Origin of the sequence: Bacillus sp. GMa5/1 (assembly GCF_050172015.1) — a bacterium.
GTDB lineage: Bacteria > Bacillota > Bacilli > Bacillales > Bacillaceae_G > Bacillus_A > Bacillus_A cereus.
Map to the genome: position 1 here is coordinate 1 of NZ_JBNLYC010000013.1, position 57,671 is coordinate 57,671.

Consider the following 57,671-nt stretch of genomic DNA (forward strand, 5'->3'; position numbering starts at 1 on the left):
TTTATCGGTGGTCTTTTATTGAGAAAAAATATATATGCATAAAAGCATATTTTATCCTACCCATTATCGTATACAATATTAATTGTAACAAAACTGATTACAACTAATAAGGAGGCTTTTTCTATTATGAAAAAAATGATTTTAGCAGGTGCATTAACTTTAGCAGGAATTACTGGAGCTACTGCGTTTATTCCTGAAACAAAAGTCGCTGCTGCCGCTCAAGAACAAAGCTTTACAAAATTTTATTCTTTGCAAACTGGAGGTAGTTCTGAACAAGAACCTATTTTCCTTCAAAAAGGACAAGAACTAACAATTCATCCTAACAGCAAAACTCCTAGTTACAGTGTTTATGACTCAAATCATAACCTAATTGGACGTTATTCTGATGGTTACGGCCGAATTTTCACTGCAAAAACAGATGGAAATATGTATGTTCAATTTCATGCACCTTACGTTTACTATAGTCCTGTTAGTTTTTCTGTTACTTATACTATTCAATAAAAAAGAGGTCCTTTATAGGGCCCCTTTTATTTCTCTTGCCAATTCACTTTTACAAATCCATCTTTTACTGTTAATCCGCTTATATTCAATACATATTCTTCATTTGCTTTTAAAGTAACTGTAAAAGTACCTTTTTTCGATTCACAAATTTCCTTTAACTCTTTTATACCTTCTCCTTGTCTTTCATACACACTAAAACATAAGTTTCCTCGTTTTGCATCTGTCTCATAAGAAAATGTCACTTCTGTATCCTTTTCATACTGAAATTCAATATCCTTACTGGCAATATCCCATGATGAGAATTTTGCCTCATAACTTGTTTTCCCTTGCTTCTCATTTGCTAAATATATATCCCCGGCTCTCCATGCATCATCTAACGTTTGTGCAAAAGTAAAACCACTAAGTAATACAAACATTGTGCTTGCCAATATCGCAACTAATGTTACTTTCTGTTTTTTAACAAAATTCACCTTACATTCTCCTTCAACCTTCTTTTTACTTCTTCTTACCATATATAATAAAAACCCAATAAAGAATGGCAATATAACTGCTAAAATACTCCATCCTTTGCTCATTTGATGTGCTTTAGCATCTGTATATACCCATGATGCAACACATATTAAAAGTGCTATAAAAGCTAAAAACATCGTCACTCCAGCTACTTCAAATAGTACAAACGGATTAGCGAACTCTTTCATGTAATCTATACTCCTTCTTTAAAAATGACTGTATTACAACATATATCGGAATGTATACATGCATCATAATCACAATGGCTATCAACATAGGAATTTTATAATCCAAATGTGTGACAAATTGTTCTATAACAATTGTTAACAAAACAATCCAAATGGTGTGAATACAAATCATCCATTTCCTCTCTAACTTCTGAGCCTTTCGCACGCCCTGCTTCGTGTTATTTATTAGCTCTTCGCTTGGAGTTATCTCTTCTGCTAAGCTACTCTTTACCTTCTGTTCAAATTTATCTTCTGTCATAAACGAACCCCTCCAAATGTTCTCGCATTTGCTTCTTCGCATAATTAAGGCGATATTTCACTGTACCAATCGGTATATTTAATATTTCGCTCATTTCTTTATAAGAGTATTGTTCATAATAGTAGAGTACGAGCACGGTTTTATATTTTTCATTCAATAGCTGTATAACTTCCCGTATCATTTCCGCTTCCACTTTTTGAATAAATTCTTCTGATATATTCACATCATCTGCGAAATCTATTTCTCCACCATCTTCTTTATAAAATAAATCTAAGACGCGATCTTTCCATCTTTTCTTCTTGCGGTAAAAGTCATAAAATGTACGAACGCAAATTGTAGTAATCCACTTTTTATAATTATCCACATAAAAAAGTTGGTGCCTTGATGAAAAAACCTTTATCCACGTCTCTTGAAAAATATCTTCCGCATCTTCTTTCGTTTTCGCTAACTTATAGCATAAGGAATATATTTGCTGCTTATATATATCAATTAATTCTTCTATCTTTTCTTCCATCATAAGCCTCCTGTCATTTATATAAGACGACGCAAATTCCCCTTTTGTTTGATAAATTTTTTTATTATCTCCACATAAAAAGGCAATCACAACATCGTGTGATTGCCTTTTATTTAAAAACGAAAGTCCGCTTCCGCTTTTCTTCATTACATTTTTTCTGGTGCAGATACTCCTACGATTGCTAATGCATTTTGAAGTGTAGTGCGTACTGCTTTCATTAACTCGTAACGAGCTTTACTTAATTCTAAGTTATCTTGGTTTAATACTTTTTCTGCATTGTAGAAGCTGTGTAATGTTGCTGCTAATTCAAATGCATAGTTTGTAATACGGTGTGGCAGACGTTTTTGTGCTGCATCCGCAACTACAGCTGGGAATTCACCAAGTTTTTTCAGTAACTCTACTTCTTTCTCAGAAGTAACAAGTTTATAGTTCACATCTCCATCTACAGCTAATCCTAATTCTTCGCCTTGACGAAGGATACTACATACGCGAGCATGAGCATATTGTGCATAGTATACTGGGTTTTCATTAGATTTTGATACAGCTAAGTCCATATCGAAGTCTAAATGAGAATCACCGCTACGCATTGCGAAGAAGTAACGCATTGCGTCCACGCCTACTTCTTCCATAAGCTCACGAAGTGTAACTGCTTTACCCGTACGCTTACTCATCTTCATTTTTTCACCATTTTGGTATAGTTGTACCATTTGGATGATTTCTACTTCAAGCGTGTCTTTATCGTAACCAAGTGCTTGAATAGCAGCCTTCATACGAGGAATGTAACCGTGGTGGTCAGCACCCCAAATGTTGATTAACTTATCAAAACCACGCTCTAATTTATCACGGTGATACGCGATATCTGGCGTTAAGTATGTGTAAGAACCGTCGTTTTTAATTAATACACGATTTTTGTCATCGCCGTAAGTCATTGAACGGAACCAAGTTGCGCCGTCTTCTTCAAAGATCTCTTCACGCTCTTTTAATACAGCAAGAGCTTGATCGATTTTTCCGTTTTTGTATAGTGATGTTTCTGAGAACCATACATCAAATTTAACACGGAAGCTTTCTAAGTCTTTTTGAAGTTTTGCTAATTCATATTTTAAACCGTATTCACGATAGAATTCATAACTTTCTTTTTCATCAGCTTTCGCATAACGATCGCCGAATTCTTCAGCTAAACGTTTACCAATTCCAATGATATCCGCACCATGATAACCGTCTTCTGGCATTTCTTTATCTAAGCCTAAAGCTTGCATGTAACGAGCTTCAACAGAAAGAGCTAAGTTATGAATTTGGTTACCAGCATCATTAATGTAGTACTCACGAGATACATCGTAGCCTGCTTTTGCTAATAAGTTACATAAAGTGTCACCTACTGCCGCACCACGTGCATGTCCTAAGTGAAGGTCACCTGTTGGATTCGCAGATACGAACTCAACTTGTACTTTTTCACCTTTACCAGTATTCGTTTCACCGTAAGCTTCACCAGCGTTTACGATTGTTGGAATTAAATCTGTTAAGTAGCTATTATCCATATAGAAGTTAATAAAACCAGGACCAGCGATTTCGATTTTTTCAATAGAAGCTTTTGCTTTATCGAAGTTTGCAACTAGTTCTTCTGCAATCATACGAGGTGCTTTTTTCGCAACGCGTGCAAGTTGCATTGCCATATTTGTAGAGAAGTCACCATTTGTTTTATCTTTTGGAGATTCTAATACAACGTTTGGAATCTGTTCTTCTGTCGCTAATTCTGCCTTTAATACAGCAGCCTGAATTTCTTCTTTAATCAATCCTTTTACTTGTTCTAAGGAATTCATTATTTTGCCTCCTTCAAATTAATTGTAATAGTATATCTGCCAGCTTCTTGTTCACTTAGAAGCAATGCGTAAGTTAAGAAGAGTTGTCCTTTTTTCTTTTCATCCGACCATTTAAAAAGAACGTTATCAGTCTTTGTTTGCAATGCAAACGTACCAAGTTCACTCGTATACGTACCAGTTGTCCATTCACCTTTCACATGCGTCTGACGCATAGAAACAGCACCTGAACGCATAATGAGAACTTGTTCATCTTGAATTTTAATAATTGTTTTCACTTCGCCTTGTTCGTTCGGCTCCTGGAATGTTACATATGTACCTTGACCTTTTACATAGTATTGACCATTTGCTTCAAAAGCAACGGTTTCCTTCCTCGCCCCTTCACGGATTTCTGTTACGAAATGAACGTGTACCGGCAAGCCTGCAAGTTGTTTCTCCACGTCTTGCACACCTTTCAAATGTTATAGATATTAAATACTACTTATAATAAATCACTTTTCCTATCATATCAAAAAAAGACTCTGTCTGTCTGCTGAAAAATCAGGAAAACTCCATTTCAAAAAATAATTCACTTCTACTTTATTTCATATGATAAAATATTTTTTAAATCTAAATATTCTTTCAATTAAAGAGGTGAATATAGTGATACCAACAAAGTTAAAAAAGGGTGATGAAATACGAGTGATTTCACCATCGTGTAGTTTAAGTATTGTTTCAAATGAAAATAGAAAACTTGCTATAAAAAGATTAACTGACATGGGCTTTCAAGTTACATTCTCAAAATATGCTGATGAGATAGATCGATTTGCTTCCTCCTCTATTTCTTCCCGCATTCAAGACCTCCATGAAGCATTTGGAGACCCTAATGTAAAAGCTATTTTGACTACACTTGGCGGATACAACTCAAATGGTTTATTGAAACATCTCGATTATGATTTAATTCGTGAAAACCCGAAATTTTTCTGTGGTTATTCTGATATTACTGCCTTAAATAATGCAATTTACGCAAAAACAGGGCTTGTTACATATTCAGGACCCCATTTCTCTTCGTTTGGAATGGAGAAAGGGCTCGGGTATACAACCGATTACTTTTTAAAGTGCTTAACTTCTAATGAGCCTATTGAAGTCCTGCCATCTGAAACATGGAGCGATGATTCTTGGTATATAGATCAGGAAAATCGAGAATTTATTAAAAATGAAGGATACGTTTCAATTCAGGAAGGAGAAGCTACGGGAGATATTATCGGTGGCAATATGAGCACATTTAACTTACTGCAAGGCACACCATATATGCCAAATTTAAAGCACAAAATTTTATTTATTGAAGAAGATAGTTTAACTGGAACATCTACTCTTAAAACTTTTGATCGTTATTTACATTCCCTTATGCAGCAGCAAGATTTTGAATACATAAAGGGAATCATTATAGGAAAGATGCAAAAAGGTGCAGAATGTACGATAGAAGACATTCAAGAAATGATTGCTTCAAAACCTGAACTTGCACATATTCCTATCATTGCAAACGCAAGTTTCGGGCATACAACCCCGATTTTCACTTTCCCAATTGGTGGACGTGCAAAAATTATTTCTAACAAGGAAAAAACATCTATCACTATTTTAACCCACTAAAAAGGAGCGAATGAGTCGCTCCTTTTATGGTTTTTCTATTTTTTCCAACGCTTTTTGTGGAATAGATTCTTTCGGGATTTCAGCCCATCCTTTTCCTTGCATACCTTTTGCATAAATTTTTATAAACGCCCCCGTATGCAATTCACGGTTCATCATTCTTTTAATGATCTGTAACTTTCCGTCTTCTGTATACCCTTTAAAAGTATACAAGTATTCTCCGTCTTTTTTCTCACCTTTATCTATAACCGCATAATAATCTTGTATTTCTTTATTTGAAAAGAAGTTGTCTACAAAAGCATGTACACCTTCTGTTTTTGTGTTCAAATAATACGCTGTTCCACCTAGAATAATGGCGAATATAGCTAAAACTTTAATTACCAATTTCATACATGAACCTCCTGTTTGCACTTCTTTCTCACTAGTATTATATCTATACTTGTATTATACGGAAAAGAGCATACTATACTCTATCTAAAAGTCTTACACTTTCCTTACATTATTGTAAGGGATTTTTTCTTACAGCAAGTTCCCAAGAAAAAATTTTTCCGTTTCATACACTTTTATATTATTATTGAATGATACGAATTTTTATTACAAAAATCAAAGGAGACAGTTTTCAAATGGCTATCTTGCAAGGTTTAGCACTATTACTTGTTGTACTTTGTCTATTTACACTTTTTAGTTACCGTGCGCCTTATGGAATGAAGGCGATGGGTGCTTTAGCTAATGCAGCAATCGCAAGTTTTCTTATTGAAGCATTTCACCGTTATATAGGTGGAGAAATGTTTCATAATGACTTTTTACAATCAGTAGGAGAAGCTTCCGGTAGTATGAGCGGTGTCGCAGCAGCGATTTTAGTCGCATTAGCAATCGGTGTTTCCCCCGTATACGCTGTTTTAATTGGTATCGCTACTAGTGGATTCGGTATTTTACCAGGATTTTTCGCTGGATACGTTTGTGCTTTCGTCGTGAAATTTCTCGAAAAGAAATTACCAGCTGGCGTGGAATTTTTAGCAATCCTATTTATCGCTGCACCAATCTCACGCGGAATGGCAATGCTTATGGATCCGCTTGTTAACGCAACACTCGGTAAAATCGGTTCTATGATTTCAGTTGCAACTACAGAAAGCCCTATCATTATGGGTATTATGCTTGGTGGATTAATAACAGTTATTTCTACCTCTCCACTAAGTTCTATGGCACTAACTGCAATGCTTGGATTAACAGGTTTACCAATGGCGATTGGTAGTCTTGCCGTTGCCGCCTCAGCCCCGATGAACTTTATTTTCTTTAAACGATTAAAAATTTGTTCAAAGAAAGATACAATTGCTGTAGCAATCGAGCCTTTAACACAAGCCGATGTTGTCTCAGCAAATCCAATTCCTATCTATATGACAAATTTCGTTGGCGGTGCACTTGCCGGTATTATTACATCGCTATTCCAGCTTGTTAATAATGCACCAGGAACAGCATCACCAATTCCAGGTCTTCTTGTCCTATTCGGATTTAATGACGTTATAAAAGTAACGATCGCTGCCGTACTATGTGGAATCGTTACCACTATTGTCGGATACATTGGATCTATTGTGTTCCGTAAATATCCAATCCGCTCTGCTGATGAAATTCGCGGAGTTACTCCGGAAGAGAAGGTTGCATAAGAAAAAGAGCTATTCCCATCGTTTGAGAATAGCTTTTTTTTGTGTTGCGTAACGGTAAATGAAATTATACCGGCGGTTTTTTAAATATATCAGCGCAACTCGAATTATATCGGCGATTTTTTTAATATATCGGCGCAACTCGAATTATATCAGCGATTTTTTTAATATATCGACTTACCGACACATAACGACAAAATAAGAGCCCTCTAATCATATAGAGGGCTCTTATTTTATCTAGCTGCAGCGGCTAGAATCTCCAGCCATTTCACACTCTCGGTCGAGCGTTCCAATGACCTGCGATTCTGAGCGAGCTGCCTCCGCTTTTATTACTATCCAGTTACGCCTCCTAGACCCTTGCGTCTAAGAACCTTCCCTGCCAAAAGGTAAAAAGCACCTTTTGCAGGAAAGAACCTTAGTCACCGGGTCTGAACAGTCGGCTTCACTTTTACTTTATCTAGCTGCAGTGGCTAGAATGATCGGTGGCTTCGCTTCTTCCTTCGAGGCAAAAAGCGCCTCTACGTCTGAAACTCCATCCCCCTCACATTCTGAGCGAGCCGCTTCCGCTTTTATTTCACCCAACCGAGCAGCATTTCCCGCACGAATTTGCTTGCTGCGACTGGTGTTTGATCACTATGGTCGTAGACTGGAGCTACTTCTACTAAGTCTGCTCCAACTACATTTATATTTGAATTTGCAATTGCTACGATGGAATCTAATAATTCTTTAGATGTGATACCGCCAGCTTCTAACGTTCCTGTTCCTGGAGCGTGAGCTGGGTCTAATACATCAATGTCGATTGTGACATAGACTGGGCGGCCAGCAAGTTTCGGTAATACTTCTTTTAACGGTTCTAATACGTCAAATTTGTATAAGTTCATACCTACTTCTTTCGCCCATTCAAATTCTTCCTTCATTCCAGAACGAATTCCGAAAGAATATACGTTTTCCGGACCAATTAAATCACACACTTTACGAATTGGTGTAGAGTGGGATAAAGGCTCCCCTTCATACGATTCACGTAAATCAGTATGAGCATCCATGTGGATGATTGCTAAATCCGGATATTTTTTTGCCATTGCCTTAAAAATTGGCCAAGACACTAGGTGCTCACCGCCGAGACCTAGTGGAAACTTATCGGCATCTAAAAGTTTTGATACATACTCTTCAATCATGTCTAAGCTGCGTTGTGCGTTTCCGAATGGTAATGGGATATCACCCGCATCAAAATATTTTACCTCTTCTAGTTCACGATCTAAATACGGGCTATATTCTTCAAGACCGATTGATACTTCACGAATACGTGCAGGGCCAAAACGAGATCCCGGACGGTAACTTACTGTCCAATCCATAGGCATCCCATAAATAACTACCTTTGACTCTTCAAAACTTGGATGACTTTTAATAAATACTTTACCTGAATAAGCTTCATCAAAACGCATATTCTTTTCCTCCTTATGTGGAACTTAAGGTATCCCAACCTTTCACTATTTCTCAAATTTGGAGCGAATTGCTCCTCTTTCTCGATTTACCGGGTCTTCTTTTTAACAACAAGAAGACGATTTTCTCTACAGAAGTGTAAGTAGCTAGCATGTTCAAGTCTTCTGGACAAACACCTTAAATGAGCTACTTACACTTTATTTGTTTGATACAATTCTCTTACTTAATTAAATCCCCAACAAATTTCGGTAATGCGAATGCTGCATTGTGTAATTCTTTTGTGTAGTATTTCGTTTCGATTTCGTGGAAACGCTCTTCACTTACTTCTAATGGATCATGTTTTTTAGATCCAATTGTGAACGTCCAAAGACCACTTGGGTAAGTTGGAATGTTTGCTGTGTATAAACGAGTAATTGGGAAGATCTCTTTTACGTCTTTAAACACAGTTGTAATTAGTTCTGGTGTAAACCAAGGGTTGTCCGTTTGTGCAACGAAAATACCATCTTCTTTTAACGCTTTTGAAATTCCAGCGTAGAAGCCTTTTGTAAATAGGTTTACTGCTGGTCCTACTGGCTCAGTAGAATCTACCATAATTACATCGTATTCATTTTCGCTTTCTGCGATATGTAGGAAACCGTCTCCTACTTTTACTTCTACACGCTCATTATCTAATGCGCCTGCAATTGATGGTAAGTATTGTTTAGAGTACTCAATTACTTTTCCATCGATTTCAACAAGAGTTGCTTTCTTTACACTTGGGTGTTTTAACACTTCACGAATAACACCACCATCACCGCCACCAACAACTAATACGTTTTCAGGGTTTGGATGTGTAAATAAAGGTACGTGTGCTACCATTTCGTGATAAACGAACTCATCTTTTTCTGTTGTCATAACCATGCCATCTAAAATAAGCATGTTTCCGAACTCTTCCGTTTCGACCATATCAAGTTTTTGGAATTCTGTTTGCTCCGTATGTAATGTGCGGTTAATACGCGCCGTAATCCCAAAATGTTTTGTTTGTTTTTCAGTGAACCATAGTTCCATCGTACAATCACGCCTTTCAATGCAAATTTATAATAGGGACATCATTAATGTCCCCTAACAAAAATAAAACAAAACATCCAAAATGTATAGTTAAAAGTACAAAAATACCGAAAATATATTTTAGTCAGAGGGTTCTAACATATGTGCGGAAAGGGTTTGCACCGCAAAAGGAAAGAAAACCCTTTCTTAAGAAAGGGCTTTTGTCTCTATTTCTACTGGTTTACGAATTGGAATTAGGATCATAATACAACCAACTAACACAACAATTCCACCTACTAAAAACGGACTTTGTGGTGAAACAGTATGACCGATAATTCCTGATAAAATTGGAGCAATCGCACCACCTAACCAACGAACAAAGTTATAAACACCTGACGTAACAGATCTTTCATAAGGTGAAATATCCATTACATAACTTGTATATAATGCATTGTTTAAGCCAGATGCCAATCCTGATAAAACGATAAGAGTAATTTGTAACCACATAATTTTCACAAAGAATAGTGCAATTAAGAAAATCGCAAATACGAGTAAACTACCCTTTAATAATGTTTTTGGTTCATATTTCCCTTCTAGCTTATGTGCTAAAATTGCAGAACCGTAAGCTAACGCGAGCCCCCATCCGCAAAATACAAAGCCTAATTGAATAGCTGATAAATGCATAATAAGTGGTGAATATGCTAACACAACGAAAAATCCGTAGTAGTATAACATTCCTGAAATCGCACCTTGCATAAACGGTTTATACTTCACCAGGTTAAGTAATTCTCCTACCCCAGCAGCCTTACGCTTCACTTTTCGCTCCGGTTCTTTTACAAAAAAGAATACTAAAATAAATGCTAAGAAAATTAAAATACTTGTCGCGAAAAACGGATAACGCCAAGAATAACCACCTAATATCCCGCCTAATAATGGTCCGCCAGCCATGCCTAAACCGATAGCTGCTTCGTATAATCCTACTGCTTCATGAACTTCTTTACTTAATGCTATTAATAGCGTCATTGCTGTAGCAAAAAACATCGCATTTCCTAATCCCCATCCAGCGCGGAAAAGAGATAATTGAGCAATCGTTTGCGATATACCGCATATAAACGCAAATACAGTCACAATCGCAAGACCGATTGTCATCATCCGTTTATCACCAAATCTCGATGCAAATATACCAGCTGGTAACATCATGATTGCCATCGTTAAAATATAAGCGGTAAATAACATTTCAACTTGCCAATGCGTTGCACCAATTTTCTCAGCAATAATTGGCAAAATTGGGTCAACTACCCCTATACCCGAAAAGGCAAGGAAGGTAGCCACCACTGTAATCAATCTCCCTAGTTTTTGTTTGCTCTCCATTTTGATTACTCTCCTTTTGTGTTCTCTAAAAATGTTACTGCACGATGTAAACTATCTTCTAGTTCTGCCTTTACACGTTGCATTTGCTCCATTTTTTCGTCTAGCGTTTCCACTTGTTTTTCAAGCATATCTTTAATTTCTTGAATCACTTCACGATCACGAGGGTTTTCGCTATTTCTTCTTTGCTCCATTCTTTCTTTTAACGATAAAAAATGCTGCATCTCTTGAAGCGTAATTCCTAACACTTCTTTCGCTTCCACAATTTTTTTAATTCTGGCGATATCCCCGTCTGTATACAGGCGAATGTTCCCCTCACTACGTTCAGGGGGATGAATTAAACCAATTTCCTCATAATAACGAAGTGTACGTTTTGTCAAACCAACTTGCTTTGTTACCTCATCAATTTTATACATGTTTATTCCTCCCTTCACTTGATTATTACATTTTACGTTAACGTTAACTTTTGTGCAACTGTTAGACTTTTGTAAATGTTTGTCATATTCAATTGTATTTTCCCTAAAGCAGTTTCATAATGAAAGAAAAGAGATAATAAGGAGAATTTCACATGAGTAAACCACTTATTTTCGCTCACCGCGGAGTAAAAGGAACACATCCCGAAAATACGATGATTGCCTTCCAAGAAGCAGAACGCATTGGCGCTCACGGAATTGAACTCGATGTCCACTTATCAAAAGATGGTGAACTTGTCGTAATTCACGATGAAACCGTCAATCGTACAACAAATGGCGTTGGACTTGTTTCGGAAAAAACGGTAGAGGAACTACAATCATTGGACGCTGGTAGCTATAAAGACCCTTCTTTCCATGAAGCAAAAATCCCAACGTTGCGTGAGGTTTTCATTTGGCTTTCCACAACGAACTTACAACTAAATATTGAATTAAAGACAGATGTTATTCATTACCCAAATATTGAGGAAAAAGCTGTTGCACTTGTGCGTGAATATCATCTTTCTAATCAAATTGTATTTTCATCATTTAACCATGACTCTGTTTCATTATTAGCAGAAATTGCTCCTGAAATCCCAAGAGCAATTTTATATGATACACCACTTTCTGATCCAATTGCCGAAGCAAAACATAGAGAAGCAAATGGATTACATCCAAACTTCCAGTTATTAACGAAAGAATTTGTGCAGTCAGCACAAGAGCAAGGGTATGTTTTCCGTCCATATACAATTAATGAATACAAAGATTTACAAACTATGATTGATTATGGTGTAGATGTCATCATTACCGATTGGCCAGCACGTGCCTTTGAGCTCCTTTCTTAATGGAAGGGGCTTTTTTATTTTCGAAATTTCATTGTTTAAAATAAATGAAAACCCTCAATACTAATACAATAACGCTTGTATTAATGAGGGGCTGAAAAAAGATGGATCAAACTATGAATCCAAAACTTAAAAAATATAAACGTCTTTTCTTCACCGCAATGTTTTCTTGTGTCCTTTTCTTCGTTTTTTCTTTTTTTGTTATTATTATAGTTGCAAAAATTATGGGACCTCCTCCTGTTGCGGTCCCGCAAACAAGCGTCTTTTACGCAAATGATGACACTGTTATAGGACAAAGTAATGAAATGCAAAAACGTTACAATGTATCTCTTAATGAAATTTCACCTTATGTAAAAGAGGCGACACTATCTATTGAAGATCAACGATTCTACAAACATCATGGCTTTGATATGAAACGTATTGCTGGTGCCATTGTTGCCGATTTAAAAGCGATGGCAAAAGTCCAAGGTGCTAGTACGATTACACAACAGTATGCTCGTAACCTTTACTTAGATCATGATAAAACGTGGAAACGTAAACTATTAGAAGCAATGTACACAATTCGCCTTGAGGTGAATTATAATAAAAATCATATTTTAGAAGGATATTTAAATACAATTTATTACGGACATGGCGCTTATGGCATCGAAGCTGCATCCCGTCTATATTTCGATAAAACGGCAAAAGAGTTAACATTAGCAGAAGCTAGTATGCTCGCAGGTATCCCGAAAGGGCCAAGTGTCTATTCTCCCTTTTTGAAAGAGGATCGTGCGAAAGGACGACAAGCTCTCATATTAGATGAAATGGTAGAACAAGGATATATTACGAAGCAACAAGCAGCCTTAGCGAAGAAAGAGCCACTAACTTTTGCCTCATTAGATACGAAAAAAGTAGCAGAGGTCGCACCATATTTCCAAGATGCTGTACAAGCTTCGCTCCTTCGTGATGTTGGATTAGACGAACAAGCTTTACAACGGGGTGGCTTGCGAATTTATACAACGCTAGACCCTAAACTACAAGCTGTAGCAGAACAAGCTGTAAAAGATCACATACCTGACACAACAAACATACAAACTGCTCTCGTCTCTATGAATCCAAAGACAGGTGAAGTGGCTGCTCTTGTTGGTGGAACTGATTATACTACGAGTCAATTTAACAGGGCTACACAAGCCATTCGTCAGCCTGGTTCTACATTTAAGCCATTTCTATATTATGCGGCATTAGAACGAGGATTCACGCCTGCTACGCGCTTAAAAAGCGAATATACTGTATTCACCTTAGGTGACGGCGTTTCAAAGTATAAACCGAAGAACTATAAAGATTATTATGCAGATGATTTCGTAACGATGGCACAAGCTCTCGCAGTCTCTGATAACATTTATGCTGTGAAAACGAATTTGTTTTTAGGCGATGACGCGCTTGCAAAAACAGCGAAACAATTTGGAATTAAAAGTGCATTAAAAGATGTGCCTTCTCTAGCTCTTGGTACATCACCAGTAAAACCAATTGAAATGGTTAACGCTTATAGCATGTTCGCAAATGGTGGAAAAGAAGTAAAACCTACTTTCATTCGCCGCATTATGGATCATGAAGGAAATATATTATACGATGCTCATTTAGAGAGTAAACAAGTTCTCGACAAGAGCAAAGCGTTTGTAATGGAAGAAATGATGACTGGTATGTTTAATAAGAAACTAAGCAGTTATGCTGCTGTAACTGGTCAATCGATGTTATCCAAACTATCAAGAACATATGCCGGCAAATCTGGTTCTACTGAAACGGATAGTTGGATGATCGGATTTACTCCGCAAATCGTAACTGGTGTGTGGGTCGGATATGATCAACCTAAATCTATTTCAAACGTAGCAGAACAAGGATATGCGAAGAAAATATGGACTGATACGATGGAGAAAGGGTTAGAGGGACAACCAAAAAAAGAATTTAAACAACCAAGTGACGTCGTAGCGGTTAATATCAATCCAGAGAACGGTAAAATTGCTACAAAAAATTGTCCTATTTCTGTGAAAATGTATTTCGCTAAAGGTACCGAACCGACTGAATATTGTATGGATCACGTCGATGATAAAGAAGAATTTGAAAAAACGACTGAAGAAAAGAAAAAAACAAGTTGGTGGAAAAAATATCTTCCTTGGTAAAAAAAATAGCTGACGGGCATCCGTCAGCTATTTTTTATTCACTTAATAATGCACGGCGCAATTCTTCACTAGATTCGTTCCAAATAGCTTCATTATGTTCTTTCAAGAACGTACCAAGTACCTTTTTAGATGATTCATCCATATGGTCAACCATAATGTGACGCTTCAATGATTTATCCATTTTATTTACGTGCTCTGGAAGTGATTTATATCCGCGGCGAATTTCACGGTCTACTGTCATTTCACAAGCTGTTACACCTGCATAATACGCACCTGTCGCAGTTCTTTCAATCGTTACCCAAACAAGCCAAAATGGTTTTCCGTTTGGAACTTCATCTTTATTTGTTAAAAACTTAATACCTTTTTCTACTGTACTACGCGCGTGCATCGCACCAATATCAACGAATGCAGTTTTCTCTAGTACATCAACAAATACAGGTGAAATGTTTTCTAAGCTTAATGCCCCAACACCAAATCCACCATGTCCATCTGTTGAATCATTTTTCACGATATTAAAACCGATTTTTTTCTTTTTCTCTGTCATATGTAAAATCCTCCTCACTTAAAAATTATAAAAGGCCAAAAATAGGCGCAATGATGCTATCTAAAAATACAAATACATGCGGAATAACTACCTGGAAAATAGGTTGAATTGTGTAATTACTAAGCGGTGTAATAACGAGAATTAATAACGCAATTGCCCCGTATTTTTCATACTGTGTCATTTTCGCGCGAATATTTGCTGGCGCTAAATCTTCCACAACTCGATACCCATCAAGTGGCGGGATCGGTAATAAGTTAAATACAAGTAAAACGATATTCAGCATAATAAAAATCTGGAAAAATTGAGCTAACGTATCTGCTACTGCAGATGGAATTGAGTATAATACACCAAATTTTACTAAGCTATACCAAATAATTAAACCAATTGCGCTTAAAATTAAGTTACTAATCGGCCCTGCAATTGAAACTAATATACCTGCAAGACGCGGTCTTTTAAAGTTATATGGGTTAACAGGAACCGGTCTTGCCCAACCGAATCCAAGAATTAATACTGCAATCAAACCTATAGGATCTAAGTGTGCCATCGGTGATAACGTTAAACGGCCTTGTCTCTTTGCTGTATCGTCTCCAAATTTATATGCTACATATGCATGTGCAAATTCATGAACTGATAATGCGATAATAATGGCCATTGCTACCAAAGGAATTTGGTGCAACGGGTATCTAAATAACTGATCCATGCTTCATCTCCTCTTCCATATGTCAAAAAAAGAAATTATTTGTTTTTTCGATTGTTCTTCCCCATAATCCGCTATAATAAGAGTGTAACTTACATAAAAGGAGCGATTGTACATGCCATACGTAACAGTGAAAATGCTAGAAGGACGCACAGAAGAACAAAAGAAAGCTCTTGCTGAGAAAGTAACAGCAGCAGTAAGCGAAACAACTGGTGCTCCTGAAGAAAACATCGTTGTTTTCATCGAAGAAATGTCTAAAAACCATTATGCAGTTGGCGGAAAACGCTTAAGCGACAAATAATTTCAAGTTTTTTCATAAGAAGCAGTCATTAGCTGCTTCTTATTTCTTTCCTTCTAACAACTCAATAATTCTCTCTTTATATTTTCCTTTTCTTCCATCTTCATAGATTAAATCATGCGGATAGAATAGCTTTTGATCTGTTCTTTTCTTACCTGTAATCGCCTCAACAATATCCGACTCACGTGAAAGCTCTCTAAGCTCTCCGTTTGGCATAAGAAGTAGGATTGGTAGACGCTCTTCTTCTTCTCCTGCACGATAAAAGTCATACGGTAAGTCTGATGTTGAATCAACTACTAAATAATACTCTGGATCAAGTCCAATCTTTTTAAATAAACTACTTAACTCCATCCAATTATCTAAACCGTGTTTATCTGTAAACTCTACATATTTAAATAGATTTCGATTCATAAAACGGCGGCATAAATCGCTCAAAATTGGATCTTCTTCTTCCTGCCATACTTGGAAGTAGTAATACATAACGTTCTCGTCTAACTTTAAATAATCCTCTACTGTTACTTCTTCTTCAAATAAAGAATAGAAATGAACAGGATGATTTTTAAATGTATAATACTTCTCGTGCAGTGATTTCGCACGGTGTAAAATCTTCGTTAAAATAACTTCTGCACTTCGCGTTACCGGGTGGAAATATACTTGCCAATACATTTGATAACGACTCATAATGTAATGCTCAACAGCATGCATACCACTATTTTTAATGACTACTTGATTCCCATACGGACGCATTACACGCAGTATACGTTCCATATCGAAGTTTCCGTACTTTACGCCTGTAAAATAAGCATCTCTTAATAAATAATCCATACGATCCGCATCAATTTGGCTCGAAATCATACTAATCGCTAATTTATTAGTAGATGTTTTTGCAATTACATCTGCTACCTTTTGTGGAAACTCCTTATCAACACGACTTAATACATCATTAATCTCCGTATCGCCTACGATAATCTTTTGCGTAAATTTCTCATGATCTAATGAAAATACTTTTTCAAACGAGTGAGAAAATGGGCCGTGACCGACATCATGAAGTAATGCCGCACATAAACATAACAATCTATCTTCAGCATTCCAATTTGGTCTGCCATCAAACACATCATCAATCATACGACGAATAATTTCGTATACACCTAACGAATGAGTAAAGCGACTATGCTCTGCACCGTGAAATGTAAAAAATGTCGTTCCAAGCTGCTTAATACGGCGCAAGCGTTGAAATTCTTTCGTTCCGATTAAATCCCAAATAACACGATCACGCACGTGCACATATTTATGTACTGGGTCTTTAAACACTTTTGTTTCGCTGAGTTTGTCGTTTAAATATACCACTTTCCGACATCCCCCTTTCTTTACTACATTCTTACTTTATATTATAAACGAAATGAGAAACAGAAAGAAATGAAAGACTGTATTAATTCCCTTTATAAAAAGAAAAAATCACCTTTACCGAAGTAAAAGTGATTTCCTTTATACATTATTTACCTAAAACGAATTCAGCAACTTCGTCTAAGATCATATCTTTCCCTAGTGGGAAGTAACCTTTGTTTAAGTCTTCATTTTTAATTGTAAATACGTGGTTATTTTTAACAGCGTTCATGTTTTTCCAAATTGATTCTTCTTGGAATTCTTTTAAGCGCTGAGAACCGTCACCAGTTGTAAATACGAATAAGTAATCTGGGTTGTAATCGATTAAAGCTTCTTTTTGTACTTGTACTAACGGTTTATCAGTTGGTGTACCTTTAACTGCTGGTAGTTTTAAATCATTAAAGATTACGCTACCGTAACCGTAATCACCATATACGCGGAAAGCATTTGGATATGCAGCCATTTTCATAAATGTTGCTTCACCAGTTTTAGCGACGATTTTGTCATGTAATTTGCTTGCTTTTTCATCATACTTTTTGAACCATTCTTTTGTTTCTTTTTCTTTACCGAAGATTTGACCTACTTCTTCGAATTTTGGACGCCATTGATCTAATGGAGTGTTTAACATAACTGTTGGTGCAATTTTAGATAATTGATCATAAATCTTTTCTTGACGATTATTTACAAGAATTAAATCTGGTTTTGCAGCAGCTACTGCTTCAATGTTAATTTTATCGCCCCAAGCAGAACCAACTGGTTTAACGTCTTTTAGTTTCTTTTCAATATGTGCATCAATTTTTTCTTGAGATGTATTAGCAGTAATAACCGGTTTCATACCGAAAATTAATAATTCTTCTGTTGAACCACTAAGGTCAGCAATTTTCTTTGGGTTTGCAGGAATTTTAATTTCCCCTTTTGCATGTTTTACAGTGCGCTCTTCAGTCTTTGCATCTGCTTTCTTTTCTTCTTCTTTGTTAGAACAAGCTGCAAATAGTACAGAAGTCACAACTAGTACCATTGCTAATAGTGCCATTTTAAAATTCTTCATGTTCCCACTCCTTCTAGCTGTATTTATCTTATAAGTTACAATGAACTATAAGAAACAAATATAACAATTAATTAATATATATTTATTAATTGTTGTTAACAACCCATTCTAACGGGCGTTCAACTTCCCATTCTTATATAAGAAGCTCAACGTCCATTAGAATTCCCCCTCTTTACGAGGGGGTTCTACTTATGCTTTTTTACGCAATTGATTACTAATCATCGCTAAATCATATGTTAAACAAATTGGCTTACAGTTTACTGGACATGGAACGATTTGAGCTTCAATCTCAAATACGTTACGAAGTGTTTCACTTGTCATAACTTCATCTGGCGTTCCTTGTTTCATTAACTTACCTGCTTTTAATGCAATCATATGATCAGAGAAACGAGAAGCGTGGTTTAAGTCATGGATAACCATAACAATCGTTCTACCTTCTTCTTCATTTAACTTTTTCAATAAGTTTAATACTTCTAATTGATGAGCCATATCTAAGTAAGTTGTTGGTTCATCCAATACAAGTAATTCTGTTCCTTGTGCAAGAGCCATTGCGATCCAAACACGTTGACGTTGGCCACCTGATAGCGCTTCTGCTGGACGATTCGCAAATTCTTTCATTCCTGTCACTTCAAGTGCCCAGTTAATGTAGCGATAATCCTCTTCTTTCAACGTGCCAAACCCTTTTTGATGAGGGAATCTTCCATATGACACAAGCTCAAATACAGTAAGACCCGTTGGCACTTCTGCAGTTTGTGGTAAAATCGCCATTTTCTTTGCAATTTCTTTCGTTGGCTGTTTCTCAATTGCTTTTCCGTCGAGATAAACAGTACCTTGCTTTGCCTTCAAAATACGAGACGCCGTTTTTAATAATGTGGACTTCCCACAACCATTTGGTCCAATAATTGTTGTAATTTTCCCTTCCGGAATTTCAACTGTTAACCCGTCAATAATTAAACCTTCATTATAGCCAACAGATACCGCATCCACCGCTAAAGTTGCCATACGAAAAGCCTCCCTTTATTTTGTCCTCATAAGTAAATAAATGAAATATGGTGCACCAATTACAGAAATAACAAGACCGACTGGTATTTCTGAAGTTGTTAATACACTTCTTGAAATTACGTCTGCGAATAAAAGTAAAAACGTTCCTATTAGCGCAGCGGTGGGCAACATAATTTGATGTTTACCACCAACAAGGCGCCTTGCTAAATGCGGGGCCATTAAACCGATAAAGCCAATTCCGCCCGCAACAGCAACAGATGCACCTGCTAAACAAACTGCAATAAATAATAATTTACGTCTTTCTTTTTCTACGTTTACACCAAGGCCAACTGCTGTAGAATCGCCTAGGTTCATTACATTTAATATGTGTGCTTTACTTATAGCAAGCGGTAAGAAAATAACCATCCATGGAAGTACACTTAATACGAATTTCCAATCTGTACCCCATAGACTTCCCGCCAGCCAAATCGTAGCAAAACGAAAATCGTTAGATGTCATCTTCATAGAGAAAATTAAACTAACAGCTCCAAATCCAGCTGCAACGGCAATACCGACAAGTATTAATCGAGTCGATGAAACGCCGTCTTTCCATGCTAGTAAATAAATAATTACCGCTGCTAATATCGCTCCAACTAGTGCGAAGAATGGAAGAATGAATACAGATAAAAATGTACCAGTCCCTACTTTCCCGAAGAAGAAGTAGACGAATATAACAACTGTTAATCCCGCTCCAGCATTAATACCTATAATACCTGGATCAGCAAGCGGATTTCGTGATAAACCTTGCAAAATCGCACCTGACATAGCTAAAGCAGATCCGACTAGTATAGCAATTACCATACGCGGCATGCGGAATTCAAATAAAATAACAGACTGATCTTCAGCCCCTAGTCCAACCAATGACTTTAATACGTCCATTGGCGGGATTTTAAAAGTTCCTGTATTTAAACTAATAAGAAATATAGAAACGATTAGTCCTACTAAAATCGTTAATATAGAAATGTTCTTTTTTGTTAAGACACTCGTCCTCACATCTTTCCTCTCCCTTCATTACGTGCTAAGTAGAGGAAGAATGGAACCCCAATTAGCGCTGTAATCGCTCCAATTGGCGTTTCAAATGGCGGGTTAATAACGCGAGATAACATATCTGCACATTCAATTAACAGCCCGCCTAAGACCGCAGAACATGGAATAACCCATCTATAGTCCGAGCCTACAAGAAAACGAGTCATATGCGGAATTACAAGACCAACAAATCCAACTGATCCTGCCATGGAAACTGCGGAACCCGTTAAAACAAGAACAAGTACTGTTCCGATAAATTTAATTAATGTCGTATTTTGACCAAGTCCAATTGCAATTTCTTCACCGAAGCTCAAAATTGTAATATATCTCGACATCATAATTGCGATAAAAAGACAAACAAGGCCAATTGGCACTAACATATTAATACTTTGCCATTTCACTCCAGCAACTCCGCCTGCATTCCACATGCTTACCTCTTGGGCAAGATTGAAATACAATGCGATTCCAGATGAAATCGCCCCTAATAAAGCACTAATAGCTGCACCTGCTAAAGCTAATTTCACAGGTGTTAATCCACCTGGTGAAGAAGACCCAATTCCATATACAATGCTTGCACCAAACGCAGCTCCAATAAAAGATGCGATAACAAACATTAAATAAGGTGAATTAGGAAAAAATGCATACATAATTGCAATTCCAAATACAGCCCCATCTGTAATCCCCATTAACGATGGCGAAGCAAGTGGATTTCGCGTCATACCTTGCATAATTGCTCCTGATACCGCTAAAAAGGCACCTGCAACTACGCCCCCTATTGCTCTAGGCATGCGAAGCTCTTGAATTACATTATGATGTGTAATAGATCCATCAAACTGAAATACAGCTTGCCATACAGTCTTTAAACTAATATCTGCAGCCCCAAAAGAAATAGAAACTGCCATGCTTAAAGCTAACAAAACTGTACCCGCTACTAAAATAATAGAAGCGATAAGCGGTCTGCTCTTAATCTCTTTAACATTCTCTTCTTGCTGTTCTATACTGCTTGCGCTCGCTTCCATCCCTCAACCATCCTAACTAACAACATATATTTATTGAAATGAAATTTATTCTCAAATAGTAATAAAAAAATTAGTTGAATTGTTATTTTCCTGATAATGATTCTCAGAATCAGACACTTCTATTCTACCTATCGCTTTAAAAGACTGTCAACCATTATTTTGAAATATAAATTTATACAAATTGGAATTTTAATACAAAAGTTGTGTCTATCCTTTAGAAAACGTTCGTCCATACAAGAGTACTTTCGCAGAATAAATTATTCCTCTTATGGGCATAAAAAAGAAGAGTAATCTTTTCACTCTTCTTTTTCTTACTTATTTAACTTTGCTTCAATTTTTGCGATTAACTCATCTTCTGTTGGAGCCGCAACTGGACGGTTATTTACAAATGCGAATGATTTTTTACGACCAGGACCACAGTAAGACTGACATCCAACTTCAATCGTTGCACATGAATCTACTTTTTTTAACTTCGGAACTAACGTTTTAACGTTCGTTGCCTGACAGTCATCGCACACGCGAAACTCGTTTCCCATTATATAACACTTCCTCTATTTTAAACTTTTCTCAAGTACGTTTAAAAATAAACACTAAATGGTATTTTACCGCTCTTTGAAGCTCGTTGCAAGTTTCCCTACAAAGCCTATTCTCTACATAATGCTACATATTTTATATGCTCTCCTACAGAAGCGCTCACCATTCATGGGAAAATTTTTACCTTTCATCGAAATCTACCATATTTTTAAAAGCTTTGTATAAAAGTTTATTTTTTTGCCCATTATAAAAATAGGAAGTTCATAAAAAGAAAGGGAGTTGAATCTATGAAAGTAAGACAAGATGCTTGGACAGATGAGGATGATTTATTACTTGCTGAAACGGTACTTCGTCATGTTAGAGAAGGAAGTACGCAATTAAATGCATTTGAGGAAGTAGGGGATCAGTTAAATCGTACATCTGCTGCTTGTGGTTTCCGCTGGAATGCTGTTGTTCGCTATAGCTATGAACAAGCTCTTCAACTAGCAAAAAAACATCGTAAAGATAAAATGCGTGCTGCAAGCGGTGAACAAGCGAAAAAACGTTTACTTTATACACCACCAGCTTCAGATTCGATAACTGATTATGAAGAATTAGTACAGGAAGAATCAATCGTACAATATAAAGAAGCTATTCCATATCAAGAATCTACTGCTCCTGCTGCAAGAAGCTCTATGACAATGCAAGATGTTATTTATTTTTTACAAACAGTCGGATCTTCAAATATAAAAGTGACAGCTCTTGAAAACGAGAATACGAGATTGAAACAAGAAATTAAAGCACAAATCCTTCGGAATGAGGAACTAGAAAAGAAACTAGAAAAATTAGAAAAGCAATCTCATACTGTACAAGAAGATTACGAAACACTTATGAACATTATGAACCGAGCTCGTAAATTGGCAGTCATGGATGACGAAGAACGTTCTCAAACATCTTTCCGAATGGACCGAAACGGTAATTTAGAAAAAATTGCAGAATAAAAAGGATGCATGTAATGCATCCTTTTTATTATTTCACCTCTAAGCTCCCCCTTTATATGTGAGAAAACTCCATTCTTCATTTTTTGCTATAATAGAGATTGTCATTTTAAAGATAAGGGGTTAGTTATATGAGCAATTCCCGTTCCATTTTATCTCAGCCAGAGTGGCGCATTGTAGATCAATCTAGTTTGGGACCAACATTCCATGCACTTCAGTCATTCGCAATGGATGACACATTATGCACAAGCATTGGAAATGGCAAGTCAGCCGCAACAATGCGTTCTTGGGTTCATCACAATACAATTGTCCTTGGCATTCAAGATTCACGCCTTCCGCATTTAGAAGAAGGTATTTCTTTTTTAAAACAAAACAACTTCAATGTTATTGTCCGTAATTCTGGCGGGCTTGCGGTCGTGCTTGATGAAGGTGTTTTAAACGTATCACTTTTATTCCAAGAAACAGAAAAAGGTATCGATATTGACCTTGGATACGATACAATGTGGCATTTGATTAAGGAGATGTTAAAGGATTACGACGTTACTATCGAGGCAAAAGAAATTGTCGGCTCTTACTGTCCTGGTAGTTATGACTTAAGTATTCGCGATCAAAAATTCGCTGGTATTTCACAACGTCGTATTCGCGGAGGTGTCGCTGTCCAAATCTATCTCTGCGCTACCGGAAGTGGCTCTGAGCGTGCCGCACTCGTTCGTGATTTCTACAACCTAGCAATTCAAGGGGAAGAAACACGCTTTACGTACCCTGAAATTGTACCAAGTACGATGGCCTCACTCTCAGAATTACTTGGTGAAACCATTACAGTACAAGATTTAATGATGCGTCTTTTAAAAACATTGCAGCAATTCGCTCCAAAGTTAACACCATCTCAATTAACAATAGATGAGATTCCTTTATATGAGACGAATTTACAACGTATTATTGATCGTAATAATAAAGCACTTGGTTTAGAAAAATAAAGACCGTCGCTATAATAGCGACGGTCTTTATTTCAATTCATTATAGAATTAAAGTGCTTGAGCTGCTGTAATTAAAGCTAACTTGTACACTTCTTCCTCGTTACATCCACGAGATAGGTCATTTACAGGCATGTTTAAGCCTTGTAAGATTGGTCCTACTGCTTCGAAGTTACCTAAACGTTGAGCGATTTTGTAGCCGATATTACCAGCTTCTAAGCTTGGGAATACGAATACGTTAGCATCACCTTTAATTGTAGAACCTGGAGCTTTTTTCTCAGCTACAGATGGTACGAATGCAGCATCGAATTGGAATTCTCCATCTAAAGTTAACTCAGGAGCCATTTCTTTTGCAATGCGAGTTGCTTCTACAACTTTTTCTGTTTCTGGAGATTTCGCAGAACCTTTTGTAGAGAAGCTTAACATAGCAACGCGTGGATCAATGCCGAATAACTCAGCAGTTTTCGCACTTTCGATACCGATTTCAGCTAAATCTTGGCTGTTTGGTGCAATGTTAATTGCGCAATCAGCGAATACATATTTCTCTTCTTCACGTACCATGATGAATACGCCAGAAGTTTTTGTAACGCCTGGTTTTGTTTTAATAATTTGAAGTGCTGGACGAACTGTATCAGCTGTAGAGTGAGCTGCACCACTTACTAGACCGTGTGCTTTGCCCATGTATACAAGCATTGTACCGAAGTAGTTTTCGTCTTTAAGGATTTTGCGAGCGTCTTCTTCAGTTGCTTTACCTTTACGGCGTTCAACGAAAGATGCTACCATTGCATCCATTTCTTCGTATGTAGCTGGGTCGTAAATATCAACGCCTGCTAATGTTAAATTCATGCTAGCAGCTTTTGCGCTAATTTCTTCTCTATTACCAACTAAGATTGGTTTTACTAACTCTTCTTTTGCTAAACGCTCTGCAGCGCCTAAAATTCTTTCATCAGTTCCTTCAGGAAGTACGATAGAAATGCCTTTTCCTTGAACTTTTTCTTTTACTGTTGTAAATAAGTTGCTCACGAATAAACCCTCCTACATATGTTAAAAAAACTCTATCTTTAAGAATACTGCTTTTCTTCTATATTTTAAACTTATAGCTCCCAAAAAATAGATAAAATAAAAATGATTATATTTTCATAAAATTCAGCCGTTAAATTCACCTTGCTTAAACACTTAAATGTGACAATTTTATGCGCCAAGGTTTTATATAGATGATTTTAAAACTATATATGCTATAGTTAACGTGTAAAACTATCATTAACTGAGGTGAATAGAATGAGTGAAGCAACAACAACGTTAGATGGCTGGTATTGTTTACATGATTTACGTTCTATTGATTGGGCTGCATGGAAAACATTATCTAGCGACGAACGCGGACAAGCAGTGTCTGAATTTTTAAATGTCGTTGAAAAATGGAACGAAGTAGCTACTGCGAAAAAAGGTAGTCACGCAATGTATACAGTTGTTGGCCAAAAAGCTGATATTATGCTTATGATTTTACGTCCAACAATGGAAGAGTTAAATGAAATTGAGACAGAATTGAATAAAACAACTTTAGCTGAATATATGGTTCCTGCATATTCTTACGTATCTGTTGTTGAATTAAGCAACTATCTTCCAGCTGATGAGGATCCATACCAAAACCCGCAAATTTTAGCTCGCTTATATCCTGAATTGCCGAAAGCAAATCATATTTGCTTCTATCCAATGGATAAGCGTCGCCAAGGTGATGACAACTGGTACATGCTTCCTATGGAAGAGCGTAAAAAAATGATGTACAGTCATAGTAAAATTGGCCGTCAATACGCAGGTAAAGTACGCCAAGTGATTTCAGGATCTGTTGGATTCGACGATTTCGAATGGGGCGTAACATTATTCGCTGACGATGTTCTTCAATTTAAAAAACTTATATATGAAATGCGCTTCGATGAAGTAAGTGCTCGTTATGGTGAATTTGGAACATTCTTCGTTGGAAACATTTTACCAGACGAAAAAGTAGAGAAATTTTTACACATATAAATGGTGAAAAGGAACGAAATTCGTTCCTTTTTTTATTCTTCTCTATATTTATCCTCAAAAATCCCCTTTTTTCTGCACTTTTGAAGAAAAACCGACATTTTTTCAAATTTATTGTAAAATTGTAACCTTTTTATATGTAAAGATATGCTAAAATGATACGAGCTATATGCTAAATAACGATGCGAAGGTGATAATCTATATGAAAAAAATTTTGTCTATTTTACTATTGCTTGTATTGTCAATTTCTTCCTTAGTAGTAACAACATCCCATGCGGAAGAAAAAATACATATTGAGGCAGCCGCTGCACTTTTATTTGATGCAGATACAGGAAAAATACTTCACGAGCAAAATCCCGATGAATTGCTAGCTATTGCTAGTATGTCGAAATTAATTGTTGTTTACGCTGTTTTAGAAGCAATTAAAGAAGGAAAAATCACATGGGATACGAAAGTAAATATTTCTGATTACGCTTATGAAGTCTCTCTTAATAATGAATTCTCTAATGTACCGTTCGAAAAAGGACGTCAATATACTGTAAAAGAATTATATCATTCTATTGTTATATTCTCTGCAAATGGATCTAGTATCGCTTTAGCAGAACTTCTTGCAGGAAGTGAGAAAAACTTCTTAAATCTTGCAAATGAACATGCTAAAAAGCTAGGATTAAAGAAATATAAATTTGTAAACGCTACGGGCTTAAATAACGCTGACTTAAAAGGAAAACATCCTGAGGGTACTGATCCAAATGCAGAAAACTCTATGTCAGCTCGTGATATGGGTATGCTTTCAAAAGCAATGATTACAAAGTATCCAGAAATGCTAGAGGATACAAAACAAAGATTTAGAAACTTCCCAGACAATCACCCAAAACCAATTCGTATGGAAAACTGGAATTGGATGTTACCAGGAGCTGCTTTCGCTTATGAAGGTACTGATGGTTTAAAAACTGGAAGTTCTGATACAGCTGGATACGGATTTACTATTACTGCTAAACGTGGTGATGTACGTCTTATCTCGGTTATTATTAAAACAAAATCAATGGATGAACGTTTCACAGAATCTCGTGAATTAATCGAATATGGATTTAATAACTTTGAAAAACAAAAACTAAAAGTTAATAAGAACAATACAATCTCTGTAGTAAAAGGGAAAGAAGACCAAGTAACTGTTGCACCCGAAAAAGAAATAACAGTAATTGCGAAAAAAGGTAGCAAAGAACCTTATAAAATTGGGACTGAATTAGATAAATCTCTTGCTGAAGATGGACATTTAGTTGCTCCTATTAAGAAAGATGCCAAAGTAGGCTCAATTACTTTAGAATCAACTGATAAATATGGTTTCTTAGACGGTAGTAAAAGTATGAAAGTTACTGCAAAAACGACAGAGGAAGTTGAAAAAGCAAATTGGTTTGTGTTAACAATGCGCTCTATTGGTGATTTCTTCTCAAACTTATGGTCTAAAGTTTTTTAATAAAAAAGCTGGCTCACGCTAGCTTTTTTTATTTTCCGCTCTCAATGTAAAACTTCGTTTGGTTGTCATATCTGAGCCCTTTTCCTCATACGTATGAACTAGTAATTGTTACACACTTCATCTAGAGATAAACCTCTTTCCAAAAGGTATTCCAAAAAGAGAGGTGACACATAATGGGAGTTATTGCTTATAACGAAGAAGATGTAAAGTTGTTAGCTAGACTGATGCGTGCTGAAGCCGAAGGAGAAGGACAACAAGGAATGTTAATGGTCGGAAACGTTGGGGTAAATCGTGTCCGCGGAAATTGTTTAGACTTTAAAAGCATTCGTAATTTACGTCAAATGGTTTATCAAAACCCCGGCGGTTTTGAAGCAACGCAAAAAGGATACTTTTATCAACGGGCACGTGAACAAGATATTGCCCTAGCAAGACGGACCATTCAAGGGCAACGTTTTTGGCCTGCCAACTTTGCCTTATGGTTCTTTAGACCTGAAGGGGCATGTCCACCAACTTGGTATAACCAACAAAACTCTGGTCGCTTTAAAAAGCACTGCTTCTTCCAGCCATCTGCTGGAGACTGCCCTAGCGTATATTAAGGAATAAAAATGAGGAGGGATTTTTGAATGGCACAGCAACAAAATCCGTACTATGGAACAGGTTTTTATCAACCATCTGGAACTTATGTACAACCGCAACAAATGACTCAACAACAGCAGCAAGCGATGCAACAACAAACAGCTCAAGCTGCGCAAGCTCAATATGCAATTTCTCAAGGCATGTTACCTCTAGAGCAATCCTATATTGAAAATATCCTTCGTTTAAACAAAGGTAAGCAAGCTACGGTTGTAATGACTTATGAACGTGGCAGTTCCCTTGGTACACAATCTTATACAGGTATTATTGAAGCAGCTGGCCGTGACCATATTGTTATTAGTGAACCGCAATCAGGAAAACGCTATTTACTACTAATGATCTACTTAGATTACGTAGAGTTTCCAGAAGAAATTACGTATTTACCTAGTCAACAAGCAACTTATACTCCAAGACCATAAAAAAAGCTGGCAAATGCCAGCTTTTGTTTTTTTATAATCCTTTTACAACTGCAGTCCCTACTAGAATCCACGCCACAATAAACGCTACACCACCAAGAGGTGTAATTGGACCAAAGAACTTAATGCCTGTCGTACTTAATGCATACAAACTACCTGAGAACATAATAATTCCAGCTACCATTAGCCAACCAGCAGTAGTTAAAAGTGATGATTGAACCTTATCCATCAATAAAGCAACTACGAATAGTCCACCTGCATGAAACATTTGATATGTAACGCCTGTTTTCCAAACTTCTAACATTTTTGCAGAAATTTTATTTTCTAAACCGTGTGCTCCAAAGGCCCCTAACGCAACAGATAGCCCCGCTGCAATACAACCTAGTAAAAAGAAAATTTTCATCTTAATTCCCCTTTTTTACCTTTATCATAAGCAATTTTTGCATATAAGCCAAACGATTTATCTTCTAAAAATCAAATAAAGAATTACCGTTTGCATCACTTTCTTTTATATATACTGGCTCCCCAGAAACAGGTGCAATTGGTTGCATAGTTGTTACTGGTTGTGATCCAATTACTTGCGATTGAATTTTCGGTTCTCTATATGTAGATGTTTCAACTTGTTCATCTAATAATAAGTCACATAAAGCACGCACAACTAATAAATGTTCTTTTGACTTTTGTCCTTCACTACTTTTTGCCTTCGCAATTTCATTCGCCATTTTATTTAAAATCTTGTCGCTAGATATTTGCATTCCTTATCACCTCGTACTTTGTAATTCTTTCTCGAATTGTCCCAATTTTTCTACTGAACCAAATACTATTATCATATCACGTTCTTTCAATTTTTCCTGCCCTGCCGGATTATGTATAATATTACCATTTCTTGAAATCGCTAATATTGTTACATCAAACTGATTCCTTACATTACTCTCTAGTAACGATTTACCAACTAATATTGAATCTTTTCCAACTAGAATTTCTTCAATGACAAATGACTGTTCTACTCCATACAACACTGTATCAATATAATGAACGGTTAATGGATTTGCAATACCTTTTGCGATATGAATACCCGCCATACTAGATGGATTAATAACCTTATTTGCACCAGCACGCCTTAATTTCTCTTCAGTTTCTGGCTTTTCAGATCTCGCCACAATTTTAATCGTATCGTTTAACCCTCTTGCTGTTAATGTAATAAATACATTTTCGGCATCATTTGCAACAATAGCAACTAAACCAGCTGCTTTTAAAATTCCGGCATTATGTAATACTTGATCTTCCGTTGCATCTCCATGTACAAATAAAAGCTTTTCCTGCTCCAATATACTTTCATCTTTATCAACAACGACAAATGGAATATTCTTTTCTTGCAATTCATGTACAACTTGAAGCCCCACTCTACCGCAACCACATACTATAATATGATTTTTCAACTGCGCTATTTGTTTATCCATCTTCTTCCTCCGTACTGCATGAAATAAATTCCCTTCAATAATCATAGCTGCCACTACCCCAATTGCATACGTAACAATACCTACGCCAACAGGAATAATAAGAAGCGCAAATACTTTCCCCGTTTGCGTTACAGGAACGGCATCTCCGTATCCAACAGTCAATACAGTAATCATTGTCATCCAAAATGCTTGAAACAAACTAATCTCTTCAATCGTCATAAATCCTATCGTTCCTAGAATTACAACAAAAGTCATACATATAACTGCTATCCATAATTGCTTACGTGCATTCATACTGTGTTTCAACTCTTTTCTCTATCTACAATCTTTGCCAGTGGAAATAAAATACGTATATACTAGATACGGAATCTATGAAAGAGGTTGATATAATGAAGACATTTCTTTCCGCCTTACAATGGGCACTATTTATTTTAGCAGGAAGCCTTATTGTACCAATTAGTGTCGCAACTAGTTATGGTCTTAATGGCGCTGAAGCCATCGCATTTGTACAAAGAACATTATTTGTTCTAGGTTTTGCTGGTCTCTTGCAAGCTATATTTGGGCATAAACTTCCTATTCAAGAAGGTCCTGCTGGCCTTTGGTGGGGAATTTTCTCCCTTTACGCAAGTTTAGGCGTCGTACTATTTGGATCAAATAATGAGACACTTAAAGTTCTTCAATATGCTTTCTTATTAAGTGGTATTATTTGTATTATTCTTAGCGTTTTTGGACTTATTGATAAACTCGTTCGCTATTTTACACCGACAGTCATTGGAACGTATTTATTTCTTCTTGTCGCGCAGCTTAGTGGCTCCTTCTTAAAGGGAATGTTTGGCCTTGATGGAAAACATACAGAAGTACAACCTAACGTATTTATTCTTTCACTCATTGTTATTTTACTATCCTTTTTCATCATGAAGCTACCTATTATTGGACAATATTCCGTTCTTTTCAGTATCGTATGTGGCTGGATATTATTCGCATGCTTCGGATTATCTAATCCAATAACACCAGTGACAGACATAATCCGTTTTCCATCCTTATTTGTTTTCGGAATGCCTCGTGTTGAATGGAACATGGTAATTACGGTCATTTTCGTTACGCTCTTACTTCTAACAAATATGTTAGCAAGTATTCGCGTTGTACAAAAGGTTGTCTCTAAATATGAAGAAAACGCTGCATCAGATCGTTTTAAACAAGCTGGCATTATAACAGGAATCAACCAATTGCTAGGCGGCCTATTTTCAGCTATTGGGCCTGTCGCTATTTCTGGATCAGCAGGTTTTATTGCAACGACTAATATTTATAAACGTCTCCCGTTTATATTAGGGTCAAGCTTTATTATTGTCGTTAGTATATTTCCAAAGATTACTTCATTCTTTGCAGCAATCCCTGTTGCAGTTGGTTATGCCGCTATTTATCCTGTATTCGCAAGCATGATTGGCCTCGCCTTTCGAGAATACGAAACTGTCCAGGATAAAGAACGATTATTTAAAGTAGCCGGTCTTTCAATCTTTACAGGAGTCGGAGTTATGTTTGTTCCAGCAGGAGCATATTCCACACTTCCACCATTTCTAGCATCGTTTTTAAGTAATGGTCTCGTTCTTGGATCTGTAATGGCAATCTTGCTAGAAATACTATTTTCTCGTTCCACAGCAAAACAAATATCTTAAATTGGAAAACTTCCATTATTGCACTCTACCTTTAGAGTTGTTACGATAAAATCAAACTTTAATCATTGGGGTTTTATTCATCCCCAATGATTATTAACCAATATTATGAGCAACACACTCATAATAATTTATCTACTTCTTTTCAAAGAGGTTTGATGTCTTACTATTATTCCTCAATCTCTTCATGAACATGTATTTTGATTTCAATTAAAGAAAGGAATTTTCTATATGACTTATAAAATGATTGTTTTAGATTTAGATGATACTTTATTACGTGATGACCATACTATTTCACCTCGTACGAAAGAAGCGTTAATGACTGCACAAGAGCAAGGCGTAAAGGTTGTACTTGCTTCTGGACGTCCAACGTTCGGTATGCGCAATGTAGCGAAAGAACTTCGTTTAGAAGAATACGGCAGTTTCATTTTATCTTTTAATGGTGCAAAAATTATTAACTGTAAAACAAACGAAGAAATCTTTAGTAGTACACTATCTCCTGAAATCGTTCACAACCTATTTGAAATTAGTCAAACTGAAGATGTATGGATTCATACTTATATGGGCGATGATATCGTAACGGAAGAAAATAATCCTTATACTGAAATTGAGGGCGATATTACTGGTATGCCAATTGTTGTAGTAGATGACTTTAAAGCTGCAGTTAAAGAGCCCGTAGTAAAAGTATTAATGAATAAAGAAGCTGAACGCCTTGTTGAAGTTGAAAAGAAACTACAAAAACAGCTAGAAGGCCAATTAAGCGTGATGCGTTCGAAACCATTCTTCTTAGAATTTACTGAAGCTGGTGTTACAAAAGGAACGAGCTTAAACAAACTGATCCAAAAGCTTGGCATTAAGCGTGAAGAAGTTATCGCAATGGGCGATAGCTATAACGACCAAGCGATGATTGAATTTGCTGGTCTTGGCGTTGCAATGGGCAATGCACCTGATGATATTAAAGAAATTGCAAACTACGTAACAGATACAAACATGAACGATGGTGTTGCAAAAGTTGTAGAGAAATTCGTTTTAAAAACGGATGTACTTGTTTAATATTTTCATTCACAAAACCTATTTGAAGTCAAATACTTCAAATAGGTTTTTATTTAAATTCTCATGCTTTTGTGACCATATTTTGAACTTTGCACTATTCTCGTAGTGTAAACTTTCTTTTTGTATATAATGAAACAAAATAGACTATTTTATTTTGAAAAAGAATACAAATTTACTATATACAAGCATACGTTAAAGGAGGCTACTTTATGTTATCTACACCAATCGGACGATTAAGAGCAATTGGACTAGTTGAGGGTATTTCTTTCCTATTACTATTATTTGTAGCAATGCCATTGAAATATTTCGCAGGATTTGCAACAGCTGTTAAAATTACAGGCATGGCTCATGGTGTTCTATTTATTCTATTCATCTTTGCAGTAATTCAAGTAACAATCGTACACCGTAAATCAATTTTATGGGCACTTGGAGCATTTGTTTCATCAGTTATCCCATTTGGCACTTTTGTACTAGATGCAAAATTAAAGAACGAGCAACAATAATAATAAAAAGGTAGTTAACGACTGTTAACTACCTTTTCTATTTATAAATTTGGAATTTCCCAATCAATTTCTCTTTCGCCCATATTAGCTAAAATCGTATTTACTTTAGAATATGGCTTACTACCAAAGAAACCACGTCTTGCCGATAATGGGCTTGGATGTACAGATTCGATAATATGATGATTCGGATTCGTAATTAACTTCTTCTTCGCCTGCGCATGGCGCCCCCACAATATGAAAATAACTGGCTTTTCACGTTCATTCAACAGTTCAATTACACGATCTGTAAAGTGCTCCCATCCTTTTCCCTTATGAGAATTTGCTTCGCCTTGCCGAACTGTTAATACGGTATTTAGTAATAATACTCCTTGTTCCGCCCATTTTACTAAATAACCGTTATTCGGGATTTCATAACCATATTCATCTCGAAGTTCTTTATACATATTTAACAATGACGGTGGTGTTTTAACACCAGGTTGCACAGAAAAGCTTAAACCATGCGCTTGATTCGGTCCATGATATGGATCTTGTCCTAAAATAACAACCTTTGTATTTTCATAACTTGTATACTGAAGAGCGTTAAAAATATCTTCTACCTTCGGATAAACAACATGCGTGCTGTATTCTTCTGTCAAAAAACTGGATAGAGTAAGATAATACTCTTTCTCGAATTCTGGTGCCAATAGTGGCTCCCAATCATTCTTTAAAACATTTTCCATACTGTCACTTCCTGTCTAATTAATTCACCATATCCTGTCTTGTAAATACTACGAACGAAATAACAAGAGAAACAACTGCCCAAACAGTTAAATTCATCAAAGAAAATCCCATCGATAAACCTTGTAATGCAGGTAATTTTCCTGATAAATAATCCGTTAATGATAAATTCACACTAAAAATATATTTGGCGCCTTCCCAAGATGTTGCGAACGAGCTTAAAATACCGCCTGCAATTAATGCAGCTAGCATAACGCCCATACCAGCTGGTGTATTACGAATTAAAACAGAGACCATAAATGATATAGTTCCGACAACGATAGCAACAAACCATGCTAGTCCATACGCCATTAAGATGTATTGCCACTGCGGAATAAGATGCACAAAGTTCGTATTTAGCGTTTCCTTATCAATAACAAATCCTGTTAAAACAGGTAAATTCCATCCCGAGTATCCAAATACAAGCCCTGATAATATGTAAGCAAACAAACCTACAAGAAACAGTATGAGCGAAATGAAAAATAACATCGTCACGTATTTACTAAGGAGTATTTTCCAACGCCGAATTGGCCGCGTAAGTAACATCTTCATCGTCCCATCACTTCGTTCTCCTGAAACGATATCAATGGCTACAATCATTACAAGAAGCGGAATAAATAATGTAATTCCTTGTTCAATAAATGCTCTGACAAAAGTCGGTGCACCCGGTGCCATCGGATTAATATCATGATCTAAATAATATTGTTGTTGCTCAACTCTTACCTTTAACCAATCACGCCATTCTTCTGGCAACCTAGAATTGTTCAACCGGTTCTGAGAATCAACAATTTGCTGTTGCAATGAAACCTTCCAATCAGTTGTACCGAGTCTTTTTTGTGTCGTTTCTATTTCACGATACTGCGCATACACAAAAAGCGGGATCAAGATTGCTAAAATAAGCATGACAACAAAAATACGTTTCTTGCGGTAAATCTTTTCTGATTCATTTAAAACTAGATTCGCAAATTCACGCATGCTGCTCACCCCTTGTGAGTTCAATAAATAAATCTTCTAGCGTAAATACAAGCTCCTTAACGCTATGTACATCTATTTCATTTTCGACAAAGTGTTTATTCCAACTACTTATAGATGCAATATCCATGCGGCATAGTAATCGATCGCCTTCTACACTCACTTCCCTTACTTCTTCGGCCGCTTCTAGCATATCTTTCGCCTTAGAAATTGGTGTAACAATCCATTCTACACGATCACTTGCTGTTTTAATTAATTCTTCAACCTTGGCAACTGTTATCATTTTTCCTTTATGAATAATAGCAACGCGATCGCATATCATTTGCACTTCACTTAGCAAGTGACTTGAAATAAACACGCTCATATTTTCTTCTTTTACAAGCTTATGTATAAATTCCCTAAGTTCTCTAATCCCTGCTGGATCTAAACCATTCGTTGGCTCATCTAATATGAGCAATTTCGGATTCCCAAGGAGCGCCTGCGCAATTCCAAGGCGTTGTTTCATACCAAGTGAGTACGTTTTTACCTTGTCATGAATTCTTTCATCTAAATGAACCATTTCAGCAATTTCAATAATACGTTCATCTGATATATCACCTAACATACGAGCAAATTGCTTTAAATTTTCCCATCCCGTTAAATATGTATACAACTCTGGGTTTTCAACGATACTCCCAATTTGACGCATCGCTTCTCTGAAATTTTCCTTAATCGAATAACCACCGATAGAAATCGTACCTTCTGTCGCCTTAATCAATCCGACTAACATTCGAATGGTAGTCGTCTTTCCAGCACCATTTGGTCCTAAGAACCCGAACACTTCTCCTTGCTTTACATCAAAGGAAATATTCTCTACAAGAGTCTTCTTTCCAATTACCTTCTTCAAGTCTCGTACGGAAAGTATCGTCGTCATTTTACCCCTCCTTGTTCTAATTTTAATTTACTTACAACATTTTGAACTAAACGTTCTGCCATATACGTATAACCTACTTCGTTCGGATGAAAATGATCAGAGTATAATAAATCTTTCCCGCGGTTTTGGAATAAATCAAATGTCGGTGTAATATATACATTTTTATCGTTTAGCGCTAACTTCTCTAAAGATGCATTCCAGTCCACAACAATGTTTGAAGACCCTTTTAAATCTTCTACATCTTCAAAAGGATTGTATAAACCAAGCCAAAAAATCGGACTATCTGTATTTAATTTACGAATTTCTTCTATAATTTTCTTTGCTTCATTTTGAAACGTTTCTGTGTCAGGACGATACGTCTCTAAATCTATTTTCCCAAGTGATTCCCAGCCCGGGAACAAATCATTTCCACCAATCGTTAACACGATTACATCTGCTTGCTTAATTGAATATTGAGCGCCATTACTTTCAATTTGTTTTAATAAATCGGGCATTTTTGCACCACTAACTGCTAAATTTGTTAATGCAATTTTTTGCTTATAATCTTTTTGTAAATCCTCTTTCATTCGCCCAACATAGCCAATTCCTTCTTTATCACCAACGCCACGCGTTAATGAATCACCTAAACTAACGATTTGTAACGTTCCCGTTTTCTTTTTCTCTTTTGTCACTACATCGGTCTTTTTAATTAAATTTGAAGCTTTCGGATTTAACACATCATTTACACCTGAAACAAAGCCATATGCAAATAAACAGAAAGATGCAATTGTAATGAGTAGAATTACTTTTACTACTTTTGATCTCATATCAAAACCCCTTTTAGCCTTCATAGATTGTCCATAATTATACCAAACGAAATTTTGAAAAGCGATTTTCATACCTTCGCAATTACGTCGTTTCTCTATCTACTAACTCTGGTAATAACTCTATATGCTTCACATCTAATTTCTCTTCATTAATCTTTTCATATAATAATTCAAACGCTTTTACTCCAACGTTTTTACTAGAATGCGAAATCGTCGTTATACCCAATATATCTGCCACCTCTTGATCATCACACCCGATAATCGTAATATCCTCTGGAATACGAATTCCTTGTTTTTTTGCTTCTGTAACCATCCCCGCTGCAATATGGTTACAAGATACAAGGAACGCCGTCGGTTTTACTGACATATGAGCCCATTCTCTAATTACATTGCGTCCATCTTCCACTGTAAAACAACCCTCAAATTTCCAGGTCTCTAACGGTGTTACGATACTCTGTTGAAGCGAATCTTCATATGCCTTCTTTCGTCTTTGGCTATTAACACTATTACTTCTTCCAATACAATATCCAATATGTGTATGACCGCCATCTATTAAGCTTTTCATCCCAAGTGAAAATACTTTGTAGTAATCGATATGGACACTTGAAATGCATTTTGAATCTATTTCTTCACACATAACAATCGGGCCGAATTTTGTATATTCTTCAAGCTTCTCCTTACTATTTGCCCGAGAACAAATAATAACCCCATCAAGCTTTTTCATTTTTAACATATTTAAAATTTCTAGTTCTCTTTCTTCGCTATAATTCGTCTGGCAAAGCATCATATTATAATTATTCTTTGCTGTCTCTTTTGATATCCCCTCGATAATAGCGCTATAATATTGATCATTTACGTGTGGCAATAAAACGCCAATTACATTCGTTTTTCCTTTCACTAAATGAATTGCATTCACATTTTGCGTGTAATTTAATTCTTCTATAATCGCTAAAATTTCTTTTCGTTTCTGTTCATTTACGTACGGATGATTATTTAGTACACGTGAAACAGTTGAAACAGATACTCCAGCAAGTTCAGCAATCTTTCTTATATTTGTCATCTCATTTTCCCCTTCTCACAAAAATTCTCCCTTGACCTGGTAAGCTTTCCACAATATATCCTTTCCTAGCAAATACATTTAGAAAGGATATACAACTATGCTTCGATTCAAATTAGAATATATATTTTTCATTGGCGGTTTACTCATTCTTGCCATCGGTATTAATATGATGACGACAATTACTTCCTTTGGACTTAGCCCTTATGATTCCTTCTTTATTGCACTATATCAAAATTTTGGCATAAGTATTGGTTTTTGGATTTTCATGATTAACTTTGCTTTTACACTTATCGTACTCTTTTGGAATAAAAAACAAATTACAATCGGTACAATTGTAACGATGGTTCTTATTTCTCTTTTTGTTGATTGGATTGGTTCCATTACAACTATTATGGACGCTATCCGCTCTCTTCCAAAATATATAACACTTATTTGCGGAAATCTATTCGTTGGAGCTGGAATTGGTCTTTACGTCTCTACAAACCTTTGCGCAGCGCCTCAAGAAGCTTTCGTTTTAACGGTTGCTGAGAAGAAAAAATGGACGTTTAGAAGAACAGAGATTTCATTAGCCTTTTTATTTTTAACGTTAAGCTTTTTATTAGACGGACCTATCTATTTTGGAACAATCATCTTATCCTTTACAACAGGCTGGATTATCCAAGCATTTATTCAAGTTGGTACGCAGATTTTAAATAGAAAAGAGCCTATTAAGCAAGCTGCTTAATAGGCTCTTTCTGTTTTATGGTAAGGATACTACTTAGCATCCCCTTCAATTCGATAGTTCGCTTTCAAACAATCTATTTCTTCATACCCTTGCAACGTATGTAGAATATAATCATAATCAGCAAGAGACGCACGATGCGTTACAATTACAATTTCAGCCTTTCCTTTCTCTTCAAGCGGCATTTGAATAATTTTCTCAAAGCTAACTCCGCGCTCAGAGAACAATGAAGTAATTTTTGCAAATACACCAATTTCGTCTTTTACATACAGTCTTAAAAACTTTTTCACGACAATTTCGTCTGGCTCTTTTAATACTTTTTGATATTGTGGGACTACAGCACTATTTCCTGTTACCCCTAATCTAATATTTTGCATTACAGCAACTAAATCCGAAACAACAGCTGTCGCTGTTGGTAAACTTCCTGCGCCTGGTCCATAAAACATCGTTTCCCCAACTGCTTCACCGTACACATACACAGCGTTATATTCATTTTGTACTGCCGCAAGAGGATGTGTATTTGGAAGTAAAGTTGGTTCAACTGTAACCTCCAATTTTTCACCATCTCGTTTTGCAAGACCGATTAATTTAATTGTATAACCTAAGCTCTTACTATATTCAATATCTTCCTCTGTAATAGAGGTAATCCCTTTTACTTTCACGTCTCCAAGCTCTACATTTGTAGAGAAACCGAGAGTAGCTAAAATCGTCATTTTTCTTGCTGCATCTAAACCTTCTACATCTGATGTTGGATCTGCTTCTGCAAATCCAAGTTGTTGGGCTTCTTTTAACACGTCGTTATATGCTCTCCCTTCGTCTGACATTTTCGTCAAAATAAAATTTGTCGTTCCATTTACAATTCCCATTACTTTCGTAATAAGATCTGAGGAAAGTCCTTCTACGATACTGCGTAAAATTGGAATTCCCCCTGCCACACTCGCCTCATAGAATAAATCAGCCTTATTATCTTTTGCTGTCGCTAATAATTCAGCTCCATGTAATGCCATTAAGTCTTTATTTGCAGTTACAATATGCTTTCCGCTTTTTAAAGCTTGTAAAATATATGATTTTGCATCATCAATGCCACCCATCACTTCAATGACAACATCAATATTTGGATTATCTAAAATTTCATTTGCATCTTGTGTTAATAGAGTAGAAGGTACCTCTACCTCTCTCTCTTTCTCAATGTTTTGCACTAATACTTTCGTTACCTTCACTGGACAACCTACTTGGTGTATGAGTCGTTCTTGATGATCCGTAATAATACGAACCACACCACTGCCAACTGTCCCAAGACCTAATAACCCAACTTGAATTTCTTTCATAGTACTGTCCACCCCTCAAAAATTGTGTTTAGATGAAATTATATGAGTAAAAAATCTGAAAAACAATGTATTTTGAACATTCGGAAAAATAAAGGTTAATCTTTACAAGGAAAACGTTGCCACGTGTTACACAATCTTTCTTTACAATATATAAGGGGTTTCTTGATACACGTAATAATTCAACCAATTAGAAAACAATAAATTACCATGACTCCTCCACCTAACAAGCGGCTTTTCATCTGGATTATTATGTTTAAAATAGTTTTTTGGCACATCAATATTTAATCCCTTGTCACGATCTCGTTCGTATTCTTGTTTTAACGTCTCACAACTATATTCGCTATGTCCAAGGGCAAACACTTGCCTTCCTTCTGGCCCAATAACAAGGTGAACACCTGCTTCTTCAGAGTTTGCTAACAATGTTAAGTCTTTCACTCCTCTAATATCATTCTCTCGTACTTCTGTATGACGAGAATGCGGAGCAAAAAACAATTCATCAAATCCTTGTAACAATTTCACATGTTGCTCGCAAACTTCATGTTCAAATACACCGAACATTTTTTCCTTAAGGGGATACTTTGGAACACCATAATGATAGTACAAGCCAGCCTGTGCTCCCCAGCAAATATGGAGCGTAGATGTTACATTCGTTTTTGAATACTCCATAATATGTTTAAGCTCTTCCCAATAATCTACCTCTTCAAAAGCAAGGGTCTCCACTGGCGCTCCTGTAATAATGAGCCCATCAAACTTTTCATTTTCAATATCACGAAACGTTTTATAAAAGCTTGTTAAATGTTCTTGCGTTACATTACGAGATAGATGTGATTCCATATGAAGCAAATGAACATCTAATTGTAACGGTGTGTTTCCAATTAAGCGAAGTAATTGTGCCTCTGTGTCTTGCTTCGTTGGCATTAAATTTAATATAGCAATTTTCAAAGCGCGTATATCTTGTGTTTCCGCTCGCTCCTTCGTCATTACAAAAATATTTTCTTTTTGTAACACTTTGCGAGCCGGTAAATCTTTATCAATTATGATCGGCATGTGTTTTGCCCCCAACTAGAGCTGCTTCCAAATCTGCAATAATATCAGAAACATCTTCTATACCAACTGATAAACGAATTAAATCAGATGTAACACCAGCTAAACGCTGATCTTCAGCATTTAATTGTCTATGCGTCGTACTAGCAGGATGTATAACGCAAGTTCGTGCATCAGCTACGTGTGTTACAAGAGTTGCTAGTTTTACATTTGCGATAAATTCTTTTGCTGCTTCTAATCCGCCTTTAATACCGAAAGTTAAAACACCACTAGCACCTTTTTTCAAGTACTGTTGTGCCAATGAGTAATTTTCATTACTATCTAAGCCCGGATAATTCACCCATTCAATACGTTCATGATTAGCAAGCCACTTAGCAACTGCAAGAGCATTTTCACTATGACGTTCCATTCGTAAATGCAATGTTTCTAAGCCAATATTGCTAATATATGCATTGAATGGGCTCATACAATTTCCATAATCTCTTAATAGCTGAACACGTGCTTTCACAATATACGCTGCTGCACCAAAGTTTTGAACGTAACTTACACCGTGATAACTTGGATCTGGTTCAACAAGTTCAGGATACTTTCCATTTGTCCAATCAAAGTTTCCACCGTCAATTACAATACCGCCTAAGGAGCTCGCATGCCCATCGATATACTTCGTCGTAGAATGAACAATAATATTTGCCCCATGTTCAAACGCCTGGCATAAATAAGGAGTTGCTAATGTATTATCAACGATAAAAGGTACCTCTAATTCTTTAGCAGCAGCTGAAAATTCTTTAAAATTTAAAACATTCATCGCTGGATTTCCTAACGATTCTGCATAGATAAGTTTCGTCTTGTCATTAGCAAGCGCCGTAATTTCATCTGCCGTTAAATTTGGATTAAAGAACGTAACATCAATGCCCAGTTTACGCAAACTCACTCCAAATAAATTAAACGTTCCCCCGTAAACCGTTGAAGAACAAAGTAAATGATCCCCACTACTACAAATATTTAAAACTGCGAGCATAATAGCTGCTTGCCCAGAAGCCGTTGCAACAGCTCCTACACCGCCTTCTAAATCTGATAACTTCTGCTCAAATGCGGCTAGAGTAGGGTTTCCAATACGTGTATAAATATATCCTTCTGCCTCTAAGTTAAATAGGGCTGCTAAATCATCTGAAGTATCGTATTTATATGTTGTACTTTGATAAAGTGGTAAAACACGTGGTTCACCATTTTTTGGCGTATAGCCACCTTGCACACAAATTGTTCCTTTTCCCCATGATTCTCCCATCTCTCATTCTCCTTTCTTTTATACAAAATAAAAAACTGCCCCTTTCCTGAAAACAAGAAAGGAGCAGTTTGAAAACACGCTCTAAAGGCTCTTTCTTATCTCTCAGGATTACTACCTGCAGGATTTGGCACAATTCCGTTATACGGCTGTTGCCAAGGTTTCATCGGGCCTGTCCCTCCACCTTTTCTTGATAAGACTATGCAATTACCGTTGATTTTATAGCAATAATTTCCTAATGTCAAACGGTTTTTCTGAATGTTCTAAAATAAATGTTAACAGTTTCATATAAAGCAACAAAAGAAATATATTCTAGTCTATTTCAAAAAAGACCTTTAAAAACCTCAAATCAGTCTATAAAATTAAATAAGTAATTTAACCTATAAATTCAAATTCCCCTAAAGTTAGCCTATATGTTGAATAGGCCATCTTCTCAAAAAGATACTATATATATTCAATCCATTTTTCACTAGTATATTTCACTTTTTTACCTACTAAGATTTACATAACGGAGGTATAACATGACAAATAAAAAAGATATGCAGTACATACTTGCTCTATATGGCATTCTTCTAGGATCTATAGTAGGAGCTACAGTCTGGTTATTTTTAGTCACAATAAATATTGGAATCCACTTTATTTGGGGATACTTGCCTGAAGTTCTCTCTTTTCCCTCTTATTACACCCTTTGCGTAACAATAATTGGCGGGGTCCTTGTTGGTCTATCACAAAAACATTTCGGTACATACCCACGCCTTATGCCTGAAGTGATGGCTGAATATAAAAAAACTGGTCGAATCGAATATCGCTTTGTCCATCAGGCTACTTTAACAGCGATTATTGTTTTAATTTTCGGTGCTAGTCTTGGTCCAGAAGCCGCACTAGTTGGAATTATAGGCGGACTGTGCACATGGGTAGGGGATCGCTTTAAATTTGCCTTAAAGGGTATGAATGAGCTAACCGAGATCGGAATTGGAGCTACTTTAAGTGTCATTTTTAACGCACCATTATTCGGTTATTTAGCACCAAATGAAAATGAGGGGGAACAAATTGCTGCTTTTTCTAAAGGAAAAAAGGCGATTGTATACTTAGCTACTACTTTCGCAGGTTTTTCTGTTTATTTACTACTGAGTAAACTCGATAATCGTGGATCCTTTATTGTTGATTTCGGGGAAGGTGCACTTTCTTTCAATGAATGGATCGCATTTCTTCCACTTGCTAGTATCGGTGCTATAGTTGGTTTCTTTTATTTCAAGTTAGAATTCACATTAGAGAAGTTAATTCACCCTTTTAGGGAATACAAACTGACACTCGGAATTATCGGTGGTATTTTATTAGGAATTGCGGGAACTTTTCTTCCGTACACATTATTTTCAGGTGAACATCAATTAAAAGAATTAGTTGTTGAATGGAGCCATTTATCTTTTTGGATACTACTTCTTTCAGGGATTTTAAAGTTGTGCATTACTGCCGTTTGTTTGAACACAGGGTGGCGAGGTGGACATATCTTCCCAATTATATTTTCCGGGTCAAGTATCGGATACGCTGTAGCATCTATTCTTCCTATAGATCCAGTAGCATCTGTTGCCATCGTAACGACAGCAATTTCAAGCTATGCGTTACGAAAGCCAATAGCTATAACATTACTATTACTTATGTTTTTCCCGCTTAATTTACTATTGCCCATGCTTGGTGCAGCTGCTATCGGGAATGCCTTTCCGCTCCCAAAACATAACGAAAATAAAAATTAATAAAAATAGGCAGTGGGGATGAAAGCTCCACTGCCTATTTTTTTATTACACATGCTGCTTTAATAACGCTTCTAACTCCTCAAAATTATGCACTTCATATGTCGGTATAATCCCACTATCATTTAATTTCCTTTCTGGATTAAACCAACAAGTATCAATTCCCGCTACATATCCACCTTTAATATCCGCGCTTAATGAATCTCCAATAATCAGCCCTTCTTCAGGTGCAAAGTTAGGAATCCGTTCAAAAACATAATCAAAATACTCTTTCATCGGCTTTTGAAAACCTGTATCTTCCGAAACAAAAACATCTTTAAACAATGAATGTAACCCTGCATTACGCAAACGTTTATCTTGCGTCTTAGAAACACCATTTGTCACTATATATAACTCATACTCCCCTTGAATTTGATTTATAAATTTAAACGCACCTTGCATGAGTTGATTTCCTTCTTCTAAGTAGTTACGGTAATTATTTTCGAATAATATTCCGTCTACTTCTTCTCCATACTCTTTAAACAACAGAGAGAATCGTGTATTTACAACTTCATTGCGTGATAGTTCACCTTTTTCAAAAGCATCCCAAAGACCTTTATTTATTTTTTTATAACGAGCCTCTATCTCGTCTGTTAAAGGGATTCCCTTCTCTTCAAAAAGCACCCGTAAAGCCACTTTTTCAGCCTTTTGGAAATCTAATAATGTATCATCTACATCAAATAGCAATGTTTTATATTTTTTCATAAACTCATCACACTCTCTTTTCTACAAAAACAAATTTACATAAATCGTATCATTCCTTCTTGTAAAGATAATAGGAGATATCTCATACTATACATAGGGGTGAAAATATGAAAATCAGCAAAAATAAGGAAGAAATTTATCAATACATGCAAATCCATCAATTCCATACCCTATTTTCATTTCATGTCTTGCCATATGTAGAGCTACATTCTTTTCAAACGAAAGAGATGATATGTAGCGAAGGAAATACTCTCCCTTATCTCTATTACTTAATTTCTGGGAAGGCAAAAATATATATGAGTCATAAAAACGGGAAGGTTTCATTAATTAATTTTATTCAAGCACCATCTTTTATCGGGGAATTAGGATTAATAGGAGTAGAAAATATTACTAAGTCCGTTGAAGTACTAGAAGATTGTGTGTGTTTGGCACTTCCTCTTAAAGATTGTCAGCAACTTTTATTACAAGATGCAACGTTTTTACAGCACTTATGTAAATTTATTGGAGAAAAGACAATTACTCGCACTGAAAATTACGCAAAAAACTATAGTTATCCTTTTGAAAATCGATTAGCTGCTTTTATTTTATTAACAGAGCAAAATAATTGTTATATAGAAAAGCATACCGAGGCCTCGGAATATTTAAATGTCAGCTACCGTCATCTTTTATATGTATTAAATCAGTTTTGCCAACAAAATTATTTAAGAAAAGAAGGCCGAACATATTATATACAAGATCGAAATACATTAGAAAAACTTGCTGATGAACTAAAAATATAAAAAAACAGCATTAACGTTTACATGTTAATGCTGTTTTTTCGAGTGACGATTATACTTTTAATTAAAATTTACTTGCTACTTTAGCTGCTTCTTCAAGACCTGCAGCAATGATTTCTTCTGCTTTATCTGGGAATTGGTTATGCCCTTCAATAACTACTGTTTCCATGTTTGTTGCGCCGAAGAAGCCCATCATACTTGCTACATATTTAACAGCCATTTCTACCTCAGCTGCTGGACCTTCTGAATATACGCCGCCTCTTGCATTTAATAATGCAATCTTCTTATCTCCGATTAGGCCAACTGGACCCTCTGGCGTATATTTGAACGTTTTACCAGCACGGTTTAAATAATCAATATATGTGTGCAATACTGCTGGAATCGTTAAGTTCCATAATGGGAAGCCGAAAACAACTTTATCAGCTTCTAGGAATTGATTTAAATACTTATCAGCAACTGCTACTGCTTTTGCCTCTTCTTCTGTTAAATCAAATCCTTTACCTACCTTGAATGTACCATTAATCATATCTACGCCTACATATGGTAATTCTTCTTTATATAAATCAAGTTCTACTACTGTATCATTTGGGTGTGCTTCTTTATAGTTTGCTAAAAATGCCTCATATAATTTTACACTAACTGCTTGTTCCGCTGGACGGTTATTTGCTTTAACGAATAAAACTGTTGCCATTATTTATTCCTCCTAGTACTCACTCTTATGTTGTTATATGCTTTCAAAAAAGGTATCCCTTGTAATTGTTGTTTTGTTGCTTACAAACATATTTTATCTTTATATAATGACAATTTCGTCCTCACATAGACGTATTTTTCCATAAAAAAAGTCCACCTTCCAAAGGCGAACTTGGTCTTACGACTTTCGTCTTATACAATTCCATTTTTCACTGCATATAATGCCGCTTGCGTACGATCAGATAAATTCAACTTACTCAAAATGCTACTTACATGCGCCTTAACCGTCTTTTCTGTAATAACTAAAACAGATGCAACTTCCTTATTGCTCATCCCTTTCGCTAATAGCTGCAATACTTCATTTTCTCTCGCTGTTAGCACATCCACTTGAATAGAAGGTTCTTCTTCCTTTTCTTCTACAGGTAATGTTTGAGAGAGAAGAGCATTTGCTATATCCGGATGTAATTGAATATTACCTTTATATGCGCTTCGAATAGCCTCAACAAGCTGATCTGGTTCTACATCTTTTAAAATATACCCACTTGCTCCAGCCCTTAATGCAGGTAACACATGCGCCTGATCAGAAAAGCTAGTTAATACAATTACTTTCACATTTGGATACTCTTTTTTAATATATGCCGTCGCCTCAACACCATCCATTTCAGGCATGTATAAATCCATTAATATAACATCGGGAGTTGTTTCTCCTACTTTCACTAACGCTTCTTTCCCATTATTCGCTTCTCCAACTAACTCTAAATCTTCCTGTGTACTTAAGAAAAATGCTAATCCTTTTAAAACGACTGTATGATCATCAACTAACAATACTTTTATTTTCACAAACTTCCCTCATTTTCACATCATAATGGTACATTTACTTTTACGCTCGTTCGTTTATTACTACTTACAATTTTAATTGTTCCACCAACTAATTCTACTCTTTCACGCATCGTAATCATACCTAGTGATTTCTTTTCTTTTATATTCTTTTCCACAAATCCCTTTCCTTGATCAACTATTTCTAATGATACATTTTTCTCATTCACTGTAAAATAAATCGTCGCTTCTTTTATACCTGCATGCTTACTTACATTGTTCAGTGCTTCTTGGCCTATGCGCCACAAAGCTTCTTCTACTACACGAGGTAAATCACGAACACCCGTAACTTGCTCCCTAATTTTCAGTCCCAAATTTTCACCGTACTGCTTTAGAGCTGGCAATAATCCTTTTTCTAATCCTGCCGGACGAAGCTGCCAAATTAATGTCCTCATTTCTTTCAAAGCTCCTTGCGCCAGTTCACGCATCTCATACAAAGATTGATCTACCTTTTCATTTTTACCTTTTAAAACTGCCTCAGCGCCTTTTGTCATGAAGGTTAATGAAAATAATTTTTGCGAAACAGAATCATGTAAATCTCTTGCTAACCGATTTCTTTCTTCCATTCGCACAAGTTCACGGCGCTGCTCGTTTAACCTCAAATTCTCTATTATTAACGAAACATGGTTCGATAATGCTTGAATTACATCTATTGTATTAGCATCCAACTCTCCATTATTCAAGCTAACACATAAAACACCAAATATATGGTTTTGAATATGTATTGGTGTAGCAATAACAGCTCGATTTAGATGTACATTATGTCCTATTTGATGTTTTATTAGAACTGGTTCATCTTGTTCTAACGCCTTCTTGGCCGCCTCTTTTATATCCTCTTTTAACTCTTCCTGAACGTAAGACGCTCGCAGAGATAATTCTTTTTCCTCCCTAATAAAAAGCGCTACTTGATTCCATTGAAATACTTCACCTACGTGATTTACCACCTTTTCAGGTAGTACATTAAACTTATGAATCGTTTTTAAATCTTGAATGAAACGCTCTAATTTCACATAATAATGTGCTCTTCTCTTTTCATTTTCATATAATTTTGTTCGCTTTAAAGCCGTACCAATTTGGAAGGCAACCGATTGGAGTAATACTAATTCTTCTTCTGAAAAATGTGTTTTACCCGGACTTGCAACATTTAACACCCCAAATTTTTCTCCCCCAGCTTTTAAAGGAACCGTAGCATGATGAAGAATGCCCTCCGTATCCCCCCAATTATATTCAATTGCATTATTAATTCTTTTACATTCAATAATATTAACGGCTCTCTCTAATTTTCCATCTACAAAACCTCGTAAACACCAACATTCACCTTCGCACATCGGGCGTTTATTTTCATATGTAAGTGCCTCTGGTAATTGATAATCAATTAACTTCGTATACTTCCCATTTTCATCCGCAAGAAAAATCCATCCTGTCGTTAAGCCTGTTACACTTAGTAATTTCTCTAGGACAGCTTGCAATACATGATATGTATCATTTGATGTATTTAATGTTTCTGCAATTTCCTTTAATATAACTAATTCATTTGTACGATTATCTCGAAACATACTCAGTCTCCTGCATACAAGATTTTAAATAGCTCTTAAAATAAATCATCTACTTTTCACTTTGTACTTATTCGTAACATTGATATAATGGTGAGAACATAGTTTTCATTATATCACTCGAGGGGGCTTTCATAATGACATTAAATAAAGCACTTACTATCGCTGGTTCTGACACAAGTGGCGGTGCTGGTATACAAGCAGATTTAAAAACATTCCAAGAACTGGGCGTATACGGAATGACATCTCTTACAACAATCGTAACGATGGATCCACATAACGGTTGGGCACATAACGTATTTCCAATCCCAGCTTCTACATTAAAACCACAATTAGAAACAACAATTGAAGGTGTTGGCGTAGACGCTTTAAAAACAGGTATGCTTGGATCAGTAGAAATTATTGAAATGGTTGCAGAAACAATCGAAAAGCACAATTTCAAAAATATAGTAGTTGACCCTGTTATGGTATGTAAAGGTGCTGATGAAGCATTACATCCTGAAACGAATGATTGCTTACGTGACGTTCTTGTTCCAAAGGCATTAGTTGTAACACCAAACTTATTTGAAGCTTACCAATTAAGTGGCGTAAAGATTAATTCTCTTGAAGACATGAAAGAAGCAGCGAAAAAGATCCATGCTTTAGGTGCGAAATACGTCCTAATTAAAGGCGGTAGCAAACTTGGTACGGAAACTGCAATCGACGTCCTATATGATGGAGAAACATTCGACCTTCTAGAATCAGAAAAAATTGATACGACAAATACACACGGCGCAGGTTGCACATATTCTGCTGCAATTACAGCAGAACTTGCAAAAGGAAAACCTGTGAAAGAAGCAGTAAAAACTGCTAAAGAATTCATCACAGCTGCTATTCGTTACTCATTCAAAATTAACGAATACGTAGGTCCAACTCACCATGGTGCATATCGTAAATTTGTTGTATCAAAAGAACTTGTCTAATATATAAATAAAAAACACTCACAAAGTTCATACATTGCCTCTGTGAGTGTTTTTTATAAGCTTTATGTCTTCTGGTCATCTTATCTTTAAGATACAGAGCTGACCTTATTTCTACCATTTCGTTTCGAGTAGTATAACGCATCATCTGCCGCTTGAATAAATTGCTCCGGTGATCCTTCATATTCTGAAACCCCCACCGAAACTGTAATTTTTATTTTCGTTTCATCTAACAATTGAAATGAGTGACTTTCAACAGCTGTACGAATTTGCTCGCCCGTAAGAATTCCGTAAGCTAATCCCTTATTCGGTATCAAAAGCGCAAACTCCTCTCCACCCTTTCGAAAAGCCAAATCTGGAAATTGTGAAGTTTCTCGTAAAATACATCCTACTTGTTTTAGCACTTCGTCCCCTGCAGGATGCCCGTACGTATCATTTACATACTTAAAGTGGTCAATATCTATAAGTAGTAAACAAAACGAATCATTTTTCATGTTCTTATTACTAATATGACGATTCATCTCTAAATCAAACTGTCTTACGTTTCCTAAACCTGTCAATGCATCTATCGTTGCGTATTGTTTCATCTTTTGAAATAACTCATTGGATTGTAAAACATAATTTGCACTTATGAATGTTATGTAACCTGTAATAATACTAGAAATTAAATATAATCCCACTATGTGGATCTCTTTAATTAACCATATATATAACGCTGGGATTAGAATAGATAAAATATATGTGTGTAACCATACCCACTTTCCCCCTAAAGAAAGCTTCATGCGCGAAATAAAGATACTCCCTATTCCTATCGCAATGATTGTATAAAAAGCCACTTGAGAAGCTAATGAATAATCCATAAACAACAGCCTAGTTACTAAAATCATACCAATTGTTATGGTACTCGCTATCGGTCCTCCAATAATAACAGCTAGAATAACAGCTAAGTAGCGTAAATCCAATAGAATGGTACCAACACGAACACTGAAATACATTAATACTATACCTAGTATCCCAGTAAAAATGCCTACTACACATTTCTGCCCAAAAGAGAATCCTTCTTTTAACGGCTTATCCCTTAAAAGCTGACCTCCAATAAAAATAAAGGAAAGAATAATTGTTGTATTTACAAATAAGTCCCTTAACATAAAATAATCTCCCTACTTTTCCATCTATCCCCTTCCTCACCTTATTGTATACGAAATACCTTTAATTCCCAAATATTTTGTTTATTTTTGCTGTTCCACGTGAAACAGCAAAAAAATAAAAAGGGCGAAAACTCGCCCTTTTTCATTAACAACAGCGTGATATTTTTCCACCCTTTGCATTAAATCTTGCTTCTTGTGCCTCAGCAAAAAATTGCTTTTGACATACAACCTCTTCTTCAGGATGATGCTTTTTCATATGCTCCACATATACTTCATAACTTGGTACCCCAACGAGCAAACTAATAAAGCGTTTTCTTTCACCCCATACTTGCCACAACTTTTTAAGCATAGTTCCTCGACTCACTTTCATCTCTAGGAATATATGGTGCCTCTTTTAACGGCATTGGCTTATTTCTTAATACTTGGATCCAAATTCGAAGTGCTGAAATTAACACAGCGATTACAACTATCATAAAAATTCCGCAAAGCGCTGCATCGATATAATCATTGAAAATAATTTGCTTCATTTGAGCAACATTTTTTGCTGGCGCTAACACTTTTCCCTCATCTAATGCTCCCTGAAATACCTTTGCATGCGATAGAAATCCAATCTTAGGATTTTCATGAAATAGCTTTTGATATCCCGCCGTCATCGTTACAATCAGCAACCCGACAGTTGGAATAAGTGTTACCCAAACGTACGCCTTTTTTCCCATTTTGAACAAAATTGTCGTTCCAAGTAATAATGCAATACCTGCTAGCATTTGATTTGCAATACCGAAAAGTGGCCATAATGTATTAATTCCACCGAGCGGATCTATTACCCCTTGGTATAAGAAATATCCCCACCCTAATACACATAATGTTGTAGCGATTACATTCGCTAATGTAGAATCCGTTTTCCCAAATGGCTTATATACATGCCCTAAAATATCTTGAATCATAAATCGGCCGACACGCGTTCCGGCATCAATTGTTGTTAAAATGAATAGAGCTTCAAAGAGAATCGCAAAATGATACCAAAATGCCATCATGGCCGTTCCACCTATTACTTGTGAGAAAATATATGCCATACCTATCGCTAATGTTGGCGCACCACCTGTACGTGATAAAATTGTTTGCTCTCCAACATTTACAGCGAGATCTTTTAGTTCATTTGGTGTAATAGCAAATCCCCATGAGGAAATAACTTGAGCTGCCTGCGAAACATCTGTACCGATAAGTGCTGCGGGGCTATTAATTGCAAAATACGTTCCCGGTGTTAATACACAAGCCGCAATCATCGCCATCGCTGCTACAAACGACTCCATTAACATTGCTCCATAACCGATTGGCTGTGCGTGTCCCTCTTGCTCGATCATCTTCGGCGTCGTACCTGATGAAACGAGAGCATGGAATCCAGACACTGCACCACAAGCAATAGTAATAAATAAGAACGGGAATAAGTTTCCAGAAAACACAGGACCAGTTCCATCAATAAATTTCGAAACTGCTGGCATTTGTAAATCTGGTGCTACAATTAAGATACCGATTGCTAACCCTACAATTGTTCCGACTTTTAAAAATGTACTTAAATAATCACGTGGTGCTAAAAGCATCCAAACTGGTAATGCCGATGCGATAAATCCATATACAATAAGCATAATAGCAATTGTTTCACCACTAAATGTGAACATACTTGCAAGTGTTGGATTTTCTGCTACATACTGTCCTCCAACAAGAGATAAAATAAGTAGGATAATACCAATTACTGATCCTTCTCCAACACGACCAGGCCTAATATAGCGCATATAAACTCCCATTAAAATAGCGATAGGAATCGTTGCTGCTATCGTAAACATTCCCCAAGGACTTCCGATTAGTGCCTTTACTACGACTAACGCTAATACTGCTAATAAAATAATCATAATTCCTAAAATACCTATCATTGCAATTAGTCCTGTAACAGGTCCAATCTCATCCTTAATCATTTCTCCTAACGATTTACCATTACGTCTCATCGAAGCAAATAAAATGACAAAATCTTGGACAGCCCCCGCAACAACTACCCCAACAATAATCCAAATGGTTCCTGGTAAATATCCCATTTGTGCTGCTAAAATCGGTCCTACTAAAGGTCCCGCCCCAGCAATCGCTGCAAAGTGATGTCCAAACAATACCCACTTATTTGTTGGAACATAGTCTTTCCCATCGTTTAATGTATGGGCTGGTGTTTGCCGATTATCATCTAAATTAAAAACCTTTCTCGCTATAAATCTACTATAAAAGCGGTAAGCAACTGCATATACACATACGGCAGCTACTAAGAGCCATACAGCATTAATGGTTTCACCTTGTGATAAAGCTATTACCCCAAAAGCACCTGCTCCTACTGCTGTAATAACGCCCCAAAGTAAGATCGATTTCAATGTCTTCACATACAATTCCCCCAATACTATTTCTTAGTGGAGATTGTACTAAATTTTCTGAATATTTAACTTGAATCCTCCCTATCATGAAGGATTTTCAGTTTATCATGTTAAAATACTCTCATTACCTACTATAATTCAATGTTATTTCGAAGGCGTTTTACATAATTACGACTGACTGGAATCGGTTGCTCATCATACCTATCTAAATACAAATTATACGTGCCATTATAGTAAGGTTTCAGTTCTTTTACATATGACATATTAATTAAATAGCTTTTATGTACACGTAAAAAATCATATGCATTTAGCTTATTTTCTAATTCCTGAAGTGTATATGTTGAAATATACTGATTATTCGTTGTGTAAATTGAAACAGTTTTATTTTCTTTATTTTTACTTACATATACGATATCTTCTGGAAGAATATATCGTATACCCTCTTGACTTTCTATCGGTAGTTTTCGCAAATAACTCTTTGCTTTCTCACCTTGTTCTTTACCTATTTTATATAAAAGAAATTGTAAATCTTCTTCACGAAATGGTCGCAATAAATAATAAAATGCTTGGAAACGAAAAGCTGTAATAGATTCTTCTATGTTTTCACCTACAAAAATAAATTTTGTATAGCAATTTATTTCTCGTAATAAACTTGCATATTCAAAACCAGTACCATCTAGTGATTTAGAACTTAAAAAAACAAAGTCTGGTATATGTTTTTTCATCATAAATAAAGATTCTGTTCCTGTCTTTGCTTCAAAACATTCTACATTTCTCATATTTTCAGTGAAATTTTCAGCTAACTCTCTTCTCTCTTCTGCCTCTTCCATGATCAGTAAAATTTTCATTTCTTCAACCACCTAATTCTTTGTCCATATGTCCTGTTGTATACATTCGCTTTTATAAGAAATAATCCCTTTTTCTTACTATACCATTATTTATCTAAAAAAACAGAAAAAAGGAAACCACTTCGGTTTCCTCTCCCCTTTTATCCCGCACTAACTGCCTATAAAGAGCCGAGTAGTGTAGGATAATAAACGGTCAGGGATACGTTCAAATTTTCACTTTATACTAATTCTCGTTGCTTCGTTTCCTGTCCAAGTATTATTACAGCGAATACACCAATTAAAATTGATCCACAGAAAATCGTAAATATTAATGATAGTGAAGCTTCTGAAGCAACTAAATATCCCACTAATAGTGGCCCAAGAATACCACCAATACGACCAAATGCTGCTGCCATTCCTGCACCTGTACCACGAATAACCGTTGGATACTGCTCAGGTGTATAGGCGTATAATGCTCCCCAAGCACCTAAGTTAAAGAAGGATAGTAACATACCTGCCACGATTAATACTGTTAATGAATCCGCAACCCCAAACAAATAAGCACTGCAAGCTGTCCCGATTAAATACGTAACCAAAACAAATTTACGACCGAGACGTTCAATAAACCAAGCAGCTGTGAAATATCCTGGAAGTTGAGCTAATGTCATAATAAGTACGTATTGGAAACTTTTTATTAAACTAAATCCTTTTAGCACCATTACACTCGGTAACCAAAGGAACATTCCATAATAGGAAAAAACAACACAAAACCATAGAATCCATAGCATAATTGTTGCTTTACGATATTCCCCAGACCAAACTGATTTTATATTTTCAATAACAGATGGCCTTTTTTCAACTTTTTGGAACCTTGGGGAATCCGGTAAATTCCATCTTAAATATAAAGCATATAATGCTGGAACTGCACTCAATACCATCGCAACTTCCCAACCATATTTAGGAATAACAAAATACGAGATAAGAGCTGCAATTAGCCATCCACCTGCCCAAAAACTTTCTAATAACACAACAATTTTCCCACGTTCATGCGCTTCAACACTCTCTGATACTAGTGTAGAGGCAACCGGAAGCTCTCCGCCAAGCCCCATACCAATTAAAAAGCGTAAAACGAGAAACATCGCAAGTGTTGTTGTTAATGCAGTTAAACCACTACCGATAGAAAATAATAATAATGTAATAATAAAGACTGATTTTCGCCCTATTTTATCTGATAGTATCCCAAAAATAAGCGCTCCTACTGCCATACCGATTGAGTTAATACTGCCTATCCAGCCCATTTCTTGCGTACTTAATCCCCAATCCTTTTGCAAGGCTACCATTACAAATGAAAGCATTCCAACATCCATTGCATCAAATAGCCATCCAAGCCCAGCTATACCTAGTAGTTTGCGCTTCGAAATTTCTTTAACCTTGCCCACTAGAAGTCCTCCTCACACAGGTGTCTTTACACATCATTTTACATGTGTGAATTGTATAAGTAAAATACTTTTGTGTAAAAAATTCTCCTTCATCATTCCCAAAAAGTAAAACGTCTATCCCGATTGGTGAGAGCTAATAATCTGTGGGGATGCCTCACTGATTAAAGTTTCAATTTATTAAAAATGAACAAATAAAAAAAGCAGCGATATTTCGCTACTTTTTCGAACGCATTACTTCTTTTAAAAATTCCGCTAATACTAACTGACGACGCCAGCGTGTTGGATTACTGCATAATCTATAAAACCACTCTAAATGAATCGCTTGAATCCATTTTGGTGCACGTTTTACCTCTCCAGCCCATACGTCTAAACTTCCACCTACTCCAACAGCCATTTTCGTTTCTAAACGATGCTTATTGTTTTGGATAAAGTTCTCTTGTCTCGGGAAACCAAGTGCAACAAGTAATAAATCTGGTTTTGCTTCTTGAATGCGAGAAATAATATTCTCTTCGTCTTCTTGTTTAAAATAACCATCTTGTATACCGGCGATGGATACAGCTGAATATGTCTTTGTTAAATGATCTGCTGCAGCTTGTACAACATGCGGCTTTGCACCTAATAAGAAAACAGATACCGGCTTACTATCTTCTGATAACTTCGCAAGTAAATTACACATTAAATCAAAACCTGCTACACGTTCTTTTAAAGGTGTACCAAGCATCCCGCTTGCCTTTACAACCCCAATACCATCAGGTGTAATTAAATCTGTATTCAATAATGTTTGATAGAACTTTTCATCCTTTTTTGCGCACATAACAATTTCAGGGTTTGCTGTTACTACCTGAAACGTATGAGTTCGCTCCGCTTCTAGTTGTTCTTTTAAATATTGGACCGTTTCATCCATTGTCATTGTAGAAAAAGGAACGCCTAGAATATCAACTGTTTGTACTGCCATAGTTAACTATCCTCTCTATCATTACAAGTTTTTCGCTATTAATTGCTTATATGTTTCCTTTGTATCTTCATATAGTTTCTGAAGTGAGAAGTTCATAGTAGCATGCTCATAAATATGTTTACCCATTGCTGCTAACTCTCCAGTTTTCCACTTATCATACGCTTCTTCTAAAGCTAATGCTAATGCCTTTCCATCACCTGTCGGCACAATCCATCCGTAAGTTTCATCTACGATTAATGGTTCAATTTCTCCAGCCCTAGTCACAATTGATGGTACGCGCTGATTTGCCGCTTCTAATAAAACTAGTGGGAACCCTTCACTATGGGAAGTTAATAAATTTACATGTGACGACGCAAATAAGTGTTTTACATCTTGACGATGTCCTAAAAACTCTACTTTATCGTTAATCCCTTTTTCAGTAGCTAATGACTTTAGATTTTCTTCTAATGGGCCATCGCCAACTAATAATACTTTAATTTTCTCTAATTTTGTTTGTTGTAACGCATCGAATAAAACTTCATGTCCTTTGACAGGATGTAATCGTGCTACTTGGATTGCCGTAAATACATCTTCATCAATATTGAACATTTCTTTTTTATTATAGCCTTTTGCTTTTTCCTTATCGTATTCAATTCCATTATAAATAACATGCATCTTTTCATTTGAAATACCTAATGCTGCCAGACTTTTTTTCAATCTATTTGTTACAACGAAAAATAAGTCTATATTTTTTAAGGCTTTCAAATTTAATTTCGTAAAAATCCAACCTTTTAAGCCCTGTTTAGTAAAGTCTTGAAATGGATCACTATGAATAGTCGTTACCCATTTTGCCTTTATTCTCTTTTTCATTAAAGAAACATAGAAATTAGCCCTAGGGCCATGTGTATGAACTACATCAAATTTTTCTTTATTAATAAATTCACTTATATTCTTTAAAATGGATAAATCATAGCGCGATTTTTGTGAAAACACATGGACTTTTATCCCTAACTCCCTTGCTTCCTTCGCAACAATTCCATCTTCAAATACTGCTAATTCTACTTCACCAGTTGGAAACTGATCGAGAAGTGAAATAATATGTGTTTTCCCTCCTCCATCTTCTGCTCCTGCATTCATATGCAATATTCTCATATTTTTTCCTCCTTTAAATCCTCGCTACGTTTCCATCTATTTTTATTTTACTGTACTAAAAAATAAAAGCTAACAAAAGTTAGCTTTTATTTTTATCATTCAATTTCTAGGTCTACTATTAGATAAGCTAACACCACTACAAAGTAAATCCCAACTCCTGGTGCTGTTAAAATATGTCCTGCAATATAAGCAATACCTAACGCTAACAATAAGCTTGCTGAAATCATTCCATATTTTATATTAAATATGTCCTTAAATCTCGTAGCAAATGCTAGTAGAATTCTTAGCCCGTAATAAATAAATGGAATCATTAGTAATACAAAGCCAATAATCCCGAAATCATAAAACCAATCATGGAAGTCCATTTCAATTAGTT

At 36.1% G+C, this 57,671-nt stretch carries 61 protein-coding genes and 1 riboswitch (1 of these 62 running past the window's edge); of the genes, 19 read left to right on the plus strand and 42 right to left on the minus strand.

The features are described 5' to 3' along the window. Positions 1 to 126 precede the first annotated feature (126 nt). Positions 127 to 501 carry a hypothetical protein gene (locus ACQGSG_RS05445; RefSeq protein WP_000738221.1) on the plus strand — a complete coding sequence of 125 codons (375 nt, stop codon included), beginning with the start codon at positions 127 to 129 and terminating at the stop codon, positions 499 to 501. 26 nt (positions 502 to 527) lie between these two features. Here the strand turns inward: ACQGSG_RS05445 and ACQGSG_RS05450 are convergent, their stop codons facing one another. From ACQGSG_RS05450 to ACQGSG_RS05470, 5 genes are all read right to left on the minus strand, one after another. Next, on the minus strand, positions 528 to 1,199 hold the full coding sequence (locus tag ACQGSG_RS05450) for a hypothetical protein (protein ID WP_000657192.1): 672 nt from the start codon (positions 1,197 to 1,199) through the stop codon (positions 528 to 530). Next, a complete protein-coding gene (locus ACQGSG_RS05455) occupies positions 1,183 to 1,497 on the minus strand; it encodes a hypothetical protein (protein WP_000133823.1) in 315 nt (104 codons plus the stop codon). Before ACQGSG_RS05455 ends, ACQGSG_RS05450 begins: the two co-directional genes overlap by 17 nt. Then, positions 1,484 to 2,011, minus strand: a complete 528-nt coding sequence (locus tag ACQGSG_RS05460; RefSeq protein WP_058840350.1) for an RNA polymerase sigma factor — start codon at positions 2,009 to 2,011, stop codon at positions 1,484 to 1,486. The genes ACQGSG_RS05455 and ACQGSG_RS05460 overlap by 14 nt, the downstream gene beginning before the upstream one ends. Positions 2,012 to 2,157: 146 nt before the next feature. Continuing rightward, a complete protein-coding gene (gene argS / locus ACQGSG_RS05465) occupies positions 2,158 to 3,828 on the minus strand; it encodes an arginine--tRNA ligase (RefSeq protein ID WP_001086446.1) in 1,671 nt (556 codons plus the stop codon). After that, positions 3,828 to 4,265: a DUF1934 domain-containing protein gene (locus ACQGSG_RS05470; RefSeq protein ID WP_000414867.1), complete on the minus strand. Its 438-nt coding sequence runs from the start codon at positions 4,263 to 4,265 to the stop codon at positions 3,828 to 3,830. The genes argS and ACQGSG_RS05470 overlap by 1 nt, the downstream gene beginning before the upstream one ends. A gap of 202 nt (positions 4,266 to 4,467) precedes the next feature. Between ACQGSG_RS05470 and ACQGSG_RS05475 the strand changes: the two genes are divergently transcribed. Then, on the plus strand, positions 4,468 to 5,454 hold the full coding sequence (locus ACQGSG_RS05475; protein WP_000613235.1) for a S66 family peptidase: 987 nt from the start codon (positions 4,468 to 4,470) through the stop codon (positions 5,452 to 5,454). A gap of 24 nt (positions 5,455 to 5,478) precedes the next feature. Here ACQGSG_RS05475 and ACQGSG_RS05480 read toward each other — a convergent pair whose 3' ends face one another. After that, entirely contained in the window at positions 5,479 to 5,841 is a 363-nt protein-coding gene (locus tag ACQGSG_RS05480) for a YxeA family protein (RefSeq protein ID WP_000779915.1), read from the minus strand. A 233-nt stretch (positions 5,842 to 6,074) separates the two neighbouring features. On the opposite strand from ACQGSG_RS05480, the gene ACQGSG_RS05485 reads away from it, so the two are divergent. Next, entirely contained in the window at positions 6,075 to 7,112 is a 1,038-nt protein-coding gene (locus ACQGSG_RS05485; protein ID WP_098005335.1) for a PTS sugar transporter subunit IIC, read from the plus strand. Between the two features lie 566 nt (positions 7,113 to 7,678). Here the strand turns inward: ACQGSG_RS05485 and speB are convergent. The 4 genes from speB to ACQGSG_RS05505 form a co-directional block, all read right to left on the minus strand. After that, a complete protein-coding gene (gene speB, locus ACQGSG_RS05490; RefSeq protein ID WP_001209831.1) occupies positions 7,679 to 8,551 on the minus strand; it encodes an agmatinase in 873 nt (290 codons plus the stop codon). Between the two features lie 217 nt (positions 8,552 to 8,768). Further along, entirely contained in the window at positions 8,769 to 9,596 is an 828-nt protein-coding gene (gene speE, locus ACQGSG_RS05495) for a polyamine aminopropyltransferase (RefSeq protein ID WP_000424696.1), read from the minus strand. Positions 9,597 to 9,782: 186 nt separating this feature from the next. Next, positions 9,783 to 10,946 carry an MFS transporter gene (locus tag ACQGSG_RS05500; protein ID WP_000444239.1) on the minus strand — a complete coding sequence of 388 codons (1,164 nt, stop codon included), beginning with the start codon at positions 10,944 to 10,946 and terminating at the stop codon, positions 9,783 to 9,785. Between the two features lie 5 nt (positions 10,947 to 10,951). Next, the gene (locus tag ACQGSG_RS05505; protein ID WP_000276578.1) at positions 10,952 to 11,359 is read right to left on the minus strand and encodes a MerR family transcriptional regulator; all 408 of its coding nucleotides are present in this window, start codon (positions 11,357 to 11,359) and stop codon (positions 10,952 to 10,954) included. Between the two features lie 152 nt (positions 11,360 to 11,511). Between ACQGSG_RS05505 and ACQGSG_RS05510 the strand changes: the two genes are divergently transcribed. Both ACQGSG_RS05510 and ACQGSG_RS05515 read left to right on the plus strand, forming a co-directional pair. After that, positions 11,512 to 12,237, plus strand: coding sequence for a glycerophosphodiester phosphodiesterase (locus tag ACQGSG_RS05510; RefSeq protein WP_049106877.1), 726 nt, complete (start codon positions 11,512 to 11,514; stop codon positions 12,235 to 12,237). A 101-nt stretch (positions 12,238 to 12,338) separates the two neighbouring features. Further along, positions 12,339 to 14,390 carry a transglycosylase domain-containing protein gene (locus ACQGSG_RS05515; RefSeq protein WP_000372967.1) on the plus strand — a complete coding sequence of 684 codons (2,052 nt, stop codon included), beginning with the start codon at positions 12,339 to 12,341 and terminating at the stop codon, positions 14,388 to 14,390. Between the two features lie 34 nt (positions 14,391 to 14,424). Here ACQGSG_RS05515 and ACQGSG_RS05520 read toward each other — a convergent pair whose 3' ends face one another. Together ACQGSG_RS05520 and ACQGSG_RS05525 are read right to left on the minus strand one after the other, a co-directional pair. After that, positions 14,425 to 14,934 (minus strand): YwhD family protein, encoded by a 510-nt coding sequence (locus ACQGSG_RS05520; RefSeq protein ID WP_000136678.1) that lies wholly within the window; start codon positions 14,932 to 14,934, stop codon positions 14,425 to 14,427. A gap of 25 nt (positions 14,935 to 14,959) precedes the next feature. Next, positions 14,960 to 15,634 (minus strand): site-2 protease family protein, encoded by a 675-nt coding sequence (locus tag ACQGSG_RS05525; protein ID WP_000372455.1) that lies wholly within the window; start codon positions 15,632 to 15,634, stop codon positions 14,960 to 14,962. 112 nt (positions 15,635 to 15,746) lie between these two features. On the opposite strand from ACQGSG_RS05525, the gene ACQGSG_RS05530 reads away from it, so the two are divergent. Continuing rightward, the gene (locus tag ACQGSG_RS05530; protein WP_001147171.1) at positions 15,747 to 15,932 is read left to right on the plus strand and encodes a 2-hydroxymuconate tautomerase; all 186 of its coding nucleotides are present in this window, start codon (positions 15,747 to 15,749) and stop codon (positions 15,930 to 15,932) included. Positions 15,933 to 15,971: 39 nt separating this feature from the next. Here ACQGSG_RS05530 and ACQGSG_RS05535 read toward each other — a convergent pair whose 3' ends face one another. The 6 genes from ACQGSG_RS05535 to ACQGSG_RS05560 form a co-directional block, all read right to left on the minus strand. After that, positions 15,972 to 17,276, minus strand: a complete 1,305-nt coding sequence (locus ACQGSG_RS05535; RefSeq protein ID WP_000262730.1) for an HD domain-containing protein — start codon at positions 17,274 to 17,276, stop codon at positions 15,972 to 15,974. Positions 17,277 to 17,421: 145 nt separating this feature from the next. Next, a complete protein-coding gene (locus tag ACQGSG_RS05540; RefSeq protein WP_000787724.1) occupies positions 17,422 to 18,360 on the minus strand; it encodes an ABC transporter substrate-binding protein in 939 nt (312 codons plus the stop codon). A 189-nt stretch (positions 18,361 to 18,549) separates the two neighbouring features. Beyond that, positions 18,550 to 19,362, minus strand: a complete 813-nt coding sequence (locus ACQGSG_RS05545) for an ABC transporter ATP-binding protein (protein ID WP_000212068.1) — start codon at positions 19,360 to 19,362, stop codon at positions 18,550 to 18,552. A gap of 15 nt (positions 19,363 to 19,377) precedes the next feature. Beyond that, entirely contained in the window at positions 19,378 to 20,394 is a 1,017-nt protein-coding gene (locus ACQGSG_RS05550; protein WP_001260757.1) for a FecCD family ABC transporter permease, read from the minus strand. Next, entirely contained in the window at positions 20,391 to 21,446 is a 1,056-nt protein-coding gene (locus ACQGSG_RS05555) for a FecCD family ABC transporter permease (protein ID WP_000388296.1), read from the minus strand. The genes ACQGSG_RS05550 and ACQGSG_RS05555 overlap by 4 nt, the downstream gene beginning before the upstream one ends. A gap of 311 nt (positions 21,447 to 21,757) precedes the next feature. Further along, positions 21,758 to 21,982 (minus strand): DUF1450 domain-containing protein, encoded by a 225-nt coding sequence (locus tag ACQGSG_RS05560; RefSeq protein WP_000526078.1) that lies wholly within the window; start codon positions 21,980 to 21,982, stop codon positions 21,758 to 21,760. A 285-nt stretch (positions 21,983 to 22,267) separates the two neighbouring features. Here ACQGSG_RS05560 and ACQGSG_RS05565 point away from each other — a divergent pair, with 285 nt between their 5' ends. Further along, positions 22,268 to 22,960: an RsfA family transcriptional regulator gene (locus ACQGSG_RS05565; protein ID WP_000868358.1), complete on the plus strand. Its 693-nt coding sequence runs from the start codon at positions 22,268 to 22,270 to the stop codon at positions 22,958 to 22,960. Between the two features lie 128 nt (positions 22,961 to 23,088). After that, positions 23,089 to 23,934, plus strand: coding sequence for a lipoate--protein ligase family protein (locus ACQGSG_RS05570; protein ID WP_000071949.1), 846 nt, complete (start codon positions 23,089 to 23,091; stop codon positions 23,932 to 23,934). A 48-nt stretch (positions 23,935 to 23,982) separates the two neighbouring features. Here ACQGSG_RS05570 and pta read toward each other — a convergent pair whose 3' ends face one another. Then, on the minus strand, positions 23,983 to 24,954 hold the full coding sequence (gene pta, locus ACQGSG_RS05575) for a phosphate acetyltransferase (RefSeq protein WP_000067225.1): 972 nt from the start codon (positions 24,952 to 24,954) through the stop codon (positions 23,983 to 23,985). A gap of 255 nt (positions 24,955 to 25,209) precedes the next feature. On the opposite strand from pta, the gene hemQ reads away from it, so the two are divergent. From hemQ to gerQ, 4 genes are all read left to right on the plus strand, one after another. Further along, positions 25,210 to 25,953: a hydrogen peroxide-dependent heme synthase gene (gene hemQ / locus ACQGSG_RS05580; RefSeq protein ID WP_001287595.1), complete on the plus strand. Its 744-nt coding sequence runs from the start codon at positions 25,210 to 25,212 to the stop codon at positions 25,951 to 25,953. Between the two features lie 199 nt (positions 25,954 to 26,152). Further along, the gene (locus ACQGSG_RS05585; RefSeq protein WP_325843015.1) at positions 26,153 to 27,424 is read left to right on the plus strand and encodes a serine hydrolase; all 1,272 of its coding nucleotides are present in this window, start codon (positions 26,153 to 26,155) and stop codon (positions 27,422 to 27,424) included. 173 nt (positions 27,425 to 27,597) lie between these two features. After that, a complete protein-coding gene (gene cwlJ, locus ACQGSG_RS05590; protein ID WP_000538167.1) occupies positions 27,598 to 28,020 on the plus strand; it encodes a cell wall hydrolase CwlJ in 423 nt (140 codons plus the stop codon). A 27-nt stretch (positions 28,021 to 28,047) separates the two neighbouring features. After that, positions 28,048 to 28,476, plus strand: a complete 429-nt coding sequence (gene gerQ, locus ACQGSG_RS05595) for a spore coat protein GerQ (protein WP_000068652.1) — start codon at positions 28,048 to 28,050, stop codon at positions 28,474 to 28,476. A 31-nt stretch (positions 28,477 to 28,507) separates the two neighbouring features. On the opposite strand, the gene ACQGSG_RS05600 is transcribed toward gerQ, so the two are convergent. The 3 genes from ACQGSG_RS05600 to ACQGSG_RS05610 form a co-directional block, all read right to left on the minus strand. Beyond that, positions 28,508 to 28,876, minus strand: coding sequence for a DUF423 domain-containing protein (locus ACQGSG_RS05600; RefSeq protein ID WP_000688315.1), 369 nt, complete (start codon positions 28,874 to 28,876; stop codon positions 28,508 to 28,510). Positions 28,877 to 28,940: 64 nt separating this feature from the next. After that, positions 28,941 to 29,228: a YwdI family protein gene (locus ACQGSG_RS05605; RefSeq protein WP_001167349.1), complete on the minus strand. Its 288-nt coding sequence runs from the start codon at positions 29,226 to 29,228 to the stop codon at positions 28,941 to 28,943. A gap of 6 nt (positions 29,229 to 29,234) precedes the next feature. Beyond that, entirely contained in the window at positions 29,235 to 30,227 is a 993-nt protein-coding gene (locus ACQGSG_RS05610) for a potassium channel family protein (RefSeq protein ID WP_000993988.1), read from the minus strand. A 95-nt stretch (positions 30,228 to 30,322) separates the two neighbouring features. Here ACQGSG_RS05610 and ACQGSG_RS05615 point away from each other — a divergent pair, with 95 nt between their 5' ends. The 3 genes from ACQGSG_RS05615 to ACQGSG_RS05625 all read left to right on the plus strand — a co-directional run bounded on the left by ACQGSG_RS05615 (position 30,323) and on the right by ACQGSG_RS05625 (position 33,159). Further along, positions 30,323 to 31,606 carry a purine/pyrimidine permease gene (locus ACQGSG_RS05615; protein ID WP_000847044.1) on the plus strand — a complete coding sequence of 428 codons (1,284 nt, stop codon included), beginning with the start codon at positions 30,323 to 30,325 and terminating at the stop codon, positions 31,604 to 31,606. A gap of 228 nt (positions 31,607 to 31,834) precedes the next feature. Continuing rightward, entirely contained in the window at positions 31,835 to 32,656 is an 822-nt protein-coding gene (locus ACQGSG_RS05620) for a Cof-type HAD-IIB family hydrolase (RefSeq protein WP_000221395.1), read from the plus strand. A gap of 209 nt (positions 32,657 to 32,865) precedes the next feature. Further along, positions 32,866 to 33,159, plus strand: a complete 294-nt coding sequence (locus tag ACQGSG_RS05625; RefSeq protein ID WP_000953396.1) for a DUF3817 domain-containing protein — start codon at positions 32,866 to 32,868, stop codon at positions 33,157 to 33,159. Between the two features lie 41 nt (positions 33,160 to 33,200). Here the strand turns inward: ACQGSG_RS05625 and ACQGSG_RS05630 are convergent, their stop codons facing one another. Genes ACQGSG_RS05630 through ACQGSG_RS05650 form a run of 5 tightly spaced genes read right to left on the minus strand, consistent with a single transcriptional unit; the run spans position 33,201 to position 37,666 of the window. Next, entirely contained in the window at positions 33,201 to 33,878 is a 678-nt protein-coding gene (locus tag ACQGSG_RS05630) for a uracil-DNA glycosylase (RefSeq protein ID WP_000432520.1), read from the minus strand. A gap of 19 nt (positions 33,879 to 33,897) precedes the next feature. After that, positions 33,898 to 34,890, minus strand: coding sequence for an ABC transporter permease subunit (locus ACQGSG_RS05635; protein WP_001206477.1), 993 nt, complete (start codon positions 34,888 to 34,890; stop codon positions 33,898 to 33,900). Then, entirely contained in the window at positions 34,883 to 35,800 is a 918-nt protein-coding gene (locus ACQGSG_RS05640; RefSeq protein ID WP_000207719.1) for an ABC transporter ATP-binding protein, read from the minus strand. The genes ACQGSG_RS05635 and ACQGSG_RS05640 overlap by 8 nt, the downstream gene beginning before the upstream one ends. Continuing rightward, complete coding sequence (locus tag ACQGSG_RS05645) at positions 35,797 to 36,678, minus strand: SGNH/GDSL hydrolase family protein (protein WP_141529101.1); 882 nt, start codon at positions 36,676 to 36,678, stop codon at positions 35,797 to 35,799. The genes ACQGSG_RS05640 and ACQGSG_RS05645 overlap by 4 nt, the downstream gene beginning before the upstream one ends. 10 nt (positions 36,679 to 36,688) lie before the next feature. After that, positions 36,689 to 37,666, minus strand: coding sequence for a LacI family DNA-binding transcriptional regulator (locus ACQGSG_RS05650; protein ID WP_098877097.1), 978 nt, complete (start codon positions 37,664 to 37,666; stop codon positions 36,689 to 36,691). A gap of 97 nt (positions 37,667 to 37,763) precedes the next feature. Between ACQGSG_RS05650 and ACQGSG_RS05655 the strand changes: the two genes are divergently transcribed. Beyond that, the gene (locus ACQGSG_RS05655) at positions 37,764 to 38,390 is read left to right on the plus strand and encodes a YczE/YyaS/YitT family protein (RefSeq protein ID WP_000943411.1); all 627 of its coding nucleotides are present in this window, start codon (positions 37,764 to 37,766) and stop codon (positions 38,388 to 38,390) included. 29 nt (positions 38,391 to 38,419) lie between these two features. On the opposite strand, the gene ACQGSG_RS05660 is transcribed toward ACQGSG_RS05655, so the two are convergent. The 3 genes from ACQGSG_RS05660 to ACQGSG_RS05670 all read right to left on the minus strand — a co-directional run bounded on the left by ACQGSG_RS05660 (position 38,420) and on the right by ACQGSG_RS05670 (position 42,044). Further along, positions 38,420 to 39,715 (minus strand): homoserine dehydrogenase, encoded by a 1,296-nt coding sequence (locus ACQGSG_RS05660; protein WP_325843016.1) that lies wholly within the window; start codon positions 39,713 to 39,715, stop codon positions 38,420 to 38,422. A gap of 141 nt (positions 39,716 to 39,856) precedes the next feature. Next, on the minus strand, positions 39,857 to 40,762 hold the full coding sequence (gene metA, locus ACQGSG_RS05665; protein WP_001121538.1) for a homoserine O-acetyltransferase MetA: 906 nt from the start codon (positions 40,760 to 40,762) through the stop codon (positions 39,857 to 39,859). Next, positions 40,746 to 42,044, minus strand: coding sequence for a bifunctional O-acetylhomoserine aminocarboxypropyltransferase/cysteine synthase (locus tag ACQGSG_RS05670; RefSeq protein ID WP_000504780.1), 1,299 nt, complete (start codon positions 42,042 to 42,044; stop codon positions 40,746 to 40,748). Before ACQGSG_RS05670 ends, metA begins: the two co-directional genes overlap by 17 nt. Positions 42,045 to 42,136: 92 nt before the next feature. Further along, positions 42,137 to 42,241, minus strand: a riboswitch (SAM riboswitch). A 321-nt stretch (positions 42,242 to 42,562) separates the two neighbouring features. Between ACQGSG_RS05670 and ACQGSG_RS05675 the strand changes: the two genes are divergently transcribed. Further along, on the plus strand, positions 42,563 to 43,792 hold the full coding sequence (locus ACQGSG_RS05675; RefSeq protein WP_000182464.1) for a chloride channel protein: 1,230 nt from the start codon (positions 42,563 to 42,565) through the stop codon (positions 43,790 to 43,792). A 45-nt stretch (positions 43,793 to 43,837) separates the two neighbouring features. Here ACQGSG_RS05675 and ACQGSG_RS05680 read toward each other — a convergent pair whose 3' ends face one another. After that, a complete protein-coding gene (locus ACQGSG_RS05680; RefSeq protein ID WP_000760189.1) occupies positions 43,838 to 44,533 on the minus strand; it encodes a YjjG family noncanonical pyrimidine nucleotidase in 696 nt (231 codons plus the stop codon). Between the two features lie 107 nt (positions 44,534 to 44,640). Between ACQGSG_RS05680 and ACQGSG_RS05685 the strand changes: the two genes are divergently transcribed. Beyond that, positions 44,641 to 45,312: a transcriptional regulator YeiL gene (locus tag ACQGSG_RS05685; RefSeq protein WP_000703332.1), complete on the plus strand. Its 672-nt coding sequence runs from the start codon at positions 44,641 to 44,643 to the stop codon at positions 45,310 to 45,312. 61 nt (positions 45,313 to 45,373) lie between these two features. Here the strand turns inward: ACQGSG_RS05685 and ACQGSG_RS05690 are convergent, their stop codons facing one another. The 3 genes from ACQGSG_RS05690 to ACQGSG_RS05700 form a co-directional block, all read right to left on the minus strand. Further along, the gene (locus tag ACQGSG_RS05690; RefSeq protein ID WP_000246735.1) at positions 45,374 to 46,000 is read right to left on the minus strand and encodes an FMN-dependent NADH-azoreductase; all 627 of its coding nucleotides are present in this window, start codon (positions 45,998 to 46,000) and stop codon (positions 45,374 to 45,376) included. Between the two features lie 191 nt (positions 46,001 to 46,191). Next, on the minus strand, positions 46,192 to 46,839 hold the full coding sequence (locus ACQGSG_RS05695; protein WP_000695813.1) for a response regulator: 648 nt from the start codon (positions 46,837 to 46,839) through the stop codon (positions 46,192 to 46,194). 20 nt (positions 46,840 to 46,859) lie between these two features. Next, complete coding sequence (locus ACQGSG_RS05700) at positions 46,860 to 48,431, minus strand: GAF domain-containing sensor histidine kinase (protein WP_325843019.1); 1,572 nt, start codon at positions 48,429 to 48,431, stop codon at positions 46,860 to 46,862. Positions 48,432 to 48,565: 134 nt separating this feature from the next. Between ACQGSG_RS05700 and pdxK the strand changes: the two genes are divergently transcribed. After that, entirely contained in the window at positions 48,566 to 49,390 is an 825-nt protein-coding gene (pdxK, locus tag ACQGSG_RS05705; protein WP_086392776.1) for a pyridoxine/pyridoxal/pyridoxamine kinase, read from the plus strand. Between the two features lie 86 nt (positions 49,391 to 49,476). On the opposite strand, the gene ACQGSG_RS05710 is transcribed toward pdxK, so the two are convergent. The 8 genes from ACQGSG_RS05710 to ACQGSG_RS05745 all read right to left on the minus strand — a co-directional run. Next, positions 49,477 to 50,535, minus strand: coding sequence for a GGDEF domain-containing protein (locus ACQGSG_RS05710; protein WP_000942901.1), 1,059 nt, complete (start codon positions 50,533 to 50,535; stop codon positions 49,477 to 49,479). Between the two features lie 145 nt (positions 50,536 to 50,680). Beyond that, positions 50,681 to 50,884 carry a YbdD/YjiX family protein gene (locus ACQGSG_RS05715; RefSeq protein WP_000914504.1) on the minus strand — a complete coding sequence of 68 codons (204 nt, stop codon included), beginning with the start codon at positions 50,882 to 50,884 and terminating at the stop codon, positions 50,681 to 50,683. Beyond that, the gene (gene cstA / locus ACQGSG_RS05720) at positions 50,877 to 52,952 is read right to left on the minus strand and encodes a carbon starvation protein CstA (RefSeq protein WP_000854311.1); all 2,076 of its coding nucleotides are present in this window, start codon (positions 52,950 to 52,952) and stop codon (positions 50,877 to 50,879) included. The genes ACQGSG_RS05715 and cstA overlap by 8 nt, the downstream gene beginning before the upstream one ends. A gap of 122 nt (positions 52,953 to 53,074) precedes the next feature. Next, a complete protein-coding gene (locus ACQGSG_RS05725; protein WP_325843022.1) occupies positions 53,075 to 53,791 on the minus strand; it encodes a LytTR family DNA-binding domain-containing protein in 717 nt (238 codons plus the stop codon). Positions 53,792 to 54,009: 218 nt separating this feature from the next. Beyond that, a complete protein-coding gene (locus tag ACQGSG_RS05730) occupies positions 54,010 to 55,209 on the minus strand; it encodes an MFS transporter (protein WP_000521077.1) in 1,200 nt (399 codons plus the stop codon). A gap of 214 nt (positions 55,210 to 55,423) precedes the next feature. Further along, positions 55,424 to 56,164, minus strand: coding sequence for a WecB/TagA/CpsF family glycosyltransferase (locus ACQGSG_RS05735; RefSeq protein ID WP_000290748.1), 741 nt, complete (start codon positions 56,162 to 56,164; stop codon positions 55,424 to 55,426). A gap of 21 nt (positions 56,165 to 56,185) precedes the next feature. Then, positions 56,186 to 57,295 carry a glycosyltransferase family 4 protein gene (locus ACQGSG_RS05740; RefSeq protein WP_325843023.1) on the minus strand — a complete coding sequence of 370 codons (1,110 nt, stop codon included), beginning with the start codon at positions 57,293 to 57,295 and terminating at the stop codon, positions 56,186 to 56,188. Positions 57,296 to 57,390: 95 nt separating this feature from the next. Continuing rightward, positions 57,391 to 57,671, minus strand: the end of a protein-coding gene (locus tag ACQGSG_RS05745; protein ID WP_000880767.1) for an O-antigen ligase family protein. Its footprint extends 1,192 nt past the window's final position; the window shows 281 of its 1,473 coding nt (coding positions 1,193-1,473); its start codon lies off the right edge, out of view; its stop codon occupies positions 57,391 to 57,393.

Excerpts from the sequence above, each read along its gene's own strand:
- ACQGSG_RS05445 (WP_000738221.1), top strand. The coding sequence starts at position 127 with ATGAAAAAAATGATTTTAGCAGGTGCATTAACTTTAGCAGGAATTACT.
- ACQGSG_RS05450 (WP_000657192.1), bottom strand. The coding sequence starts at position 1,199 with ATGAAAGAGTTCGCTAATCCGTTTGTACTATTTGAAGTAGCTGGAGTG.
- ACQGSG_RS05455 (WP_000133823.1), bottom strand. The coding sequence starts at position 1,497 with ATGACAGAAGATAAATTTGAACAGAAGGTAAAGAGTAGCTTAGCAGAA.
- ACQGSG_RS05460 (WP_058840350.1), bottom strand. The coding sequence starts at position 2,011 with ATGGAAGAAAAGATAGAAGAATTAATTGATATATATAAGCAGCAAATA.
- argS (WP_001086446.1), bottom strand. The coding sequence starts at position 3,828 with ATGAATTCCTTAGAACAAGTAAAAGGATTGATTAAAGAAGAAATTCAG.
- ACQGSG_RS05480 (WP_000779915.1), bottom strand. The coding sequence starts at position 5,841 with ATGAAATTGGTAATTAAAGTTTTAGCTATATTCGCCATTATTCTAGGT.
- ACQGSG_RS05485 (WP_098005335.1), top strand. The coding sequence starts at position 6,075 with ATGGCTATCTTGCAAGGTTTAGCACTATTACTTGTTGTACTTTGTCTA.
- speB (WP_001209831.1), bottom strand. The coding sequence starts at position 8,551 with ATGCGTTTTGATGAAGCTTATTCAGGTAAAGTATTTATTAAAAGTCAT.
- speE (WP_000424696.1), bottom strand. The coding sequence starts at position 9,596 with ATGGAACTATGGTTCACTGAAAAACAAACAAAACATTTTGGGATTACG.
- ACQGSG_RS05500 (WP_000444239.1), bottom strand. The coding sequence starts at position 10,946 with ATGGAGAGCAAACAAAAACTAGGGAGATTGATTACAGTGGTGGCTACC.
- ACQGSG_RS05505 (WP_000276578.1), bottom strand. The coding sequence starts at position 11,359 with ATGTATAAAATTGATGAGGTAACAAAGCAAGTTGGTTTGACAAAACGT.
- ACQGSG_RS05510 (WP_049106877.1), top strand. The coding sequence starts at position 11,512 with ATGAGTAAACCACTTATTTTCGCTCACCGCGGAGTAAAAGGAACACAT.
- ACQGSG_RS05515 (WP_000372967.1), top strand. The coding sequence starts at position 12,339 with ATGGATCAAACTATGAATCCAAAACTTAAAAAATATAAACGTCTTTTC.
- ACQGSG_RS05520 (WP_000136678.1), bottom strand. The coding sequence starts at position 14,934 with ATGACAGAGAAAAAGAAAAAAATCGGTTTTAATATCGTGAAAAATGAT.
- ACQGSG_RS05525 (WP_000372455.1), bottom strand. The coding sequence starts at position 15,634 with ATGGATCAGTTATTTAGATACCCGTTGCACCAAATTCCTTTGGTAGCA.
- ACQGSG_RS05530 (WP_001147171.1), top strand. The coding sequence starts at position 15,747 with ATGCCATACGTAACAGTGAAAATGCTAGAAGGACGCACAGAAGAACAA.
- ACQGSG_RS05540 (WP_000787724.1), bottom strand. The coding sequence starts at position 18,360 with ATGAAGAATTTTAAAATGGCACTATTAGCAATGGTACTAGTTGTGACT.
- ACQGSG_RS05545 (WP_000212068.1), bottom strand. The coding sequence starts at position 19,362 with ATGGCAACTTTAGCGGTGGATGCGGTATCTGTTGGCTATAATGAAGGT.
- ACQGSG_RS05555 (WP_000388296.1), bottom strand. The coding sequence starts at position 21,446 with ATGGAAGCGAGCGCAAGCAGTATAGAACAGCAAGAAGAGAATGTTAAA.
- ACQGSG_RS05560 (WP_000526078.1), bottom strand. The coding sequence starts at position 21,982 with ATGGGAAACGAGTTTCGCGTGTGCGATGACTGTCAGGCAACGAACGTT.
- ACQGSG_RS05565 (WP_000868358.1), top strand. The coding sequence starts at position 22,268 with ATGAAAGTAAGACAAGATGCTTGGACAGATGAGGATGATTTATTACTT.
- ACQGSG_RS05570 (WP_000071949.1), top strand. The coding sequence starts at position 23,089 with ATGAGCAATTCCCGTTCCATTTTATCTCAGCCAGAGTGGCGCATTGTA.
- hemQ (WP_001287595.1), top strand. The coding sequence starts at position 25,210 with ATGAGTGAAGCAACAACAACGTTAGATGGCTGGTATTGTTTACATGAT.
- ACQGSG_RS05585 (WP_325843015.1), top strand. The coding sequence starts at position 26,153 with ATGAAAAAAATTTTGTCTATTTTACTATTGCTTGTATTGTCAATTTCT.
- cwlJ (WP_000538167.1), top strand. The coding sequence starts at position 27,598 with ATGGGAGTTATTGCTTATAACGAAGAAGATGTAAAGTTGTTAGCTAGA.
- gerQ (WP_000068652.1), top strand. The coding sequence starts at position 28,048 with ATGGCACAGCAACAAAATCCGTACTATGGAACAGGTTTTTATCAACCA.
- ACQGSG_RS05600 (WP_000688315.1), bottom strand. The coding sequence starts at position 28,876 with ATGAAAATTTTCTTTTTACTAGGTTGTATTGCAGCGGGGCTATCTGTT.
- ACQGSG_RS05605 (WP_001167349.1), bottom strand. The coding sequence starts at position 29,228 with ATGCAAATATCTAGCGACAAGATTTTAAATAAAATGGCGAATGAAATT.
- ACQGSG_RS05610 (WP_000993988.1), bottom strand. The coding sequence starts at position 30,227 with ATGAATGCACGTAAGCAATTATGGATAGCAGTTATATGTATGACTTTT.
- ACQGSG_RS05615 (WP_000847044.1), top strand. The coding sequence starts at position 30,323 with ATGAAGACATTTCTTTCCGCCTTACAATGGGCACTATTTATTTTAGCA.
- ACQGSG_RS05620 (WP_000221395.1), top strand. The coding sequence starts at position 31,835 with ATGACTTATAAAATGATTGTTTTAGATTTAGATGATACTTTATTACGT.
- ACQGSG_RS05625 (WP_000953396.1), top strand. The coding sequence starts at position 32,866 with ATGTTATCTACACCAATCGGACGATTAAGAGCAATTGGACTAGTTGAG.
- ACQGSG_RS05630 (WP_000432520.1), bottom strand. The coding sequence starts at position 33,878 with ATGGAAAATGTTTTAAAGAATGATTGGGAGCCACTATTGGCACCAGAA.
- ACQGSG_RS05635 (WP_001206477.1), bottom strand. The coding sequence starts at position 34,890 with ATGCGTGAATTTGCGAATCTAGTTTTAAATGAATCAGAAAAGATTTAC.
- ACQGSG_RS05640 (WP_000207719.1), bottom strand. The coding sequence starts at position 35,800 with ATGACGACGATACTTTCCGTACGAGACTTGAAGAAGGTAATTGGAAAG.
- ACQGSG_RS05645 (WP_141529101.1), bottom strand. The coding sequence starts at position 36,678 with ATGAAAATCGCTTTTCAAAATTTCGTTTGGTATAATTATGGACAATCT.
- ACQGSG_RS05650 (WP_098877097.1), bottom strand. The coding sequence starts at position 37,666 with ATGACAAATATAAGAAAGATTGCTGAACTTGCTGGAGTATCTGTTTCA.
- ACQGSG_RS05655 (WP_000943411.1), top strand. The coding sequence starts at position 37,764 with ATGCTTCGATTCAAATTAGAATATATATTTTTCATTGGCGGTTTACTC.
- ACQGSG_RS05660 (WP_325843016.1), bottom strand. The coding sequence starts at position 39,715 with ATGAAAGAAATTCAAGTTGGGTTATTAGGTCTTGGGACAGTTGGCAGT.
- metA (WP_001121538.1), bottom strand. The coding sequence starts at position 40,762 with ATGCCGATCATAATTGATAAAGATTTACCGGCTCGCAAAGTGTTACAA.
- ACQGSG_RS05670 (WP_000504780.1), bottom strand. The coding sequence starts at position 42,044 with ATGGGAGAATCATGGGGAAAAGGAACAATTTGTGTGCAAGGTGGCTAT.
- ACQGSG_RS05675 (WP_000182464.1), top strand. The coding sequence starts at position 42,563 with ATGACAAATAAAAAAGATATGCAGTACATACTTGCTCTATATGGCATT.
- ACQGSG_RS05680 (WP_000760189.1), bottom strand. The coding sequence starts at position 44,533 with ATGAAAAAATATAAAACATTGCTATTTGATGTAGATGATACATTATTA.
- ACQGSG_RS05685 (WP_000703332.1), top strand. The coding sequence starts at position 44,641 with ATGAAAATCAGCAAAAATAAGGAAGAAATTTATCAATACATGCAAATC.
- ACQGSG_RS05690 (WP_000246735.1), bottom strand. The coding sequence starts at position 46,000 with ATGGCAACAGTTTTATTCGTTAAAGCAAATAACCGTCCAGCGGAACAA.
- ACQGSG_RS05700 (WP_325843019.1), bottom strand. The coding sequence starts at position 48,431 with ATGTTTCGAGATAATCGTACAAATGAATTAGTTATATTAAAGGAAATT.
- pdxK (WP_086392776.1), top strand. The coding sequence starts at position 48,566 with ATGACATTAAATAAAGCACTTACTATCGCTGGTTCTGACACAAGTGGC.
- ACQGSG_RS05710 (WP_000942901.1), bottom strand. The coding sequence starts at position 50,535 with ATGTTAAGGGACTTATTTGTAAATACAACAATTATTCTTTCCTTTATT.
- ACQGSG_RS05715 (WP_000914504.1), bottom strand. The coding sequence starts at position 50,884 with ATGCTTAAAAAGTTGTGGCAAGTATGGGGTGAAAGAAAACGCTTTATT.
- ACQGSG_RS05725 (WP_325843022.1), bottom strand. The coding sequence starts at position 53,791 with ATGAAAATTTTACTGATCATGGAAGAGGCAGAAGAGAGAAGAGAGTTA.
- ACQGSG_RS05735 (WP_000290748.1), bottom strand. The coding sequence starts at position 56,164 with ATGGCAGTACAAACAGTTGATATTCTAGGCGTTCCTTTTTCTACAATG.
- ACQGSG_RS05740 (WP_325843023.1), bottom strand. The coding sequence starts at position 57,295 with ATGAGAATATTGCATATGAATGCAGGAGCAGAAGATGGAGGAGGGAAA.